This is a genomic window from Nocardia violaceofusca NBRC 14427 (assembly GCF_963869435.1).
Classification (GTDB): domain Bacteria; phylum Actinomycetota; class Actinomycetes; order Mycobacteriales; family Mycobacteriaceae; genus Nocardia; species Nocardia aobensis.
This window is the reverse complement of sequence record NZ_CAWMPM010000023.1, coordinates 171,244-218,879: the sequence shown is the minus strand read 5'-3', so window position 1 is coordinate 218,879 and position 47,636 is coordinate 171,244. Positions and strand designations below refer to the sequence as shown.

Below are 47,636 nucleotides of genomic sequence, written 5' to 3'. Positions count from 1 at the left end.
CGAACAGCATTGGATCAGCTGCTGCCGAACCAGCCCGGAGGAACGACCTGGCGGAAACCGTTCCAGCCGTTGCCGTGCCGGTCCCACGGGTTGCAGTCGTTGCCGTGGCGGTGACGGTCCCAGTCGCCGCGGTGGTCCCAATCGCCACGGTGGTCCCAGTCGCCGCGACGGTCCCAGTCGCCGAGGCCGCCGAACGGACCGTGCCCGTGACCCGGGTGTGCGATGTCGGTGGCCGCCGGGGCGCTCACCACATCGGCCTGGGCCGGAATGGCAAGTGCGGCAAGCGGCGCTGCGACGATGGCGCCGGCGACGGCGATGCGCGCCGCCGTGCGCTTGGTGCGATGTTCGGTTCTGGCAATCACGGTGAATCCTTCCAATCAGTTACACCGAACGCAGTCTCTCGTAAATCGGACACCGCGTCACGGGTGGTGGCACGAGGTTCAGGGCCGAATCGGCCGCGGGGGTGACGGGAACTCGGGGTTACCCCTGAGTCCTGCGATTCAGCTGCTGCCGAACCACCCCGGCGGGTAAACCGGCCTATACCAGGAGTAGTACGGCCGATACCACGGATTCCAGCCGTACAGGTAGTCCAGCGGTATCGGATCGAACGGCGTCACTCCCGGGTAGTACCAGCCGACCGAGCTCGGCTCGCTCGTCGGCGCCTGCGCCGAACTCTGCCCGGCGGTCGCGGTGACCATCCCCATCAGGATCAGTCCCGCTATCGCCGTCCTCGCCAGGATTCGGCGTACCCGGACGGACGCGGCAGTCGCGAACACGACCAGCCCCTTTCAACTCGCCTGTCCCGCAACCCTCGCCGATTTCGGCGCGAACGTCACGGCCGCGATACGCCCAGGGCTGAGAAGAGACTCAGCTCACATCCCGCGCCTCGCCGTCCGGATTCGCGCGATCGATATGCCAGCTGCGGATCCGCCGCGGATGGATGCGAATAATGGTGTGCGCGAACCAGTCCGGTGCCACCGGAGGCGTATCGACATCGAGGATCTCGCCGACGCCGCGGATCTCGACCCCGCGCCCCCAGCCGGGCTTCACCTCAGCCGGATCGTCCGGCGTCATATCGTCGACAACCAGGCTCACATTCGGATTACCTCGCACATTGCGATACCGCTGGGCACTGGGACTCGGCCCGCCGATATCGATGGTGCCGTCCTCGTTCACCCGAAACCCGACCGGCACCAACTGCGGCCGCCCGTCCGCCGTCACGGTGGCCAGCCGGCCCAGCGATTGGGAAGTCAGATATGTGTGTTCGGCCGCGGTGAAAGTCATGCCACCACGCTAAGAGCTCGAGTGCGGTTGAGGTCAAGTGCCGCGCCGTCCGGTCAGCCGGCCACTTTCGTGAGGTGAATGTGGGTGACGTTGTCGCCCGGCCGGGCGGGGGAGACGGTGTAGCCGGGGAGGTCGCCGAGGTCGTCGTAGAGGCGTTCGCCGGTGCCGAGAAGGGTGGGGACGAGGGCCAGGTGGAGGTCGTCGACGAGGCCGGCGCGGAGGAAGCGGCGGACGGTCGCGGCTCCGCCACCGAGACGGACGTCCTTGCCGCCGGCCGCGGAGAAGGCTTGTTCCAGAACGTTTTCGGACGTGTCGTCGACGAAGTGGAAGGTGGTGCCGCCGTCCATCTCCAGTGCCGGGCGCGGGTGGTGGGTGAGCACGAAGACCGGGTGGTGGTAGGGCGGATTGGAACCCCACCAGCCGGTCCAGGAATCGTCGGGCCATTCCCCGCGCACGGGCCCGAACATGTTGCGGCCCATGATGGTCGCGCCGATATTCGCTTCACCGGCGGCGAGGTGTTCGTCGTCGATTCCGGTGCTGCCGCCCTCTCGGCCGATCATCCGCCGGCCGAAGCGGGTCGCGAAAACCCATTCGTGCAGGCGCTCACCGCCGACACCGAGCGGATGATCGGGACCTTGGTCGGGACCCGCGACGTACCCGTCCAGCGAGATCGAGAAATTGTGGACGCGGAGACGGGGCATGGCGGGTCCTCTCACAGAGTGCTTGCTGTTTGCAATTACTCAGCACTCTAACCGTGGTGCTTGCCGATTGCAATCAGTTGTCTATGCCGTGTGCTGTCCCGCCGACCAGGCGAATGCGGTCAGGCTGGGATCCAGCGGGGCCGCGGTGAGTCGATTGCCCAGTGTGGACAGCGTGTAGGTGCCGATACCCAGCACTACCTCGAGGGCTTGTTCGGGGGTGTAGCCGTGGGACAGGAAATCGCTCGCGCGCTCGTCGGGGACGTCGCCGGCGGTGTCGACGACGGTGAGCGTGAACTCCTGGAGCGCGGCTAGGCGGGGGTCGGGGAGAGGGCGCTGTTCGCGCAGCGCGGCGATCAGTTCCGGGTCCGCGCCGATCGCGGTCAGCTTCGCGGTGTGCATGGCGACGCACAGGTGGCATTCGTTGCGGGTGGCCATCGTCATGACCAGTACTTCGCGCGACAGTTCGTCGAGTGTGCCGCCTTCGAACAGGGCGTTGAGTTTCATGAAGCCGTCGAGCAGTCGGGGTGACGTCGCCATCTTCGCCACCGCGGCCGGGAGGTAGCCGAGGTGTGCGGCGCTCGCGGTCATGGTGCGACGGGCTTCGGCGGGTGCGGAGTCAAGGGTGTGGGTGGGGAAATGCATGGGGCGATCCGTTCGAGTTAGACAACCAAGTTGTCTAAACAGTAAACTTGGTTGTCGAATAGGGCAAGCCTGGGACCGGTGGAGTGAAGCTGGTCAGCCCCCGAACCACCCCGCGACATCGAGCCGGAACGATTCCGGCGGGACCATCGTGCGCAACGCGGACTCCATATCCCGCACGCGCTGGGCGCCGAGCTCTGTGACCCAGCGGCGTCGCAGCCGCTCGAAGATCTCGGCCGACCGCCGGAGTGCGTCGATCCCGTGCGGGGTCAGACGGACGATCTTGCGCCGGGCGTCCTCGGGATCCTCGACCCGTTCGGCATAGCCCAGCGCGGTCAGCCGCTCGACCGTCTTACCCGCCGCCTGTTTGGATACGCCCAGCTTGCGGCCGATATCGCTGGCCGTCGCGCCCTGCACGCCGATCGCCTGCATCGCGAATCCGTGGGCCGGGCGCATGTCGGGATGTCCGTGCTGCGCCAATTCGGCGTGCAATTCGTCGATGAGCGAGCGGAACCCCGCGAACAGCAGCAACGGCAGCTCGAATCCGGGGCTGTCGATCGGGGCCCTCCCGCGCTTTCCGACAACCATGTTGACGAGAGTAGTCCAGCGGCGGAGACGCATACCCCGACGCCGCCCGCGGGCGCGTATCACCGGTCGCGGCCGGTCCGGTGGTGTTCAATACACCTGGAGTGCTCGGAAACGAGCCCGCCTTGTTCTGTCGAATGCCCGGAGGCGCGATGACCACACGGCCACACCGGATTCCCGACCAACCTTCCGCGCCGCGCCGTCGTCGCGGCCTCGTGCATCGGCTCGCGCCGTGGCTGGCTCTCACCGCGATGCTGGCGGCGTGCAGTGGTCCCGGCGCCGATGTCACCGAATCACACACTCCCGCAACGGTTTCGACCGCTCCGCTGAGCTCGGTCGCCGTGGTCACGCACGGCAGTCCGGGCGACGCGTTCTGGAATGTGGTGAAGAACGGTGCCGAGGCGGCCGGGAAGGATCTGGGAATCCGGGTCGACTACAACTCCTCGGGCGACCCGGGGGAGCAGGCCAAGCTGGTCGACAACGCGGTCGCGCAGCATGTGGACGGACTCGTGGTGTCGATGGCCAATCCGCAGGCGCTGCGTCCGTCCATCGAGCATGCCGTCGCGGCGGGGATCCCGGTCGTCACGATCAATTCCGGTGAAGCCGACAGCGCGGCCGCCGGCGCGATCGGGCACGTCGGGCAGAGTGAGCGCCAAGCCGGGACGGCCGCCGGTAAACGCCTGCGCGACGCCGGCAAAACCAGGATGCTCTGCGTCATTCACGAGGCCGGCAATATCGGCGCCAACGACCGCTGCGCCGGCGCGATCGACGGATTCGGTGGCAACGCCACCACGCTGCAGGTCGACATCAACAATCCGGCCGATGCGCAGTCGCGGATCAAGGGAGCCCTGGAGGCGGATCGCTCGATCGATGCTGTGCTGACCCTCAATTCGCAGATCGCCGCCCGCGCCGTCGACGGGGTTCGCGAATCCCACTCCCGCGCCGCCGTCGCCACATTCGATCTCAATCCCGATGTGGTGGATGCGATTCGGGCCGGAACCCTGCTGTTCGCGGTCGACCAGCAGCAGTACGAACAGGGATATCTGCCGGTGGTGATGCTGCAGCTGTATCGGCGCAATCTCAACACGGTCGGTGGCGGGATGCCGGTGCAGACCGGGCCGGCCTTCGTGGACAAGAACAACGTCGACGCCATCGCCGCCCTGGTGGCGCAGGGCACGCGCTGAGCAGGGAGCTGTCATGACCGACACCGCAACGGTTTCCGAATCCACCGCACCCGCCGCGATCGGGCCGTCACTCCTGAACCGGCTGATCGTCCGGCCCGAGATAGGCGCCGGTCTGGGCGCGCTGGTGGTCTTCGTCTTCTTCGCCGTGATCACCGACCAGTTCCTCAGCCCACTCGGGGTGGCCACCTGGCTCGACGACGCCTCGACGCTCGGCATCATGGCCGTCGCGGTGGCACTGCTGATGATCGGCGGCGAATTCGACCTGTCCGCGGGCGTGATGACCGCGTCGACGGCGTTGGTGACCGCCATGCTCGCGGTGCACGCCGGATGGAACGTGTGGTTCGCGCTGGGCGTCTCGCTGCTCTTCGCCCTGTCGGTCGGCGCGCTGAACGGCTGGCTGGTCATGCGGACGGGCCTGCCCAGCTTCATCGTCACGCTGGGCACATTCCTGGCTCTGCAAGGTCTCAATCTCGGCGTCACACGGCTGGTCACCGGGACCGTGCAGGTGTCGGGTATCCGGTCGGCGCCCGGATATGCCTCGGCCGGTTGGGTTTTCGCGGCGACGACGAATCTCGGCGACGCCCGCATCCAGGCCTCGGTGCTGTGGTGGATCGCGGTCACCGCGGTGGCGACGCTCGTGCTGGTGCGCACCCGCTTCGGCAACTGGATCTACGCGGTAGGCGGTTCGCTGCCCAGTGCTCGTGCCGTCGGCGTACCGGCGGCACGGACCAAGATCCTGCTGTTCATGGGCACCGCCTTCGCGGGCTGGATTGTCGGCTCCTGCAATCTGCTGCGGTTCGCGAGCGTGCAGGCGAATCAGGGGGTAGGACTGGAATTTCAGTACATCATCGCCGCGGTCGTCGGCGGTTGCCTGCTCACCGGCGGATTCGGATCGGTGCTGGGCGCGGCCATCGGCGCGCTGATTTTCGGTATGGCCCGGCAGGGCATCGTGTTCGCACGCTGGGACAGCGACTGGTTCATGCTGTTCCTCGGTGTGTTGCTGCTGGCCGCGGTACTGGTCAACAACGCGTTCGCCAAACGCGCGGAAAGGTTGCGCCGATGACCACTCGACACAGCGACACCGAACAGCCGGCCTCCGCGCCGCTGATCGAGACGGTCGGTATCGGGAAGAGTTACGGCGGCGTCGTCGCCCTCGCCGACATCTCGATGGTCGTCCGAGCGGGGGAGGTCACCTGCGTGCTCGGCGACAACGGCGCCGGCAAGTCGACGCTGATCAAGATCCTCGCCGGCGTTCACCGCCACGATGCCGGTGAACTGCGCGTCGACGGTGCACCGACCCGGTTCTCCTCGCCACGCGAGGCATTGGACCGCGGTATCGCCACCGTCTACCAGGATCTGGCGGTCGTACCGCTGATGAGTGTGTGGCGCAATTTCGTCCTCGGCTCGGAACCGACCAGGGGCGCCGGACCCTTGCGCCTGCTGGACCGTGCGACCGCGCGCGACATCACGCGGACGGCGTTGTCGGACATGGGAATCGAGATCCGCGATCTGGAACAGCCCGTAGGCACGCTGTCGGGTGGGCAGCGGCAATGTGTCGCGATCGCCCGCGCGGTCCACTACGGCGCGAAGGTCCTCATTCTCGACGAACCGACCGCCGCGCTCGGCGTCAAACAGTCCGGCGTGGTGCTGCGTTACGTCGCGCAGGCCCGGGATCGCGGTCTCGGAGTCGTGCTGATCACGCACAATCCGCATCACGCCTACCCCGTCGGCGACCGATTCCTACTGCTGCGGCGGGGCCGCGCACTCGGCGGCTACGACAAGTCGCAGATCGATCTTCCCGAGCTCACCCGGCAGATGGCCGGCGGCGCGGAACTGGAAGCGCTGCAACATGAATTGCGTCGCCCGCCGCCCGAGTGAACGCCACTGCGCGGGACGGCCGCCAGCGCTGGACTGGCGGTGGGGCTCCGGTTACCCTCTGCCTGCCCCGACATCGAGAAGTGAGTGAGAAGCGTAGTTGAACGGCACGGTGAAGTGGTTCGACAGTGAGAAAGGCTTCGGTTTCATAATTCCGGATGGCGGCGGAGCCGACGTTTTCGTCGAATACACCGAGGTTCACGGCGACGGTTTCCGCCGATTGGTCCAGGGCCAGCGGGTCGAGTTCGACGTACGCCATACCAAGGCGGGCCCGGAAGCCAAGGGCGTCCGAATCGAGCCGATGCGTCGACTGTGGCCCGACCCACACGAACTGTGACCTGTCGGGCAGATCACTTTTCCCGAAATCGGGCTAACGCGCCTTTCTGGGCCCTCGATATGTTGATCGTCAGTTTGTACGACTGAATTGAAACAACGAAGAGGTATTTATGATCCCCGTTATCATCGACACCGGTAGTGCTGCTGTGAACGGCCTGTTCGACACCCTGGGTGCGGCCTTCCACGGCCTGGTCAACACCCTGTGGACCGGCTCTTTCGGTGGCTGATCGCTGATTTCGGTCGCTCGACGCGACCTCGGGTCGACCCCGGACCGCGGTGTCCGGGGTCGACCCATTTGTACGGCCGAACGACCCGCCGGCGCGATTCCGGGCACCCGTGGCGGCGCGACGAGCGGCGTGGTCCGAGCTATCACGGGACAATCACGGCGACACCGCTGGATAAGCAGGATTTTCGGTTCGTGCGCGGTTTCCAGCCCGCGGGAGGACCGCTGTGGTGGCGCGAGGACGCGGTCCATGGCAGGCTTGAACATCGAGAACGGGCCGACCGTGAAGTTGGTCGGCCCGGCTCGTCTACAGAAGGTATGAAATGGCGCAAGGCGTAGTGAAGTGGTTCAACAGCGAGAAGGGCTTCGGGTTCATCGCTCAGGATGACGGTGGTCCCGATGTGTTCGTGCACTACTCGGCTGTGAGCGGTAGTGGATTCCGGTCCCTCGACGAGGGGCAGCGCGTGGAGTTCGAGATCGGGCAGGGCCAGAAGGGTCCGCAGGCTCAGAACGTCAGCGTTATCTGATCGAGTCCGCTGACTGCGCGCCACTTTACGTAGCGTGAACTGTCCGCGACTTACAGTGGGGCCCCGCATCTTTCGAGATGCGGGGCCCTTCCGCGTCCGGACCCGCATGCGGTGCGGCGGAGGTTCGGCCGCGGTGTGAGGGCGCCTGCCTACCGGGCGGTACACCGGCGCCGAAGCGCGACCATTAAGCTGGTCCGCGGTAAATGCCGACCTCTTTCCCCAGGAGTGCCCCACAGTGAGCCAAAATGGCCGTCCTGTTGTTCTGATCGCCGACAAGCTCGCCCAGTCGACCGTCGATGCGCTCGGTGACGGTGTCGAGGTTCGCTGGGTCGACGGCCCCAATCGACCCGAGCTGCTGGCCGCCGTGCCCGAGGCCGACGCGCTGCTGGTCCGTTCGGCCACCACCGTCGACGCCGAGGTGCTCGAGGCCGGTAAGAACCTCAAGATCGTCGCCCGCGCCGGCGTCGGCCTCGACAACGTCGACGTGCCCGCGGCCACCGAGCGCGGTGTCATGGTCGTCAACGCGCCGACCTCCAACATCCACACCGCTGCCGAGCATGCCGTCACCCTGCTGCTCTCGGCCGCCCGCCAGATCCCGGCCGCCGACGCCACCCTGCGCGAGCACACCTGGCAGCGCAGCAAGTTCAACGGTGTCGAGATCTTCGGCAAGACCGTCGGCGTCATCGGCCTGGGCCGCATCGGCCAGCTGTTCGCGCAGCGCCTCGCCGCCTTCGAGACCAAGGTCATCGCCTACGACCCCTACACCTCCCCGGCCCGCGCCGCCCAGCTGGGCATCGAGCTGCTGAGCCTGGACGAGGTGCTCGAGCGCGCCGACTTCATCTCCATTCACCTGCCCAAGACCCCCGAGACCAAGGGCATGCTGAACAAGGAGACCCTGGCCAAGACCAAGAAGGGCGTCATCATCGTCAACGCCGCCCGCGGCGGTCTGATCGATGAGCAGGCCCTGGCCGACGCCATCACCTCCGGCCACGTGCGCGCCGCCGGCATCGACGTGTTCGAGACCGAGCCGTCCACCGACAGCCCGCTGTTCGAGCTGCCGCAGGTCGTCGTCACCCCGCACCTGGGCGCCTCCACCGCCGAGGCCCAGGACCGCGCCGGCACCGATGTCGCCAAGTCGGTGCAGCTCGCCCTCGCCGGTGAGTTCGTGCCCGGTGCGGTGAACGTCGCCGGTGGCGCGGTGAGCGAAATCGTCGCGCCCTGGCTGGACATCGTCCGCAAGCAGGGTGTGCTGCTGGGCGCCCTCGCCGACGAGCTGCCGGTCTCCCTCGAGATCCAGGTGCGCGGCGAGCTGTCCTCGGAAGAGGTTGCGGTGCTGGAACTCTCGGCGCTGCGTGGCGTGTTCTCCGCGCACATCGAGGACGCGGTCACCTTCGTCAACGCCCCGTCGCTGGCCGAGGAGCGGGGCCTCGAGGCCTCCGTCACCACCCACACCGAGAGCCCGACTCACCGCAGCCTGGTCGATCTGCGCGCCGTCTTCGGCGACGGCCGCACCCTGAACGTCGCCGGCACCCTGACCGAGCCCGCACAGGTCGAGAAGATCGTCAACATCAACGGCCGCAACTACGACATGCGTGCCGAGGGTCTCAACCTGGCGATCCTCAACTACGACGACCGTCCCGGCGCCCTGGGCAAGATCGGCACCAAGCTGGGCGAGGCGGCTATCGACATCAAGGCCGCGCAGCTGAGCCAGGACATCGACAAGGAAGGCGCGACGGTCATCCTGCGCGTCGACGAGTCCGTCCCGGCCGACGTGCAGTCCGCGATCGCCGAGGCCGTGGGCGCCGCGAAGGTCGTTCAGGTCGACCTGAGCTGAGATATTCCGGGCCGGAATCGGCTCGGCCGCAGTAGGTTACAGTGCGCGCGAATCCAACCGCCATGGTGCGGAGCAGGATTCGCGCGCATTGTGCGTTTTCGGAGAACAACCGGTTGCGTACCGGGCGACTCGGGGAACGAGCAAGGGCGGCGGGGGACAGCGGCGACACCGGACGCCGTTGTCCCGAGCCCGCATCGGGGGGTGCGCGAACGCGGCAGGTCAGAAGAATCGCGGCCGCTCGCAGGGCTCGCGGAACCGCGGCCGCGGTCGCGGTCCCGTCCCCGATCTCACTCATTGGGAGCGGCTCGCCCTGCTTACCGGGCTGATCCGGGGGACCGATAGTGTGGCGGTGTCGGCGATCCGGCCGGGCGTTACGCCGCCGATCGACCGCCCTTGGCTGATTCGGCCGCATACGTGTTGCGAGCCGCGAGCAGGAACGAACGGAGCGTTGTCATATGAAGCTGGCTGTCATCGCCGGTGACGGTATCGGGCCCGAGGTCATCGCCGAGGCGCTCAAGGTACTCGACGTGGTCGTGCCCGGGGTCGAGAAGACCGAGTACGACCTGGGCGCCAAGCGCTACCACGCGACCGGCGAGGTGCTGCCGGAGTCGGTGCTGCCGGAGTTGAAGCAGCACGACGCCATCCTGCTGGGCGCGATCGGCGATCCGTCTGTCCCCAGCGGCCTGCTCGAGCGCGGTCTGCTGCTGCACACCCGCTTCGCGCTCGACCACCACGTGAACCTGCGTCCGTCGAAGCTGTACCCGGGCGTCACCAGCCCGCTGTCCGGTGACCCGGAAATCGATTTCGTCGTCGTGCGCGAGGGCACCGAGGGCCCCTACACCGGTACCGGTGGCGCGATCCGCGTGAACACCCCGCACGAGGTGGCCACCGAGGTCTCCACCAACACCCGATTCGGCATCGAGCGCGTGGTGCGCTACGCCTTCGACAAGGCCCAGCAGCGCCGCAAGCACCTCACGCTGGTCCACAAGACCAATGTGCTGAGCTTCGCCGGTTCGCTGTGGCAGCGCACCGTCACCGAGGTCGGCGCCGAATACCCCGAGGTCGAGGTCGCTTACCAGCACATCGACGCCGCGACCATCCACATGGTCAACGACCCGGGCCGCTTCGACGTGATCGTCACCGACAACCTGTTCGGCGACATCATCACCGACCTCGCCGCGGCGGTGTCCGGTGGCATCGGCCTGGCCGCCTCGGGCAACATCGACGCCTCCGGCACCAACCCGAGCATGTTCGAACCGGTCCACGGCAGCGCCCCCGATATCGCCGGCCAGTCCAAGGCCGACCCGACCGCCGCCATCCTCTCGGTTTCGCTGCTGCTGAACCACCTCGGCCGCTCCGAGGAAGCCGCCCGCATCGAAGCCGCGGTGGCCAAGGACCTCGCCGCCCGCACCGGCACCGCGTCCACGGTCGAAATCGGTGACCGGATCGCCGCGTCCATCTGAGTTTCCAGCCGATCCCCCTGTCGCGTAAAGAATTGCGCGACAGGGGGATCGTTCGTTTCGCCGAGCGGCCCTTTCAGGTTGTAGGTACAACCTCGAAAAACGTTGGCGGCGTAGGGTTTCCCCGCGGTCGCGCTCCGTACTGTGACGGAAAGGGGTGCGGCCGTGGGGAAGCCGGGAGTCATCGGTTGCGGGCGATCGGCACCATGGGGACGGCGGCCGCGGCGATGATCGCGGCGACCAGATAGGTCGCGGGGAAACCGGCGGCGGTGATGAGGGCGCCGAAAATCGGTGCGACAGCGGCGGATGCCAGGTTCTGGCCGGTGTTCTGGATGCCCAGGCCGCGACCGCTCCAGTACGGACCGGCGATCTCGGCGACGGCGGTGAAGGCCAGGCCGTTGTCCGCCACGGTGATCACCGACGCGGCGAACAGGATCGGGATCGCCGCCCACCACCAGTGCAACCAGGCCGCACCGGCCAGGGCCGCCATCGAGACCACGGCCGCGATCGCCACGGTGTGCAACGGACGCAGGCGACTGCCGACGCGGTCGGACCAGATACCGGCGCCGATGCGCCCGGCGGCGCCCAGGATCTGGGTCGCGGTGACGATCGCCCCGGCCACCGGAAGCGACAACCCGGCGTCGCGATGCAGCCAGAGCAGCGCGAACGTCCACAGAGTGGCCTGCGGAATCACCAGCAGCACCGACACCGCGTGGATGCGCCACAGCGTGGAATCGCCCCGATACGGGTTGTCGGGATGCTCGCCGTTGCTCGCCGGCCGGGGCGGGTCGACGATTCCGATCAGACAGCCGATCGCCGCGACGCCCGCCATCGCCGCCGGAACCAGGATCGCCGTGGAAAACCCGTGTGCGGCAGCGACAGCCGGTATCGACATCGCCGCGATCGCGACACCCAGCGGCTGTGCGGTCTGCCGGATACCCATCGCCAGCCCGCGCTGATCGACCGGGAACCAGCCGACGATCACCCGGCCACTCGCGCCGTTGGTGCTGGCAGCGCCCATACCGGCCAGAAAGAGCAGCACACCCAGCGCGCCGTAATTGGTCACCGTCGCAGCAGCCACACCTGCCACACACATCACGACCGGACCGGCGACCAGAACCGAGCGCTCACCTACTCGGTCGACGATGTACCCCCAGGCGATCAGCGTGCACACCAGGCCGACCGTCGGCATCGCGACCAGCAGACCCGCTGTGGCCAAGGGCATTCCGCGATCGGTCAGCGCCGGCAACAGGAACGGGGTGCCGTGCACGATGACCGCGCTCGAGCTCTGGGCGAAGACTCCGAGGGCGAGCATGGTCCACCGCCGGGTCGTGCGCACATCTGTCGCGGTGGTCATCGCCCTCACCTCGAATCTCATATTTTGGGATCAGTGTCTTACTCTGTGAACAGGCTCTTACCGTACACCCAGGACGTGCCCGGTAGGCAACTCGAAATTCGTCACATCTGCCCGTCGCAGACCGGGTGGTCGGCCGTGTTCGGGCAGGTGGATAGACTCTTCGCCATGCGTCTAGGTCGTGTTGCCAGCCCCGATGGGGTCGCGTTCGTGAGTATCGAAACCGACGGTTCCGACGAGATCGCTCGTGAAATCGCCGAGCATCCGTTCGGTACCCCGACATTCACCGGCCGTACCTGGCCGCTGGCCGATGTGCGACTGCTGGCTCCCATTCTGGCCAGCAAGGTGGTGTGCGTCGGAAAGAACTACGCCGCGCACGCCGCGGAGATGGGCGGCCCCGCGCCGGAGGATCCCGTGATCTTCCTCAAGCCCAACACCGCCATCGTCGGACCGAACCTGCCGATCCTCTTGCCGCCCAATTCCTCTCAGGTCGAATACGAGGGCGAACTGGCGGTGGTGATCGGCCGCCCGTGCAAGGACGTGCCGGCCGCCCGGGCCGCCGACGTCATCCTCGGCTACACCGTCGCCAACGATGTCACCGCGCGTGACCAGCAGCGCCACGACGGGCAGTGGACGCGCGCCAAGGGCTACGACACCTTCTGCCCGCTCGGCCCCTGGATCGAAACCGAACTCGATCCGGGCGATCTCGAGATCACCACCGAACTCGACGGAGAGGTGCGCCAGCGCAGCCGGACTTCACTTCTGCTGCACGACATTCCGAAGGTGATCGAATGGGTCACCAGGGTGATGACATTGCTGCCCGGTGATGTCATTCTCACCGGAACGCCGGAAGGTGTAGGACCGATGACGGATGGGCAAACCGTATCCGTGACGGTTCAGGGCATCGGTACCCTTACCAATCCTGTTGCCGCCAAACGTTGATCGAGAGAAGGAATATGACTGACGTACGGGTCCGATTCTGCCCGTCACCCACCGGCACACCGCATGTCGGCCTGATCCGCACCGCGCTGTTCAACTGGGCGTTCGCTCGCCACCACGGCGGCACCTTCGTCTTCCGTATCGAAGATACCGATGCCGCACGCGATTCCGAGGAGTCGTACCACGCGATTCTGGACGCGTTGCGGTGGCTCGGACTGACCTGGGACGAGGGGCCGGAGGTCGGCGGGCCCTACGGTCCCTACCGTCAGTCGCAGCGGCGTGAGCTTCATCTCGATGTCGTCCAGAGGTTGCTGGCGGCCGGTGAGGCCTATGAATCCTTCTCCACCCCAGACGAAGTCGAGGCCCGTCACCGCGCCGCCGGACGCGATCCGAAGCTCGGCTACGACAACTTCGACCGCGATCTGACCCCCGAGCAGATCGCCGCCTACAAGGCCGAGGGCCGCCCGGCGGTGGTGCGGCTGCGGATGCCCGCCACCGATCTGGTGTGGAACGATCTGGTTCGCGGGGAGATCACTGCCAAGGCCGGGACGGTGCCCGATTTCGCGCTCACCCGCGGCACCGGAGATCCGCTCTATACGCTGGTGAATCCGGTCGACGACGCACTGATGAAAATCACACACGTGTTGCGCGGGGAAGATCTGCTTTCCTCCACCCCGCGCCAGCTTGCGTTGTATGCCGCTTTGCAGCGGATCGGGGTGGCGGAGTTCACCCCGGAGTTCGGCCATCTGCCCTTCGTGATGGGCCAGGGCAACAAGAAGTTGTCCAAACGTGATCCGGAGTCGAATCTCTTCGCGCATCGGGACCGCGGATTCATTCCTGAAGGTTTGCTGAATTACCTGGCTTTGCTCGGATGGAGCCTCACCGAGGACCGCGATGTCTTCTCGATGGCGGAGATGGTCGATGCGTTCGAGATATCGAAAGTAAATTCGAATCCGGCGCGCTTCGACCAGAAGAAGGCGGATGCGATCAACGCCGAACACATTCGTTTGCTGGATACCGGGGATTTCGCCCGCAGGTTGCGGGAGTTCCTCACCGCACAGGGCCACATCGGCGCCGAAGTGGACGACGGAGTTTTCGCCGCGGCGGCCGAGTTGGTGCAGACCCGGATCGTGGTTCTCGGTGATGCGTGGGATCTATTGAAGTTTCTGTTCGTGCCCGCCGAGGAGTTTGCTGTCGACGAGGCCGCGGCGCAAAAGAATCTGGGCCCCGACGCGGCGCCGGTGGTGCAGGCCGCCGTCGCGGCGCTGGACGGTGTTTCCGAATGGACGCCACCCGTGCTCGAGGAGGCGCTGAAAAAGGCTCTGGTGGACGATCTGGGGCTCAAACCGCGTAAGGCCTTCGGTCCGGTACGGGTGGCGGTCACCGGATCGCACATCAGCCCGCCGCTGTACGAATCGCTGGAACTGCTCGGCCGCGAGGTGACCATGCAGCGGCTGCGGGCCGCGCTGGCGTAGTGGCGGCGCCGGGTGCTGGCCGAATCGGTCGCTGCGTCGGGCGGTCGCGGCTTCGTGACCGCCCGACGAGAGCCCGGCGGGCCGTACCGGCGCTGAAAAGTGGCTCTGACCAGACGATTTGTATATATCGGGGAGGGGTTTGGTACTCTTCTTCTCGGCCCGGAACGAGGGCCTCGAACCGGCAGGGGAGAGGCTGAAAGCCCAGGTCATTGGGGTATGGTGTAATTGGCAACACAGCTGATTCTGGTTCAGCCATTCTAGGTTCGAGTCCTGGTACCCCAGCGGAGAATGTTGATTCGCTTCGTTCGGTCGAGTCGGAACAGCATCCCCGGCGATTTGGTCGCCGGGTCTCGGCCGGTTAAGCTTGCCGAGCCTCCTCGATCGAAAGATCCACGGAGATCTCCCCTCGGGGAAGTCCTCTGGCCCCGTCGTCTAGCGGCCTAGGACGCCGCCCTCTCAAGGCGGTAGCGCGGGTTCAAATCCCGTCGGGGCTACATTCGAAAGCCCTCCAGCGCGAGCTGGAGGGCTTTTCTCGTTTCCGAGGTCTCTCGCCGGCGTGCGGTCAGTCCCGCACCGGCCAGGTGGATCCACCCGCCGGCATCGCGGGCATACCGAGCTTCCGATGATCCCAGCTGCGCACCCGTTCCGGCACCACGCGGATCGCGACGCGCTTGTTCAGCATCGCCTCCACCATCGGGCGCAATTCCTCGGTGTAGGGGCCGGTGTAGCGCTCCCAGACGCTGACGCCGACCTTGAACAGCGCCTCCGGGTCCTCGACGATCTCCGCGCGGCCCTCGATCGACACCCCGCGCAACTGGTCGTAGGTATCGCCCGCCTCGACCAGGACGGTGACGCGCGGATCGCGCCGCAGATTCACCGCCTTCTGCGACTTGCCCTTGGTCTCGAACCAGATCTCACCGTCGACCAAGCCGTACCACATCGCCGTGAGATGCGGCGTTCCGTTCTTGCCCAGGCTCGCCAGCGTCATGATGCGGCTGCGTTCCAGAAATTCGGTGATCTCCGTCTCGGACATCACGATCTGTGCGCGTTGGTTCACTCCCATGCGGTCACGATACTTTACGGCGTATGGCCGGCATCACAGCTCGGGATCGGGGTGATCAGAGTCGCTTGTGCAGGGCGTCGGCGGCGGCCACGAGGTCGGCGGCCCAGCGCGCACCCGGGCGCCGGCCCATGCGATCGATCGGGCCGGAAACCGAGACCGCGGCGATCACCTGGGACGACCCGTCGCGGACCGGTGCGGAGACACTGGCCACACCCGCGGACCGTTCGGCGGCGCTCTGCGCCCAGCCGCGGCGGCGGACCTCCGCCAGGGCGCGCTCGCCGAAGATCGCGTCGGCCAGGACACCGCGCTGCAGCTCCGGGTCGGCCCAGGCCAGCAGAACCTTCGCGGCCGATCCGGCGGTCAGCGGCAGGCGGGCGCCGACCGGGACGGTGTCGCGCAGGCCGGAGGTGGGTTCGAGAGCGGCCACGCAGATGCGGGAGTGCCCGTCGAGCCGGTAGAGCTGCACGCTCTCGCCGGTGATCTCGCGCAGCCGGGGCAGGATGACGGCGGCGGCGTCGAGCAGCGGGTCCTCGGCGGTGGTGGCCAGCTCCGACAACGCCGGGCCGGGCCGCCACGAGCCGGCGGCGTCGCGGGCCAGCATCCGATGGGTCTCCAGCCCCACGGCCAGCCGATGCGCGGTGGCCCGGGGCAGTCCGGTGCGGGTGCACAGCTCGTTGAGCCCACACGGTTGTTCGGCCACGGCGTAAAGCACGGCCATGGCTTTGTCGAGCACCCCGATACCGCTATGCTGTCTCATAGAACGATATTAGCGTCTCGCATAGTGAGATTGGCAAGTCTGATCGAACGATGTGAGAACGCACCTCCGGTGGACCTCTGACAGGGAGTCCACCTGCGAGTTCGCGGCCCGCCTCGATTTTGGACCGACGGAGCGAGGGAGCGCAGCGACTGAGCGGAGGAGGGAAAAATCGAGGCCCAGGGGGCCGCGAACCCGCGACGGCGAAGCCGTCGCAGATAACACAGAGAGGTGGTTGTCATGGCCGAACGGCCACGCACGCTGGCGGAGAAGGTCTGGGACCAGCATGTCGTCGCACGGGGTGCGGGGGAGGGTGCGCAGCGCGAACCCGATCTCATCTACATCGATCTGCACCTGGTGCACGAGGTCACGAGTCCGCAGGCCTTCGACGGGTTGCGGGCGGCGGGTCGTCCGGTGCGCCGGCCGGATCTGACCATCGCGACCGAGGACCACAACGTGCCGACGGTCGATATCGACAAGCCGATCGCGGATCCGATCTCACGCACCCAGGTGGAAACCCTGCGGCGCAATTGCGAGGAATTCGGCGTCCGGCTGTATCCCATGGGTGATATCGAACAGGGCATCGTGCACGTGGTCGGTCCGCAGCTGGGTTTGACGCAGCCGGGCATGACCGTGGTGTGTGGTGATTCGCACACCTCGACCCACGGCGCATTCGGCGCGCTGGCGATGGGTATCGGCACCAGCGAGGTCGAACATGTGATGGCGACGCAGACGTTGTCGCTGCGGCCGTTCAAGACCATGGCGATCAATATCGACGGCGAGTTGCCGCCCGGCGTCACGAGCAAGGACGTGATTCTGGCGGTCATCGCCAAGATCGGCACCGGCGGCGGGCAGGGCTATGTGCTCGAATACCGCGGCGAGGCCGTGCGCGCCATGTCCATGGAGGCGCGGATGACGATGTGCAACATGTCGATCGAGGCCGGCGCCCGGGCGGGCATGGTGGCCCCCGACGAGGTCACCTACGAATTCCTGAAGGGCCGCGAACATGCTCCGACCGGCGCGGACTGGGATGCGGCGGTGGCCGCCTGGGAGGCGCTGAAGACCGATCCGGACGCCACTTTCGACGCCGAGGTGCACCTGGACGCCTCGTCGTTGACGCCGTTCGTCACCTGGGGCACCAACCCCGGTCAGGGCGCCCCGCTGGGCGATGTGGTGCCGAATCCGGAGGATTTCGCCGACGAAAACGAGCGAGCGTCCGCTGAGAAGGCGCTGACTTATATGGATTTGGAGCCGGGTACTCCGCTTCGTGAGGTGTCCGTGGATACGGTTTTCGTGGGGTCGTGCACCAACGGCCGGATCGAGGATTTGCGGGCCGTGGCGGACGTTCTGAAGGGCCGCAAGGTGGCCGAGAGCGTGCGGATGTTGATCGTTCCGGGCTCGATGCGGGTGCGCGCCCAGGCCGAATCCGAGGGTTTGGGCGAGATTTTCACCGCCGCCGGCGCGGAATGGCGTCAGGCCGGCTGCTCGATGTGCCTGGGAATGAATCCGGATCAGCTTTCTCCCGGTCAGCGGTGTGCTTCGACATCGAACCGCAACTTCGAGGGGCGTCAGGGTAAAGGCGGCCGTACGCATCTGGTTTCGCCGCAGGTCGCGGCCGCGACGGCGGTGCGGGGCCGGTTGTCGGCGCCTGCGGATCTGAACTGACCGGCCGGAATTCACCTCAGGACTACAGGAGCAACTATGGAACCGTTCAAGGTGCACAAGGGGATCGGCGTGCCGTTGCGCCGGTCGAATGTCGATACCGACCAGATCATCCCGGCGGTCTATCTGAAACGGGTGACTCGAACGGGATTCGAGGACGGTCTGTTCGCCGCCTGGCGTTCGGATCCGGGCTTCATTCTCAACACCAGCCCGTTCGACCGGGGAAGTGTGTTGGTCGCGGGACCGGATTTCGGTACGGGATCGTCGCGAGAGCATGCGGTTTGGGCATTGATGGACTATGGCTTCCGGGTGGTGATCTCTTCCCGCTTCGCCGACATCTTCCGGGGCAACGCCGGTAAGGGCGGCTTGGTGGCCGCGCAGATGTCACAACATGATGTCGAATTGCTCTGGAAGTTGATCGAAGAACATCCCGGCCTGGAATTGATCGTCGATCTCGAGGCGCGCACTGTGGCCGCTGGAACCACCGTGTTGCCCTTCGATATTGACGACTACACCCGGTGGCGGCTGCTGGAAGGTCTGGACGACATCGGACTCACACTTCGGCAGGAAGAGGCCATCGAGCAGTTCGAAAAGGCAAGGCCGTCTTGGAAACCGACCACCATTCCAGCGGCTATTTCCGGGGACTGAACAGTCTCGAGTGTTAGCTGAGAGCAACCAATCGAGGTTGCTGCGCGTGTGCCACGCCACATGAAATTTGGCGTGGCACATAGACTCTTGCCCATTCAGGGTTTACCGTGGTACCTAGTCGGTCCGACGACGGGCCATTAGTCTGCGGAGGATTCAATGAACAAGGCGGAACTGATCGATGTTCTGACCGAGAAGTTGGGTACTGACAGGCGCACGGCCACTGCGGCAGTCGAGCACATTGTCGACACGATCGTGCGTGCGGTGAACAAGGGTCAGAGCGTCACAATCACCGGATTCGGTGTATTCGAACAGCGCAAGCGGGCGGCACGGGTGGCGCGTAATCCCCGAACCGGCGAGACGGTGAAGGTGAAGCCCACTTCGGTGCCCGCGTTCCGCCCGGGTGCGCAGTTCAAGGCGATCATCTCGGGCAAGCAGAAGATCGCGGCGGCCGGTCCGGCCGTGAAACGCGGTGTGGCAGCGCCGGTGTCGGGTGCGGCGAAGAAGAGCGCCGCCAAGAAGACCACGGCGAAGAAGACCGCCGCGAAGAAGACCACGGCCAAGAAGGCGGCTCCGGCCAAGAAGACGACCGCCAAGAAGGCAGCCGCGAAGGCGCCCGCGAAGAAGGTGACCGCGGCGAAGAAGACGACCGCGGCGAAGAAGGCTCCGGCCAAGAAGACCACGGCCACCAAGGCGACAGCCAAGAAGACGACCGCGGCGAAGAAGACGACCGCGGCCAAGACCGCGGCCAAGAAGGCGCCCGCCAAGAAGACCGCTGCCAAGCGCACGGCAACCAAGCGCACCACGCGGCGATAGCGAGTGACGCGACGACAATGACCCCGGTCCTTTCGGGCCGGGGTCATTGCGTTTCAGTGGGTACGCAGGTTTTCAGTGGGTACGCAGGGAACGATCGAGGTGATCGGCGGCGACCAGCCGTCCGTCGGCGACCGACAGCACCCACACGCTGCCCTTGCGGTTCCGGGCCGGCGGCAGGGTGAGACCGTCGTCGTCGGCCCAGCGTTGCAGCAGATCCGGAATGACCTTGCCCTGACTGCACACGAGCGGAACGACGTCGGGGGAGACCAGTTCCCGCAGCCGATCCACACCGGCTTGCGGTGCTGCGGCATAACCGCTTTCCGACAGCAGCGGCTCGCGGGCGATATCGAGGCCGAGGGCGTCGGCGACCGGCGCGACAGTCTGCACACACCGCAGCGGAGGCGCCGAGTACACCGCGCCCGGGCCGAAGGCGAGCAGATTCGGCGTCAGCACCTGAACCTGTGCGCGACCGGCCTTTTCCAGCGGCCGTTCGTCGTCGGGACCGGTGAATCGGTCGCGGCGGCCCGCTTTCGCATGCCGCACCAGCACCAGGGTCGCGGTATCCGGCGGCAGGCGCAGGAAATTGCGGATGATGCGGCGATCCATCGGGTAGGACAGTCGATCCATCACCCGGTCCACCCGGTGCCAGCGCAGCTGGTCGACTTCGGAATTGGTGACGAACTCGCCGTCGACGGGAGTGGCCGCCCAATAGTCCACTCGTTTGAGTTTGCGATGTCCGGGCACCGGATATGTGACCCGACCGAGATAGCGCCCCAGACGGCAGTTCAGGCCGGTTTCTTCGGCCACTTCGCGCACGGCCGCGACCATCGGGGTTTCGCCCGGGTCGAGCTTTCCCTTGGGCAGGGACCAATCGTCGTATTTCGGCCGGTGTACGAGGGCCACCTCGACCGGTCCGCCGTCGCGGGGCCGCCGCCACACCACCGCGCCGGCGGCGATGATGTTGGCGGTCACCCGCGGATCCGAGATGGTGTCGCCCGAACTGCTCTCACCTGCATCCACCTTGCCGTCGCTCATCGACCCGCCGGTGTCGCCGAGGCGATCGAGGGCGGTGTCGCCGTCGTCCGGGGACCGATCGAAATCTCGTGTCGCCGAGGATTTCACTGCTGGTCCGGCCTCCGCAGTCGCATGAGGAACTCCTGGTGGTCACGCACCTGCACGCCGCGCCCCAGGGCCTCGGGGCTCGGCTGCGCCGCCCAGCTGCCGTCGGGCTGCAGCACCCAGCACCGGGTCGCGGGATCGAGTGCGGAATCGAACACCACCGCCAGCCGCTCGCGCAGCTTCGGATCCTTCACCTGCGCCATGACCTCCACGCGCCGGTCGAGATTGCGATGCATCATGTCGGCGCTGCCGATCCAGTACTCGTCCTGGGCCTGGAAATGCATGATGCGCGAATGTTCCAGGAACCGGCCGAGAATCGAGCGCACCTCGATGTTCTCGCTCATTCCCGGCACACCCGGGCGCAGCCCGCAGATGCCGCGCACCACGATCTGCACCGGCACCCCGGCCTGGGACGCGCGGTAGAGCGCGTCGATGATCTGCTCGTCGACGATCGCGTTGGCCTTGAGGCGAATTCGAGCTGGCACCCCCTGGGCGGCCAGTTCGGTCTCGCGCCGGATCCGTTCCACGATGCCCGAGCGCACGCTGCTCGGCGCGACCAGGAGGTTGCGGTAGTTGGCCTTTCGCGAATAGCCGGTCAGCGAGTTGAACAGGTCGGTGAGGTCGGCGCCGATTTCCGGTGCGGCGGTGAGCAGTCCGACGTCCTCGTAGAGCCGCGCGGTCTTCGGGTTGTAGTTACCGGTCCCGATATGGCAGTAGCGGCGGATGGTGGCCCCTTCGCGGCGCACCACCAGACAGGTCTTGCAGTGCGTCTTGAGGCCGATGAGGCCGTAGACCACGTGCACGCCCGCCTGTTCCAGGGCGCGTGCCCATTTGATGTTGGCCTGTTCGTCGAAGCGGGCCTTGATCTCGACCAGCGCGACGACCTGTTTACCGGCCTCGGCGGCATCGATGAGCGCGTTGACGATGGGAGAGTCGCCGGAGGTGCGGTAGAGGGTCTGTTTGATGGCCAGCACCTGCGGGTCGGCCGCGGCTTGCTCGATGAAACGTTGCACGCTGGTGGAGAACGAATCGTAGGGGTGGTGCACCAGCACGTCGCCCTCACGCAGGGCGGCGAAAACGTTTCGTGGCGTTTCTCTTTCACCGAATGCCGGCGGGGTGGCCGGAACGTAGGGCGCGTCCTTGAGCAGCGGCCGGTCGACGCCGTAGACCTGCCACAGGCACGACAGGTCGAGCAGGCCGGGAACCTGGATCACATCGCCCGGGTCGACGTCGAGTTCGCGCAGCAGCAGCTCGAGCATGTGCTCGGTCATATCGTCGGAAACTTCCAGGCGCACCGGCGATCCGAAGCGGCGGCGGGCCAGTTCGCGTTCGAGGGCCTGCAGCAGATCCTCGTCGCGGTCCTCGTCGACCTCGAAGTCGGCGTTGCGCGTGATGCGGAACGAATGGTGTTCCACCACTTCCATTCCCGGGAAGAGCTGATCGAGGTGAGCGGCGATCAGATCTTCCATCGGCAGGAAGGCGGCCAGGCGGGGGACAGCGGCGATGTCGGAATCTCGGCGGGCGCCGGCGGTTTCGGTGAGGGTGCGGCGCACTCGGACGAAGCGGTCGACGTTGTCGGGCACCTTCACGCGGGCGAAGTGCTCCCCGCCGGTCTCGGAATCCTTCACCGTGACAGCCAGATTCAGGCTCAGGCCGCTGATGTAGGGGAACGGATGCGCCGGATCGACCGCGAGCGGGGTCAGCACCGGGAACACCTGGTCGAGGAAGTACCCCGACAGCCGGCGGCGTTCGTCGTCGTCCAGATCGGCCCAGCCGATGATGGCGATACCGTCCTCGGCCAGCGCGGGCCGCACCTGGTCGAGGAAGACCCGCGCATGCCGCCCGGCCAGTTCCTGGGTGCGTTCGGCGATGAGGGTGAGCTGTTCGGTGGGCGACAGGCCGTCGGCGGAGCGGACCGAGAGCCCGGCCTCGGCGCGGCGTTTGAGGCCGGCCACCCGCACCATGTAGAACTCGTCGAGGTTGGAGGAGAAGATGGCGAGGAATTTGGCGCGTTCCAGCAGCGGTTCGGAAGGGTCCTCGGCCAGGGCCAGCACGCGGGCGTTGAAATCCAGCCAGCTCAGTTCTCGATTGAGGTAGCGATCTGCGGGCAACTGTGTCGCGGCGGCCGTGGTGGGCGGTGGCGTGGCCGCCGGCGGGGCCGCCGGTAGCCGGGGCTGTTGCGGGACGGTCTCCGTTTCGCTCACGCTCACGATCATTCCTTACGGCTCGGGTGGTGTCGCGCTCGACACCACCGTGGTGCGGCCTCCCATAGAGGCCTGGCGATCATCTAGCACACATGTGACGGTGCGGCACACCTCCGAATGAGGTTCTCGTGAACACCTACCGGCCAGCCGATGTCGCGCAACAGCGCGGCGGTGGCCGTGCCGACCCCGAGCGACAGCGCACGGTCGAGATCCTCGGCGGTGTCGACGTCGAGTCGCAGACCGGGCCAGTGCCCGCCCAGTTCCACCGCACCGGATTCCCGGTGGCGGCGAGCGGAATCCGCCCCGAAGCGGGGCAGCAGGGCGGCGGCATCGCCCGCCGCCGACGGGGCGAGCGAATCCGCCGCGTGGGTGTGGCCGGCGGCGCGGACCAGCAGCGCCGCGGTGCCCCGGCCGGTGTGGTCGACGATCACGGAGCGGCCGGTGCCGGGGGCGGCGGCGAGCATCGCCCGCAGCTCGTCGGCGTGCACGGCCGGCAGATCGGCTTGCAGCGCAAGCAGATCGACGGCGCCGTGGCGCTCGCGCACGGCGGCGGCGGCCGATGCCAGCGCGGTGTTCAGGCCGTCGCTGTCCGAGTGGGGCTGGGCGGCATCGGCGGAAGGTGTCGTGGACGGGTCCGGATGCACTGCCGCGCCGAGTTCGCGCACCACGGTCGCGACGCGCTGATCGGGTGTCACCACCGTGACCGAGCCCAGCCCGGCGGCCAGGGTCGCGGCGACCGTATCCGACAGCATGGCCAGCACCAGCCGCGAGCGTTCGCCGGCCGGCAATCGGTCGGCGAGTCGGCTCTTGGCTCGGTCGAGGTGCTTGACCGCGATCACGGCGTGGACGGCATCCGGACGCATGTGTTCATCGTCGCACGTTCCGGGTGCTCGCAGCCTGGGAGCGGTGACCGATCGAACACGCGAACCCCCGAGTACCGGGTACTCGCGCCGCGGCGAGTGGCATATTGAAACGATGACGAGGGCGGCAGTGATGGGTGCGGGATCCTGGGGTACCGCATTCGCGAAAGTGCTCAACGACGCGGGTACCGAGGTAACGATGTGGGCGCGGCGGCCCGAGATCGCGAAGGCCGTGGCGACCGAACATCGCAATCCCGCCTATCTGCCCGATGTGTGGCTCGACGGGATCGCGGCGACCGACGATTACCGGGTGGCCCTCGACGACGCCGACATCGTCGTGCTGGCGGTTCCGTCGCAGTCCTTGCGTCCCAATCTCGCGCACTGGCGCGCGGCCGTCCGCTCCGATGCGACACTGCTGAGTCTGGCCAAGGGCATCGAGACCGGGACGCTCATGCGGATGAGCGAGGTCATCGCGGAGGTGACCGGCGCGGATTCCGGGCGCATCGCGGTGCTGTCCGGCCCGAACCTGGCCCGCGAGATCGCCGCCGAACAGCCGGCCGCCTCGGTGGTCGCCTGCTCCGACGCCGCGCGTGCGGAGGCCGTGCAGCATTCCTGCGCCACCGGCTATTTCCGGCCCTACACCAATACCGATGTGATCGGCTGCGAGATCGGCGGCGCGTGCAAGAACGTGATCGCCCTGGCGTGCGGAATCGCGGCGGGTATGGGCCTGGGTGACAATTCCGTCGCCAGTCTGATCACCCGCGGGCTCGCCGAGATCATCCGGCTCGGGGTGGCGCTGGGTGCGAATCCGGTCACGCTGGCCGGTCTGGCCGGGGTGGGCGATCTGGTGGCAACCTGCACCTCGCCGCTGTCGCGCAACCGGTCCTTCGGTCATGTGCTGGGCGCCGGCGGTTCGATGCGCGCCGCTCAGGACGCGACACACGGGCAGGTCGCGGAGGGTGTGAAGTCGTGTACCTCGATCCGGGCGCTGGCCGAGACCCACAATGTGGAGATGCCGCTGACCACCGCGGTGCATCGGGTCTGTCACGAGGAGCTCTCGGTGTCCGATGCCGTCGGGCAATTACTCGGTCGGCGGATCAAACCGGAATGAATGATTTCGGTCCGGCCGGGGTACGGTTCGGACTATGACAAACCGGATCAGGGTTGCGGTGGTGTTCGGTGGCCGCAGCAACGAACACGCGGTGTCGTGCGTTTCGGCCGGCATGGTGCTGACGAACCTGGATCCCGAACGCTACGAGGCGGTGCCGATCGGTATCACCCGCGAGGGCGCCTGGGTCCTCAGCAGCGCCGATGCGCGCGCACTCGCCATCCGTGAGCGTGCCCTGCCCACGGTCGACTCGGCCGGCACCGTGCTGACCCTGGCCGCCGATCCGAGCCGCTCGGGCGCCCTGGTCGCGCTCGACGGCGCCGAAGCGGTACTGGGCGTGGTCGACGTGGTGTTCCCGGTACTGCACGGACCGTGGGGTGAGGACGGCACCCTGCAGGGATTACTGGAGCTGGCGGGTGTTCCGTACGTCGGCCCCGGCGTGCTGGCCAGCGCCACCGGAATGGACAAAGAGTTCACCAAGAAACTCCTTGCCGCGGAAGGACTTCCGGTCGGCACGCAGGTGGTGCTGCGCCCCGGCGCCGATTCGGTGAGCGAGGCCGACCGTGACCGGCTCGGCCTGCCGGTCTTCGTCAAACCCGCGCGCGGGGGCTCCTCGATCGGCATCACCAAGGTCGAGGACTGGATCGATCTCGATTCGGCGATCGCCGCGGCCCGGCTGCACGATCCGAAGGTGATCGTGGAAGCCGCCATCGTCGGACGCGAAGTCGAGTGCGGCGTACTGGAATTCCCGGACGGCCGGGTGGAGGCCAGCGTGATCGCCGAGATCCGCATGCCCGACGACGACATCTCCGAGAGCGAAACCGCCTCCGGCACACCGCAATTCTACGATTTCGACACCAAATACCTCGACGACGTGTGCGAGTTCGATATCCCGGCCAAGCTGAACGACGATATCTCGCAACAGATCCGGGAGCTCTCGGTGCGGGCGTTCCGGGCGCTGGACTGCCAGGGGCTGGCGCGGGTCGACTTCTTCGTCACCGCATCCGGACCGGTGATCAACGAGATCAACACCTTGCCCGGATTCACCTCCATCTCCATGTATCCGCGCATGTGGGATGCCACCGGAATCGACAATCGCACCCTGATCACCACCCTGATCGAGACGGCGCTGACCCGGGGTACCGGACTGCGCTGAGCGGCGGCGCGGCGCGCGTAATCTGGGTGGGGTGATTCTCGCGATGACTCTGCCCGGGCTGGCGCTGCTGATCATCGCGGTCGCGTTCGCCGAGGTGGGCTACCGGAAGATGACCGGGCGCGCCGCGCTGCCGTGGATGCGCGAGTCCGCCGGGCCGAGCGCGGCGGGGATCGGATTCGAGCAGTTCGACGCGTTGTTCGACGCGGGTAAGCGGCACGAATTCGAGGAACGGCAGACGGTTCTCATGCACCGCGAGAACCCGGGCGACGGAACCCCCGGTGACGCGGAGATCGACCTGAACTCCGGACGGGCGCGGCTACCGCGTTCCTGACCGGCTCAGTTCGGTACGGCTCCCGGGTCGAGGGGCTTCGCCGGCAAGGTCTTGCCGATCGTGTTCGACATCTCCTGCAGGGGAGACGGTCCCGCCTTGGTGGGCATCGTTACAGCGATATAGGTGCCGCGATCCACCGCGTACCAGGTGCCGGAGGTCACGCCGCTGGTCTGATCGCGCACCTCGAACCAGTTCACGCCGTTGACCACCTGTAGCGCGGAGGCCTTGGTGAATTCCAGCGGCCGGTCCAGGCCGCAGCGCAGCACGATCGGATCGCCGCCGTCCGACGGCTGCCAGGCCGCGGTCGCGGGCGGAGCCGGTTGGGCCAGTTCGGATTTGGTGTAGTCGTCGCCGAGTGACTCCGGCAGTGCGGCCAGCAGGGTGGTGCAATCCTGGCTCGACGCCGCGGGCGCCGGTACCGAGCCCAGCGCCAGCGGCTCGCGACCGGCGGACTGTCGCGACATGGCCGCGATGACGAGGACGACGACGATCAGCGCGACCGGAAGGGCGACAGCGGTCGCGATCAGCGCCGGATGCAGCTGGGGGCCGTCGTCGGCCTCGGGGGTTTCGGCCACGGGCGGCGCGGAGTTCCCGGGCCGGTTGGTAGCGGGTTCCGGGTCGGCCGCGGCGGGGAGGCCGGGCTCGGACTCCGGTCGGTCGGGCTGCGGGTTGTCCGCTGTCGGCCGGTCCGTCTCGCTACTCATCCGGGATTCGTCTCCACTCGTGCCGGGCGGGCGTCGCGCCCGGCTGATTGTCTGGAATGCGTGTTCGAGGGTATCGAACGGCCGTCGGCACGCTCTCGCGGCATCCGGGCACCGCCGCGCCCGAGAGGAGGCCCCAGCGGACCGGTGCCGCCGCCCAGGCACAGGGTAGCGTCGGAGTGTGGTCTCCCCGGTGACCTGACCGGGTGTGGAGAAGGAGAGCGACATCACCGAGAGTGGCCCGCGCACCGTGCGCGACCTGGGCGAATTCGCATTGATCGAACGGATGAACGCCGGGCGGTCGTTCGGTGGCGGCGTCCAGCTGGGGCCCGGGGACGATGCGGCGGTGATCGTGGCGCCGGCCGGGCGCTACGTGGTCAGCACCGACATGCTCGTGCAGGATCGGCATTTCCGGCTGGACTGGTCGCGGCCGGAGGACATCGGGGCCAAGGCGATCGCGCAGAATGCCGCCGACGTGGTCGCGATGGGTGCGGTGCCCAGCGCGTTCGTGGTGTCGCTGGGCTGCCCCGCCGAGACGCCGGTGACATTCGTCGACGGATTGGCCGACGGCATGTGGGCGGAGGCCCGGCGGGCCGGGGCCCCGATCGCCGGGGGCGATGTGGTGCGCAGCCCGCAGCTGGTGATCTCGGTGACCGCATTCGGTGACCCCCGCGGCCGGGCCGTGCTGCGCTCGGGGGCACGCGACGGCGATATCGTCGCGGTCGCCGGGCGGCTCGGCTGGTCGGCGGCCGGACTGGCGGCCCTGTCGGCCGGCGCGGACAGCGGTTCCGATGCCGAGTTGTTCACCGATGTGGTTGCCGCCCATCGTGTTCCGCGACCGCCCTACTCCGCCGTGCTGGAGCTGCCGGAGGCCACGGAGATCACCGCGATGACCGACGTCTCCGACGGACTGCTCGCCGATCTATCGCATATCGCCGAATCCTCCGGTGTGGCGGTCGATGTCGATTCGGCGGCGGTGGCGGATCCGGCGCTGTCTCCGGTCGCCGCCGCGCTGCACGCCGACGCGCTCGGCTGGGTGCTCACCGGTGGGGAGGACCATGCCTTCGCCGCCACCTTCGGGGCCGGCGCCGTGATCCCGCCGGGCTGGCGGGCGATCGGCCGGGTGTGCACCGGCTCGGGCGTTTTCGTCGACGGAGCGCGGTGGTCGGGGCCGTTGGGCTGGGAGTCGTTCGGAGGGGGCGAATAGCGGTGCGGCCCGACGATGCGACGGCGGGTGGGCGGCGTGCGGACGCCGAGCCGCGGCGACTATCTTGTCCCGACATGGGCGCGAAACCACTGCCGCAGATCATCGATACGGGCTGGGCCGAGGCATTGGAACCGGTGACGGACCGGATCTCCGAGATGGGGGAGTTCCTGCGGGCGGAGAACGCCGCCGGCCGTGGCTACTTTCCCAAGGGCGAGAACGTCTTACGCGCCTTCACCCGTCCCTTCGACAAGGTGCGCGTGCTGATCGTCGGGCAGGATCCGTATCCGACTCCCGGGCATGCCATGGGGTTGAGTTTCTCGGTGGCGCCGGATGTTTCGCCGGTGCCGCGCAGCCTGGCGAACATCTTCTCGGAGTATTCGCGCGATCTCGGCCATCCGACCCCGTCGTGCGGTGACCTGTCGCCGTGGTCGGATCAGGGTGTGCTGCTGCTGAACCGAGTGCTGACGGTCTCGCCCGGCCAGCCCGCGTCGCATCGCGGCAAGGGCTGGGAAGCGGTGACCGAGCAGGCGATTCGCGCGCTCGTGGCGCGTGAGCAGCCGCTGGTCGCGATCCTGTGGGGCCGCGACGCCTCGACGTTGAAGCCGATGCTCGGCGATGTCCCGACCATCGAATCCGCCCATCCCTCACCACTGTCCGCCTCACGCGGTTTCTTCGGATCGAGGCCTTTCTCCCGCACCAACGAATTGCTCGGTACATTGGGGGCCGCCCCGGTCGATTGGCGCTTGCCCTGACCGCGGCGTAACAGTTCGAGCGAAACAGGAGCAGATGCATGCAGATCACATCCGTGCGCGGTGCCGTAGTCGCCGTTGCCGCCGGTGCGGCGGTCCTCGGCGCACCCGCGATAGCGCAGGCCGCCGGCCTGCCGCTGGAGCCGGCCACCCCGCAGGAAGAGGTCACCACCACTCAGCACGCGGGACCGGTGCTGGCCCTGTGGGATCCGCAGACGGGTTCGTCGTCGCTGTCGTCCAATGTCAACGCGCGCGGTCTGTGCGTCTTCCAGAGCATCAGCGCGCAGGGTGGGCTCGACTGCTTCAACGGCGCCCAGTAATCGGGCGGCGAGCGATCATCCGGATCTCGCTCGCCAGGGAGAACGGTTCGATTCGGCGGGCCTCGTCGGCGGCGAATCCGAACTTTCGATAGAAATTCCGGGCGCGTGGATTCTCCTCGAACACCCATAACGCGGTGTCGGTGTCGGGGAGGAGAATCGCACGCAGCAATTCCTGTGCGATGCCGGTGCCGTATCGGTCGGCCCGGACGTAGAGCGCATACAGTTCCCGATCGGCGACGCGCGGTTCGTCGCGAGGCGGTCCGGCGTGCGCGAATCCGAGGACACGGTTGCCGGGGGCGCGGGTGTCGTCGACGGCCAGCACGATGGTGTGGGCCGTTCGGTCGGCCGCCGCGCTCTCGTCGATCGAGTCGATGAGGGCGGCCCACCGGGCGGCGCGGCGGTCGACGTCGAAGGCGGCGAGCACATGCTCGGGCACCAGTCCGCGGTAGGCCTCACGCCACGATTCGATATGGCAGATCGCCAGATCACGGGCGTATTCGGCAGACGCCGTCACAATCCGCGGGCAGTGCGGGTTCATGCTGCCGTCCCGCGTGCGCGGCCGGGTGAGCACATGACAACGCCCCGGTCACCCTGTGGGTGCGCCGGGGCGTCGAAGATGTCTACGCAGCTCAGCCGCGAACAACCTTTCCGGCCTTCAGGCAGGAGGTGCAGACGTTCATGCGGCGGGTGTTGCCGGGGGCAACCTGGGCACGAACGGTCTGGATGTTCGGGTTCCAGCGACGGTTGGTGCGCCGGTGCGAGTGCGAAACCGACTTACCGAAGCCGGGGCCCTTGGCGCAGACGTCGCAGACGGCAGCCATAGTCGCGAGCTCCTTCATGTCATGGGGGACCGCTGTCGGTGAGACAGCCTGTCCGGAAACTTTATCCTCAATGCCTACCAGCGCTACCGCCGGTGAACGCGACCGGCAGGGGCCGCGTGAGGCAACCCTGCAAGAGTAGCGGTCGGCCGTCTTCGATGTCCAATCGCCCCGGGGCTCGCCGCAGGCACCCGGTCGCGGCTGCCTCGTCTCCGCCGCCGGATCCGCCTCCCTACCCGGCTTCGTGTGTCGAGGGTGTCGGTGCGGACGACTACCCTGGCTGGCGGGTTCGACGGTGTGATCGCGGTGGCGGGAAGGACGGTGACGTGCGCGGGGTCCGGGAGAGGCTCGATGCGGCCGCACTGCGGCAGTGGGGTGCGCTGTGTGTGGAACGCCTGCTCGCGCACCGCGAGGAGATCAACGCGCTGAACGTCTTCCCGGTGGCCGATTCCGACACCGGAACCAATCTGCTCATCACCATGCGCGCCGCACTCGCCGCGACGCAAGCGCACGTCGACGCGGACCCGTCGGGTGACGCCGCCGGTCCGCTCGGCGCCATGGCCCGGGCCGCGACCGCCGCGGCGTGCGGGAATTCGGGGATCATCCTGTCGCAGGTGCTGCGGGGGCTGGCCGAGTCGGCCGATCGCGACGCCCTCACCGCGGCCACGCTGCGCGCCGCGTTGCGCCGGGCGGCGGTCCTGGTCCGGGAATCGCTGAGCGAACCGGTCGAGGGCACCATGCTCACCGTGCTGGAAGCGGCCGCGGACCGCGCGGAGGACTGTGCGGAACAGACGGTCGCCGCGGTGGCCGTCGCCGCCGCCGACGGCGCGGTGAAGGCGCTGGGGGAGACACCGTCACAACTGGTCGTGCTGCGCGCGGCCGGTGTGGTCGATGCCGGGGCGCGCGGGCTGCTGGTCCTGCTGGACGCCCTGGTGGAGGTGTGTACCGGGAGCGCACCCGCGCGTCCGGTCTACCGGGTGACGGCTTCGGATGCCGCGCGGTCGGCCGCTGGACCCCTACGTCGCGGTGCTCTGGTGGCGGATTCGCCGGACGTGCACGTGAACGACACTGCGGTGCATGCGGATTCGTCGTCCGAGCGACCGAGGGCTGCCCCGTCGGAAGTGATCGCGGGCGACGGCCCCGGTACGAGTCGCGCTGTACCGCCCGGGAACTCCGATTACGCACACATCGTCAGTGCGCAGGCCGGTTCTGAAGACGCTGTGCTGCCGATGATTTCGCCGCAGCGCGTGTCCGGTACGGAGGCCGTGCGGCGCGCCGGAGAGGAATCCGGCCGGCGCGATCGGGCGAGCGTGCACCGGTACGAGGTCATGTACCGGATCGTCGAGTCCGATCCGGCGCGCATCGACCGGCTGCGTGATGCCCTTGCCGCGCTGGGGGATTCGGTGGTCGTGGTGGGCGACGGCGAGGGCAGCTGGTCGGCGCACGTGCATTGCGCCGATGCCGGCGCCGCGGTGGAGGCCGGGCTGGCCGCCGGCGTCCTGAGCAACATCCGGATCGAGGGTTTGTCCGGCACTTCGGTTGCCGCGCAAGGACAGCCCGATCGAGGCATTCTCGCGATCGCCACCGGCGCGGGGGCGGTGCGGTTGTTCGAGGACTCCGGTGCGGTCGTGCTCACCGGCGCGGTGACCGCCGATCGACTGCTCGCCGCCATTCGCGCGATGCCGCAGCGGGAAGTGCTGGTGCTGCCCAACGGGGCGTTGCCGGCGCCGGAGCTGGTGGCGATCGGTATGGCCGCCCGGGACGGGTGGCGCGAGGTGATGATGCTGCCCAGCGGCTCCATGGTGCAGGGGCTGGCGGCGCTCGCCCTGCACGACAGCGGCAGCCTGGCCGTCGACGACGCGCTGACGATGTCGCAGTCGGCCGCCAGTACCCGGTGGGGCGCGGTCCGCGTCGCCGCCGAACGCGCGCTGACCATCGTCGGCACGTGCGAGCAGGGCGATGGGCTCGGCCTGGTGGGCCACGACGTGGTCGTCATCGATGCGGACCTGCGCCGAGCCGCCCGGACCCTGCTCGATCGCATGCTCGGCCTGGGCGGGGAACTGGTGACGCTGCTGCTGGGCGCGCAGGCGCCCGCCGGGTTGGCCGACGAGCTCACCGCACACATCACCACGGAATTTCCCGGCGTGGAGGTCGTCACCTACGACGGCGGTCAGGCCGTGGACCTGGTCCAGATCGGGGTGGAGTAGATGGCGACACTGAGCGACCGGCTCGATCACGTGCTGGGGGTGAAGGCGGCCGAACCGCTGGCCGACGCCTTCGATATGCATATCGTCGAGGATCTGCTGCGGCACTATCCGCTGCGTTACGCCACCCAGGGCCAGCCGCTCACCGAGGAGGCCCCCGAGGAGGGCGCCCACATCACGGTGGTGGGCCGGGTGAGCAAGACCGAACTGCGGCCGATGCGCCAGCGTCGCGGCAAACTGCTCAAGGTGGAACTCGACACCGGCTCCGCGAAGCCGGTGGAGATCACCTTCTTCAACGGCGACAAGGTGAATTACCTTGTCAAACAGGGTGTTCGGGCCATGATGTCGGGCACCGTGCACTGGTGGCGGCCGGACCGCTGGAATCTGTCGCATCCGTCGTATCTGATCCTGCCCGAAACCGCCGAATCGGTGGACAGTCTCACCTCCGTGCGCGGCGGCGGCGCCCTCCGCGGTCTGGCGGAGAGTGCGAAAGGCGCTGGGGGAGTGGATATCTCGTTCTTCGAGCGGGAATACATCCCGGTGTATCCGGCGACCGCGAAGGTGCAGAGCTGGGACATTCTGGCATGTGTGCGGCAGGTGCTCGACCAGCTCGACCCGATCGACGATCCGCTGCCGCAGGACCTTCGCGAAGACCACGAACTGCTTCCCGTGTCGGATGCGCTGCGGCTGATCCACCTGCCCGAACGAAAATCCGATATCGACCAGGCCCGGCAGCGGCTGCGCTTCGACGAGGCCCTGGCGTTGCAGCTGGTTCTGGCTCAGCGCCGCCACGACGCCGCCGGGCGCACCGCGCGGCCGTGCCCGCCCCGCTCCGACGGTATCGCCGCCGAATTCGAACAGCGCCTGCCGTTCGAGCTGACCGCCGGCCAGAACAAGGTGATCGCCGAGATCTCCGGCGACCTGTCGCGCCCGCATCCGATGCACCGGTTGCTGCAGGGTGAGGTCGGTTCCGGTAAGACCATCGTCGCCCTGCACGCGATGTTGCAGGTGGTCGATGCCGGACTGCAGTGTGCGCTGCTGGCACCGACGGAAGTCCTTGCCGCCCAGCATTATCGGTCGCTGCGGTCGATGCTCGGCGATCTCGGTGACGCGGGTGAACTGGGCGCCGCCGACCATGCCACCAAGGTGGTGCTGCTGACCGGTTCGATGTCGGCGAGTGCGAAGAAGGCGGCACTGCTGGACGTGGTGACCGGGACGGCCGGCATCGTGATCGGCACGCACGCGCTGATCCAGGACGCGGTCGAATTCTTCGATCTGGGCATGGTGATCGTCGACGAACAGCACCGCTTCGGCGTGGAGCAGCGAGACGCGTTGCGCGCCAAGGCGAAAGACGGCATCACCCCGCATCTGCTGGTGATGACCGCGACGCCGATTCCGCGCACCATCGCGATGACCACCCTCGGCGATCTGGAAACCTCCACCCTGACCGAACTGCCGCGCGGCCGCTCACCCATCACCACCCGGGTGGTGCCGGCCCGGATGAAACCGGCATGGGTCGAGCGCGCCTGGGAGCGGATCCGGGAAGAGGTGGCGGCGGGCCGGCAGGCCTACGTGGTGTGCTCGCGCATCGGCGACGAGGAGGACGACGGCGCACCGAAGAAGGGCGCCAAGTCGAAAGGCAAGAGCCGCAAACAAGCCGACGACGACACGGGCGAGGCGCCGACCACCCATGCCGCGATCGACGTCTTCGAAACGCTGCGCACCGGGCCGCTGGCCGATCTGCGTCTCGGACTGTTGCACGGCCGGCTGCCGACCGACGACAAGGATCGCGTCATGCGCTCGTTCAACGACGGCGATATCGACGTGCTGATCTGCACCACGGTCGTAGAGGTCGGGGTCGACGTGCCCAATGCGACCGTCATGGTCATCGTGGACGCCGACCGGTTCGGCGTCAGCCAGCTGCATCAGCTGCGCGGTCGCGTGGGTCGCGGCAAGCATCCCGGTCTGTGCCTGCTCATCACCGAAACCTCGCCGATGGGTACGGCCATGGCGCGGCTGGAGGCGGTGGCCGGCACGCTGGACGGTTTCGAACTGTCGGTGCTCGATCTGCGGCAGCGCCGGGAGGGCGATGTGCTGGGTTCGGCGCAGTCGGGTACCGCGCGCAGCCTGAAACTGCTCTCCTTGCTCGATGATCTCGACGTCATCACCACCGCCCAGGTGCTGGCGCGGGAGATCGTCGACGCCGATCCGGGGCTGGCCGCCCATCCGGGATTGGCGAATATGATGCATGCCGCCGTCGACTCCGAGCGGCTGGAATATCTGGCGAAGTCCTGATCAGCGGACCGCGGGCGGATACGGCAGATCGACGCTGGAATTCTCGGTGACCGCCAGCGGGCGGCCGATCTGCGGGAACGCGCGCTGCGGGCAGGCGGGCCGCTCGCACACCTTGCAGCCGGCGCCGATGGGCACCGCGGCGGCCGGCTCGTCGAGCTGCAGGCCTTGCGAATACACCAGCCGATCGGCGTATTCGATATCGCAGCCCAGCCCGACCGCGAACTCCTTGGTGGCGGTGCCGAATCCGTGCGGACTGGGATAGGTCGTGCGCGCGATCCACAGATAGCGGCGGCCGTCGGGCATGGCCGCGACCTGCGTGAGGATCCGCCCGGGATGGGAGAACGCCTCGTGCACCACCCACAGCGGGCAGCTCCCACCCACTCTGGAGAAGTGGAATGCGGTGGCGGACTGGCGTTTCGAGATATTTCCCGCACGGTCGGTGCGGACGAAGAAGAACGGCACCCCGCGCTGTCCCTGCCGCTGCAGCGTGCTCAGCCGATGGCAGACCGTCTCGAAGCCGACCTCGAAACGCAGCGAGAGCAGGTCGATGTCGTAGGACAGTTCCTCGGCCGACCGCAGGAACTTCCCGTACGGCAGCACCACCGCGCCCGCGAAATAGTTGGCCAGGCCGACCCGGGCCAGCGCCCGCGATTCACCGACCAGCGACGGGGTGGCGTCGAGGACCTCGTCGAGCAGATCGCCGTGCAGCAGGAAGGCGAGCGTGGTGGCGATCTGGAATGCCCGCTGACCGGGGCGCAGTCGGCGCGCGAGGATGAGGGTGCGGGTCTCGGGGTCGTAGCGCCGTTTCGGAACGGCGGGATCGGCGCCGTCGCCGCGGACCAGAACGGTGACCCCGGCCCGCTCCTCGGCCACGCGGGCAAGTTGGCGATCGATCGATCCGATGGTCAGACCGCATTCGTCGAACAGCCGTTCGGCGGCCAGATCCAGCTGGGGGATGTGGTTGTGGTGGTCGTAGAAGAAGTCGCGCACATCCTCGTAGGGCATCGGGACGCCGGGCGCCCCGGCGGGGGCGGCGACCTTCGACGACAACAGATCGAGCTGATCGGTCGTGGCGCGCAGACGGCGATGCATGGCGACGATGGTCTTGGCGACCTCCGGCAGCCGGGTGGCGAGATCTTCGACCTCCGCGGCCGGCGGGGCGGTACCGCCGGCCGCCTCCACCAGCACCTCGTGCAGGTCCGACACCAGGCGTGCGTCGGAGTCGGCGGCGAAGAACTGCACATCCAGATCGAAGGTCGAATTGAGTTTCAGGAGAACGGGAATCGTCAGGGGTCGCTGGTCACGTTCGAGCTGATTGAGATAGCTGGGCGAAAGCTCCAACGACTTGGCCAGGGCGGCCTGGGTCATCCGTCGTTCTTCGCGCAACCGCCGTAACCGGGCACCCGCATACATCTTGCGCACGCCGCAGATGCTACCTTCACATCTTCGCAATCATTGCAATTTCGCTACTCGGCGCGTACAAAAATCTGCTGTTGCAAGGAGTTTTGATCAACTTCGGTCATGCGTAGCGTGCGAAGTATACGGCCGGATCCGGTGGGTGCCCGGTAGCGGAAGTGCTGCTCGGAGGTGGTGAACTACCGGGTGGAAAAGGTTGCCGGAGAGGCTGCTGGGGCCCGCCGGAGCCACATTTCCGAGAGCCTGTCCGGCCGGCGACCCGCGTCCGGGCGAGTCGCCGACCGTGCGGTATCAGCGCACCAGCGCGGCCGCCTCGACCATATTGCGCAGCGACGCCTCCACCTCGGCGCGGCCGCGGGTCTTGAGTCCGCAGTCCGGATTCACCCACAACCGCTCCGCCGGAACGGCTTTCATCGCTTCGCGCAGCGAGTTCTCGATCTCGCTCACACTCGGCACCCGCGGTGAGTGGATGTCGTAGACGCCGGGCCCGATGCCGAGCGCGTATCCGGCGGTGGTGAGATCGTCGAGGATCTCCATATGCGAGCGCGCCGCCTCCACCGACGTGACATCGGCATCCAAGGCCGCGATGGCGCCGATGATCTCGCCGAATTCGGAGTAGCACAGATGGGTGTGGATCTGAGTGTCGTCGCGAACCCCGGCGGTGGCCAGGCGGAACGCGCCCACGGCCCAGTCCAGGTACTGCTCCTGATCAGCACGGCGCAGCGGCAGCAGCTCCCGCAGCGCGGGTTCGTCGACCTGGACGATCCGGATGCCGGCGGCCTCCAGATCCACCGTCTCGTCGCGAATGGCCAGCGCCACCTGCCGCGCGGTGTCGGCGAGCGGCTGATCGTCGCGCACGAACGACCAGGCCAGAATCGTGACCGGGCCGGTCAGCATGCCCTTGACCGGCCTGGCGGTCAGCGATTGGGCGTAGGTGATCCACTCGACGGTCATCGGCGCGGTGCGCACGACGTCGCCGTAGAGGATCGGTGGGCGCACGCAACGGGTGCCGTAGGACTGCACCCAGCCGTTGTCGGTGGCGGCGAAGCCGTCGAGCTGTTCGGCGAAGTACTGAACCATGTCGTTGCGCTCGGGTTCGCCGTGCACGAGCACGTCGAGCCCCAGATCCTCCTGTAGCGCAATCACATCCGCGATCTCGGCGCGCATCCGCTCGCGATACTGCGCGTCGTCGATCGTGCCGGCGCGCAGGTCCGCGCGAGCGGTGCGGATCGCGGTGGTCTGCGGATAGGAGCCGATCGTGGTCGTGGGCAGCAGCGGCAGGCGCAGCTGTGCGCGCTGCAGGTCACGGCGGCGCTGCGCCGGCGCCCGCCGCGCCTGATCCTCACCGAGACCGGCGAGCCGGGCCCGCACCGCCTCGTTGTGCAGACGCGGATCGGAGCGGCGGCTCGCGATCGCGGCACGGGATGCGGCGAGCTCCACGGCGACCGCGTCGGTGCCCGCACCGACCGCATGCGCCAGGACCCGCACCTCGTCGATCTTCTCGGCGCCGAAAGCCAGCCACGACCGCAGCACCGGATCCAGGCCGGGCTCCGCGTCCAGCGAATACGGCACATGCAGCAGTGAACTCGAGGTCGACACCGCCAGCGCGCCGACCGAACCCAGCAGGGTGGCCAGCTCACTCAGCGCCGCTTCCAGATCCGTGCGCCAGATGTTACGGCCGTCCACCACACCGGCCACCACCAGTTTGTCCGCCAGGGCGGGCACTGCGGCGACCTCGGAAACGGTTGTGCCGGAACGGAAGTCGAGTGCCACCCCCTCGACCGGCGTGGCGGCCAGGGCGCCCAGCGCCGGACCCGGGGAGCCGAAGTAGGTGGCCACCAGGATGTTCGGCCGCCGGTCCCCGTCGCTCAATTCGGCGTAGGTGGTGCGGACGGCGCCGAGTTCGGCCTCGGAGAGGTCGCGCACCAGCACGGGTTCGTCGATCTGGACCCACGCGGCGCCCGCGTCGGCCAGGCGGGCCAGCAGGTCCCGGTACAGCGGGATCAGCTCGGCCAGCCGGTCCCTCGGCGCGACGCCGCCGACACCTTTGGACAGCGCCAGGAAGGTCAGCGGGCCGATCACCACCGGCCGGGCGGCGATGCCCAGCTCACGCGCCTCGCGCAGCTCGCCGAGCAGTGCCGACGGATCGAGGGCGAACCGGGTGTCCGGGCCGATTTCGGGCACCAGATAGTGGTAGTTGGTGTCGAACCATTTGGTCATCTCCAGCGGTTCGACGCCCTCGGCGCCGCGCGCGGCGGCGAAATAGCGGTCCAGCGGATCGCCGATGCCGGCGACTCGCGGCGGCAGCGCGCCCAGCATGACCGCGGTATCGAGCATCTGGTCGTAGAACGAGAAGGTGCCCACCGGTATCGCGTCGAGGCCGGCGTCACGCGCCGCGGTCCAGCCCTGCGCGCGCAGCTGCCGGGCGACGGCCTGCAGTTCGGCGGCGTCGATCCGTCCGGCCCAATAACCTTCGACGGCGCGTTTGAGTTCGCGCCGCGGCCCGATGCGGGGCAGGCCCAGTACCGTTGCGGTGAAACGAGTATGCGTTGTGACAGTCACGGTGTTCTCCAGAAGTGGAAGCCACAGGTCACCGCCGCACGGCGGACGAAGCCCCGAAAAACACTGCCGCACCGGGGGTTCCGGTGTGCCGCGGGTCCGCCCGCCCGATCCACGAGGCGGTGGCCGCCGGATACGGCGTATCCGGCACAACCGGCAGGTCTTCGGACTCACAGGCATCGGTCGTGCGGACCGGTCCGGAGATGGGCCCCGGATGTCGCCTACTGGCCGTCGCTTCCCGGAAATGATCCAGTGCTCATGACGGCGGTCGTTCCTGTTCACCGCTGCGGGACAGTCCCGGATTCCCACCGGGTTCCCTCTCGCCGGTCCGCGAGGACCGGTTTCGACGCTGCGCGCGACGCTCGGGGCTCCAACTCGTCGACGGCAGCGAACCAGCTGCGTTCCCGAGCGTAATCCACCGCGAGCGGCAGGGGAAACACCGCCCGCCCGGCCGCCTATGTTTCCGCTGGAAGAACACAACTTCGCAGACTCGCCGATCCGGTTTGTGAGGATGGCTGCGAAGCCGTATTCACTGTCCGGCCCCGCTCACCGGGCAGGTACCTTTATCGAATGTTCTCCAAAGTGCTGGTCGCCAACCGCGGGGAAATCGCCATCCGTGCCTTCCGTGCCGCCTACGAACTCGGCATCGGCACCGTGGCGGTTTTCCCCTACGAAGATCGCAACTCGGTGCATCGCCTCAAGGCCGACGAGTCGTATCAAATCGGTGTCCCCGGACATCCCGTGCGGGCCTACCTCTCGATTCCCGAGATCATCAGCGCCGCCAAGTCCGCCGGCGCCGATGCGGTCTACCCCGGCTACGGCTTCCTGTCGGAGAATCCGGACCTCGCGGCGGCGTGCGCGGCGGAGGGCATCACCTTCATCGGTCCCTCGGCCGAGGTGCTCGAACTGACCGGTAACAAGGCACGGGCCATCGCGGCGGCGAAGGCCGCCGGGCTTCCGGTGCTGAACTCCAGCGCGCCCTCGGCCGATGTCGAGGAGCTGCTGCGCGCCGCGGAGCAGATGGAGTTCCCGGTGTTCGTGAAGGCGGTCGCCGGTGGTGGTGGCCGGGGTATGCGCCGGGTCGCGGACCGGGTGCAGCTGCGCGAGGCGATCGAGGCGGCCATGCGCGAGGCGGAGTCGGCGTTCGGGGACGCGACGGTCTTCCTCGAGCAGGCGGTGATCAACCCCCGTCATATCGAGGTGCAGATCCTGGCCGATCAGCACGGCAACGTCATGCATCTGTTCGAGCGCGACTGTTCGCTGCAGCGGCGGCACCAGAAGGTGATCGAGCTGGCGCCCGCGCCGAATCTGGATCCCGCACTGCGGATGCGCATTTGCGCGGACGCGGTGGCCTTCGCGCGGCAGATCGGGTACTCGTGTGCGGGCACCGTGGAGTTCCTGCTCGACGAGCGCGGCCGGCACGTGTTCATCGAGATGAACCCGCGCATCCAGGTCGAGCACACGGTGACCGAGGAGATCACCGACGTCGACCTCGTGCAGTCGCAGCTGCGCATAGCGGCCGGCGAGTCGCTGGCGGATCTGGGACTGAGCCAGGACAGCGTGTCGATTCACGGTGCCGCGCTGCAGTGCCGGATCACGACCGAGGATCCGGCCAACGGCTTCCGACCCGACACCGGACGCATCACCGCCTACCGCTCGCCCGGCGGCGGTGGTATCCGCCTCGACGGCGGTGCGAACCTCGGCGCCGAGGTCGGCGCGCACTTCGACTCCATGCTGGTGAAGCTGACCTGCCGCGGCCGCGACTTCCCGCAGGCCGTGGCGCGGGCCCGGCGCGCGGTGGCGGAGTTCCGCATCCGTGGCGTGGCCACGAACATCCCGTTCCTGCAGGCGGTGCTCGACGATCCGGACTTCCGGGCCGGGCGGATCACCACCTCGTTCATCGACGAGCGCCCGGAGCTGCTGACCCAGCGCGGTTCGGCCGACCGAGGCACCCGCATCCTGCGCTATCTGGCCGACGTGACGGTGAACAAGCCGCACGGTGAGCGGCCGACGGCGGTATATCCGCACGACAAGCTGCCGGCGATCGATCTGAGTGCGCCGCCGCCGGACGGCACCCGCCAGCGCCTGCTCGAGCTGGGGCCCGAGGGGTTCGCGCGCTGGTTACGCGACCGCGACGCCGTCGGCGTCACCGACACCACGTTCCGCGACGCCCATCAGTCGCTGCTCGCCACCCGGGTGCGGACGCGTGGACTGCTGACGGTGGCCGGACACGTGGCCCGGATGACGCCCGAACTGCTGTCGGTCGAGTGCTGGGGTGGCGCGACCTACGATGTGGCGCTGCGATTCCTGTACGAGGATCCGTGGGAGCGGCTGGCCGCACTGCGGGAGGCGATTCCGAACATCTGCCTGCAGATGCTGCTGCGCGGGCGCAACACCGTCGGCTACACGCCGTATCCGGAGCAGGTGACGCGGGCGTTCGTGCGGGAGGCCACCGATACCGGCATCGACATCTTCCGGATCTTCGACGCACTCAACAATGTGGATCAGATGCGGCCGGCGATCGACGCGGTGCGTGAGACCGGGACCGCGCTGGCCGAGGTCGCGATGTCCTACACCGGCGATCTGTCGAATCCGAACGAGAACCTCTACACCCTCGACTACTACCTGAAGCTCGCCGAGCAGATCGTCGAGGCAGGCGCACACGTGCTGGCGATCAAGGACATGGCCGGACTGCTGCGGGCGCCGGCCGCGCACACGCTGGTGACGGCGCTGCGCAGCAACTTCGATCTGCCGGTGCACGTGCACACCCACGACACCCCGGGCGGTCAGCTCGCCACCTATCTGGCGGCCTGGCAGGCCGGCGCGGACGCCGTGGACGGGGCGAGCGCCCCGATGGCCGGCACCACGAGCCAGCCCGCACTGTCGGCGATCGTCGCCGCGGCGGCGCATTCGCCCTACGACACCGGGCTGAACCTCGACGCCGTCTGTGATCTCGAGCCGTACTGGGAGGCGTTGCGCAAGGTGTACGCGCCCTTCGAATCCGGATTGCCGGGGCCGACGGGCCGGGTGTACCACCACGAGATTCCGGGTGGGCAGCTGTCGAATCTGCGGCAGCAGGCCATCGCGCTCGGGCTGGGCGACCGGTTCGAGGAGGTCGAGGCGAAATACGCGGCCGCCGACCGGCTGCTGGGCCGCCTGGTCAAGGTCACCCCGTCCTCGAAGGTCGTCGGTGATCTCGCCCTGTCTTTGGTCGGATCCGGTGTGGACGTGGAGGATTTCGCCACGGACCCGGCGCGCTACGACATCCCGGATTCGGTCATCGGGTTCCTGCGCGGCGAACTCGGCACCCCGGCCGGTGGCTGGCCCGAACCCTTCCGCAGCCGCGCTCTCGAGGGCCGCGGCCCGGCGAAGCCGGAAGTGCCGTTGACCGCGGAAGACGCCGCGGCGCTGGACGGTTCGTCGCAGCAGCGCCGAGAGACGTTGAACCGGTTGCTGTTTCCCGCACCCACCGCGGAATTCCTGACGCATCGGGAGAAATACGGCGACACCACCGGCTTGTCGGCGAATCAGTTCTTCTACGGACTGCGCCACGGCGAGGAACACCGCGTCGAACTGGAGAAGGGCGTCACCCTGCTGATCGGTCTGGAGGCGATCTCCGAGCCGGACGAGCGGGGTATGCGCACGGTCATGTGCATCCTCAACGGGCAGCTGCGTCCGGTACAAGTGCGCGACCGCTCGATCGCCAGCGAGGTCCCGGTCGCGGAGAAGGCCGACAAGAACAACGCCGGCCACATCGCCGCCCCCTTCGCCGGTGTCGTCACGCTGACCGTCGGCGAAGGTGACACGGTCGCCGCCGGTGACACGGTCGGCACGATCGAGGCCATGAAGATGGAGGCCGCCATCACCGCACCCCGCGCCGGTGTCGTCGCCCGCGTTGCCATCGGCACGGTGCAGCAGGTGGAAGGTGGCGATCTGCTGGTGGAACTGCGCATGAACGAGACCGCTGCCGAATGACGGTGCCGGTCAGCCACATTCGGGCGCGTAGCGGGGGCCGGCCGTGATCGGTCGTACACGCCGTATGTCGGTGCAGGTGCCGATGCCGTCGCGCGGGCGGGGCCGACCCGCTCGCGCGACCTCGCGCCCTCGGCGGGCCACGGAGGGATCGCGGTGACCCGGATCGTCGCGGGCACGGCCGGTGGCCGGCGGCTGCGGGTTCCGCCCGCTGGAACCAGGCCCACCTCGGATCGGGTGCGGGAAGCACTGTTCAACGCGCTCTCCGCGCGCCTGGATTTCGACGGCATCCGGGTGCTCGACCTCTATGCCGGTTCCGGGGCCCTCGGTCTGGAGGCGCTGTCGCGCGGGGCGACTCATGCTCTGCTGGTCGAATCGGATCGCAAGGCGGCCGCGGTGATTCGCGGAAACATCGCGGATCTGGATGTGCCCGGCGCCGAATTGCGCACGGGCACAGTCGCTTCCGTCGTGGCGACGGCACCCGCCGAACCGTACGACCTGGTGCTGTCCGACCCGCCCTACGCCGTGGACGAGGCCGCTGTCGAGGCCGACCTGCGGGCGCTGGCGGCCAACGGGTGGCTGTACGAGGACGCGCTGATCGTCGTCGAGCGGTCGGCGCGATCACCCGAAACGGCATGGCCCGCAGGTTATTCGGCGTTGAAGTCGCGCCGATACGGCGAAACCCGCGTCGACCTGGCGGAATACCGCGGGTAATCCTCGGCCCGGGCCTCGGTCAGCGGTCGTTCCCGTCGGCGAAGTCTGCCGCGGCGGTGGCTCCGGCCGCCGCGGCGACCGGCTCAGCCGCGACGTTCGGCGATGCGCGCGAGCAGGCGTTTGTGAACCTCCGGCGGCAACATGCCGGTGACGTCGCCGCCGAAGGTCGCGACCTCCTTGACCAGGGAACTGGACAGGAAGCTCAGCGCCGGGTTGGTGGCCAGGAAGTAGGTGTCGACGCCCGAGAGGTGCTTGTTCATCTGGGCCATCTGCATCTCGTATCCGAGATCGGTGGCATCGCGCAGGCCCTTGACCATGGCGGTGATGCCCTGTTCGCGAGCGAAATCGACCAGCAGCCCGTACCAGGATTCGATCCGCACGTTCGGCAGATCGGCGGTCGCCTCGCGCAACATCTCGATCCGCTCGTCGACGCTGAACATGCCCTGCTTGCTCTTGTTGATCATCACGGTCACGACCACCTCGTCGAACTGCGCGGCCGCGCGCGAGATGACGTCGATATGCCCGTTGGTCACCGGATCGAAGGACCCGGGGCACAGTGCTCCAGCCATGCAGCGACGCTAACAGGTCCGGGCAGGCCGAGCCGATCGTGGTCGTCACAGCGCACGCAGCCGCAGCGGCGTCGCGGGCGGAAGCGGAGCGGGGCGGATGTAGCCGCGAGGACGCTGCTCGCGCGCCCGGCTCAGCGCGGCGTGCACGCGCTGCGCGGCGACTCCGGTGCTCAACTCGCGCCAAGTGGTACGGATCGTCCGAAATCCGTAGCGCCGCAACAGCACATCCGGCGCTCGGTGCGACGGGTCCCCGTGTACGTGTGCCCTTTTCGTCCGGTGCCCGTCGACCTCGAGCACCACGCCGGTCCGGCCCAGATACAGATCCGCCGTCCCCAGCACCCGCCCGTCGTCGGCATGGATCACTCCGCCCGCGGCCGCGGGCGGGTATCCGAGCAGCCGCAGCAGCACCCGGACCCGGGAGTGGTCGACTCCGGCGCTGCGCGGATCGAGGAAACCGATCACGTGCCGGGCAGCGTCGACGCCGCGCCGGCCGCGGGCGCGGGCCAGTTCGCGCGCCAATGCCGCTGCGGTGATGCCGAACTCGCGAGCGAGGGCGTCGCCGACGACGACCGCGGATTCGAACGGAAGCGTGCGCGCCAGGTCGACGACGGTGCGGGCGGGACTGGTGACCAGCAGCCCATCCCGTTCGGCGACGACGGGGACCGGTGCGCAATGCACCGTCAGATTCGGCTTGATGCGCCCGCCGTGGCGTCGATTGCGCGTGACGTGCACCCGATCCAGCAGCGCCGGGGACATCGGCGCCCCCAGCAGCACCGCCGCCGATTGATGGCTCACCACGGCGTCGGCCGCCATCTCCGGTAGCAGCGCCGCCACCGCCAGCCGGTGCCGCGCCACGCCGTCCAGTTCGGCGAGTGCCGAGGCCTCCGCATACGCCCCGCGCCGCACCCGCCGCCAGCTTCCGATGGCGCACCGCCGCCGGATCTCGTCGTCGCTGACCCCGACCGACACCACGTCACGACGCCGATGCAGCCCACCCGTACGCGCCTGCCGCCCTGGGCCGCACAGTATTTCGGCACATCCGCTGTCGTGGGTCATTGCGGATCCTGGTACGGGCGGGTGTGGCGCGGGCGGGGCAGGAGCGGACAGGGGATCGGTACCCGAGGGCGCGGGGACGCGGCCGCGCGCAGACCCGCGCGCCAGAGGGTGGGTCTTCCCGGGCAGTGATTCCCCGAACGGTGATGCATTGCCGAACCTCCCACGATGAGAACTCGCAACGACGTTTGCTGAGTTAGGACGTGGGGTACAGAGGCTCGGTTCCTTGCTCAAATGACCAGGTTGCAGCCGCACCCCGTGCAGGAGCACGACGGGCGATCAGAACACCCAGAGCCGCAGGGTGAGGAAGCGCAGCGCGCCGACTCCGGCGGTGATGCCGATGACGGCGATCGCCTCGGTGACGTCGGCGAGTCCGGGCGCCGCGATATCGAGGACCGCCAGCGCCCCCGAGGTGATGGCGAGTCCGGCCAGCGCCAGTCCACCGCCCTCGAGTTGGGCGGCGAGCCAGCCGACCCGGTCGGCGGCGTGGAAGGTCAGGCGGCGGTGCAGTTCGTTGGCAAGTGCCGTGCTGACGATGGATCCGGTCAGGTTGGCGAGCTGCGGCCCGCCGCTGTAGCAGGCCAGGAACAGCAGGAAGTACCCGATATTGCTGAAACCGCCGACCAGCGCGAAGCGGACGAGTTGCGGCAGCCAGTGGTCGCCGCGCAGATAGCTGGCGAAGCGCGAGGCGAGGCGGCGGATGCGAGGCGGGGACTGCTGCGGCTCCGGCGTCTCGGCCAGCAGTTCGCTGTGCACGATGGATACACCCGGATCGGGCTGTGGGTTCACCCACATACCCGGAGGTGCCGGATAAAGGACAACCATGGTCGTTCCGATCGCACAGTGCCGGACGCCGTTGGCGACGGGTTCCGGCTGGTCTACCGCTCGGTAGAAAAGATAGCACCAAGCGGAGAGATTTCCTCCACTTGATTTGTGTGGGATAGGAAACACCGCCCGACACACCGATGGTGATCTGGGCAGACACGCGGGATGCGGGCACACTGGGGCCGAGAGCAGTAGTTCGGCACGAGAGTGGGGTCAGCAGGATGTATCGCGTATTCGAGGCACTCGACGAACTGGTCGCGATCGTCGAAGAGGCGCGGGGTATCCCGCCGACCCGCAATTGCATCGTGCCCCGCGGTGAGGTGCTGGAACTGCTCGACGATGTGCGTGAGGCGCTGCCCGGCGAACTCGACGACGCCCAGGACGTGCTCGACCACCGCGACAAGATCGTCTCCGACGCCCGCAACTCCGCCGAGGCGACGGTGACCGGCGCCAACGACCAGGCCGAACAGACCGTCGCCGGCGCCCGCGAGGAGGCCGACCGGTTGCTGGCCGACGCCAAGGCGCACGCCGACCGGATGGTCGCCGAGGCCCGCGCGCACGCCGATCATCTGGTCGCGACCGCGCAGGCCGAGGCCGATCGCATCGTGACCGACGGCAAGGCCGAATACGAGGCGCTCACCGGCCGCGCCCGCACCGAATCGGAGCGGATGATCGCGGCGGGCCAGGCCTCCTACGACCGGTCGGTGGCCGAGGGACAGGCCGAACAGGAACGCCTGGTGTCGCAGACCGAGGTGGTGCGGGCCGCGCACGGCGAATCCGCGCGGTTGATCGACGCCGCGCAGACCGAGGCGGACCGGTTGCGCGAGGAATGCGACCAATACGTCGATTCCCAGCTCGCCGATTTCGAGGAGACTCTGCACTCGACGCTGCGGACGGTCGGCCGCGGTCGTCAGCAATTGCGTTCGGGGACCGGCATTCCGGACTACGCCGCCGACTTCCGCCGCTGATCCGCTCGCGCTCGTTCCGGGATTTGGGGGGATCGGCGCAGTTCGCGTACTGTGGAGTGGTTGCCCAAACCCCCTCGAAACGTGAGTGAGTGCCCGATGTCCGCCCAGTCCGGTCCCGGTTCGCGTCGTCGTCAGACCGACGCGGATTTCGTGCTGGACACCCGTAGTCTGGGGCGTGCCCCGGGCTCGATCCGGCAGGTGCATCGGGTCGTCACCGCCTCCGAGAAGATCGGCTTGGATCTGATCGCGATTCCGGCGGGCGCCGAGATCGATCTCGATCTGACCCTGCAGGCGGTCTCGGAGGGCGTGCTGGTCACCGGTTCGGTGTCGGCGCCGATCGAGGGGGAGTGCTCGCGCTGCCTGGAGTCGTTCACCGACGATCTGGAACTCGAGATCACCGAACTGTTCGCCTATCCGGACAGCGCGACCGAGCAGACCACCGAGGAAGACGAGATCTACCGGCTCGTCGACGACATGATCGACATCGAGCCGGTGGTCACCGACGCCGTCGGCCTGGAATTGCCACTGCAACCGCTGTGCGAACCCGATTGCGCCGGGCTGTGCCCGGAATGCGGTGTCCGGATGGCGATTGCGGGTCCGGATCACACGCATGAGATACTGGACCCTCGCTGGGCGGGGCTTGCGAAATTCGCGAGCGAAACCCCCGGCACCGGCGTCTCCGACGCCCCATCAGACGTAGACCGATCTCTTGCCGACCGCAATGGTTCGGCAAGTTCGACGACAGAGGAGAAGTAGTCGTGGCCGTTCCGAAGCGCCGGATGTCTCGTGCCAACACCCACTCGCGGCGCAGCCAGTGGAAGGCCACCGCGCCGACCCTGATCACCTGCCCGAACCGGGCGTGCGGTCAGAAGACCCTCCCGCACATCGCGTGCCCCAACTGCGGCACCTACAAGGGCCGCCAGGTCACCTCGGCCATCTGATCTGCCGATCGGGTAGCCGCGAAGTGACCGCCGGTAAGGACGAAGCGGCCGCACCCGCAGCGGGCGATGCCGCTGACCACGCCAGCCTTCTGGAAGCGCTCGGCGTGGAGCTGCGTCCGGATCTGCTCCGGCTGGCGCTCACCCACCGTTCGTACGCCTACGAGAACGGTGGTCTGCCGACCAACGAACGC

The 47,636-nt window shown here is 68.0% G+C and carries 46 protein-coding genes, 2 tRNA genes and 1 riboswitch (1 of these 49 running past the window's edge); of the genes, 28 read left to right on the top strand and 20 right to left on the bottom strand.

Annotated elements, in window-relative coordinates; translation table 11 throughout:
• Nucleotides 1-14 precede the first annotated feature (14 nt).
• From AC5592_RS19590 to AC5592_RS19565, 6 genes are all read right to left on the bottom strand, one after another.
• Nucleotides 15-362, bottom strand: a complete 348-nt coding sequence (locus AC5592_RS19590) for a hypothetical protein (RefSeq protein WP_232329441.1) — start codon at nt 360-362, stop codon at nt 15-17.
• 138 nt (nt 363-500) lie between these two features.
• Nucleotides 501-776 carry a hypothetical protein gene (locus tag AC5592_RS19585; RefSeq protein WP_157122021.1) on the bottom strand — a complete coding sequence of 92 codons (276 nt, stop codon included), beginning with the start codon at nt 774-776 and terminating at the stop codon, nt 501-503.
• A 91-nt stretch (nt 777-867) separates the two neighbouring features.
• Nucleotides 868-1,284 carry a PPOX class F420-dependent oxidoreductase gene (locus tag AC5592_RS19580; protein WP_063065026.1) on the bottom strand — a complete coding sequence of 139 codons (417 nt, stop codon included), beginning with the start codon at nt 1,282-1,284 and terminating at the stop codon, nt 868-870.
• 53 nt (nt 1,285-1,337) lie between these two features.
• Entirely contained in the window at nt 1,338-1,985 is a 648-nt protein-coding gene (locus AC5592_RS19575; protein WP_036503841.1) for a dihydrofolate reductase family protein, read from the bottom strand.
• Between the two features lie 81 nt (nt 1,986-2,066).
• Nucleotides 2,067-2,627 (bottom strand): carboxymuconolactone decarboxylase family protein, encoded by a 561-nt coding sequence (locus AC5592_RS19570; RefSeq protein WP_036503839.1) that lies wholly within the window; start codon nt 2,625-2,627, stop codon nt 2,067-2,069.
• A 93-nt stretch (nt 2,628-2,720) separates the two neighbouring features.
• Nucleotides 2,721-3,212: a MarR family winged helix-turn-helix transcriptional regulator gene (locus AC5592_RS19565; protein WP_036503838.1), complete on the bottom strand. Its 492-nt coding sequence runs from the start codon at nt 3,210-3,212 to the stop codon at nt 2,721-2,723.
• A gap of 149 nt (nt 3,213-3,361) precedes the next feature.
• On the opposite strand from AC5592_RS19565, the gene AC5592_RS19560 reads away from it, so the two are divergent.
• The 7 genes from AC5592_RS19560 (at nt 3,362) to AC5592_RS19530 (ending at nt 10,651) form a co-directional block, all read left to right on the top strand.
• Nucleotides 3,362-4,393, top strand: coding sequence for a sugar ABC transporter substrate-binding protein (locus tag AC5592_RS19560; RefSeq protein WP_084506880.1), 1,032 nt, complete (start codon nt 3,362-3,364; stop codon nt 4,391-4,393).
• A 13-nt stretch (nt 4,394-4,406) separates the two neighbouring features.
• Nucleotides 4,407-5,456: an ABC transporter permease gene (locus AC5592_RS19555; RefSeq protein ID WP_036503834.1), complete on the top strand. Its 1,050-nt coding sequence runs from the start codon at nt 4,407-4,409 to the stop codon at nt 5,454-5,456.
• The gene (locus AC5592_RS19550) at nt 5,453-6,271 is read left to right on the top strand and encodes an ATP-binding cassette domain-containing protein (protein ID WP_063065023.1); all 819 of its coding nucleotides are present in this window, start codon (nt 5,453-5,455) and stop codon (nt 6,269-6,271) included. Before AC5592_RS19555 ends, AC5592_RS19550 begins: the two co-directional genes overlap by 4 nt.
• A gap of 97 nt (nt 6,272-6,368) precedes the next feature.
• Nucleotides 6,369-6,605 carry a cold shock domain-containing protein gene (locus AC5592_RS19545; protein ID WP_036503825.1) on the top strand — a complete coding sequence of 79 codons (237 nt, stop codon included), beginning with the start codon at nt 6,369-6,371 and terminating at the stop codon, nt 6,603-6,605.
• A 545-nt stretch (nt 6,606-7,150) separates the two neighbouring features.
• Nucleotides 7,151-7,354, top strand: a complete 204-nt coding sequence (locus AC5592_RS19540) for a cold-shock protein (RefSeq protein ID WP_025351824.1) — start codon at nt 7,151-7,153, stop codon at nt 7,352-7,354.
• Nucleotides 7,355-7,589: 235 nt separating this feature from the next.
• Entirely contained in the window at nt 7,590-9,188 is a 1,599-nt protein-coding gene (gene serA, locus AC5592_RS19535) for a phosphoglycerate dehydrogenase (RefSeq protein ID WP_063065022.1), read from the top strand.
• A 455-nt stretch (nt 9,189-9,643) separates the two neighbouring features.
• Nucleotides 9,644-10,651 (top strand): 3-isopropylmalate dehydrogenase, encoded by a 1,008-nt coding sequence (locus AC5592_RS19530; RefSeq protein WP_036503821.1) that lies wholly within the window; start codon nt 9,644-9,646, stop codon nt 10,649-10,651.
• Nucleotides 10,652-10,829: 178 nt separating this feature from the next.
• On the opposite strand, the gene AC5592_RS19525 is transcribed toward AC5592_RS19530, so the two are convergent.
• Complete coding sequence (locus AC5592_RS19525; protein ID WP_036503818.1) at nt 10,830-12,005, bottom strand: MFS transporter; 1,176 nt, start codon at nt 12,003-12,005, stop codon at nt 10,830-10,832.
• A 165-nt stretch (nt 12,006-12,170) separates the two neighbouring features.
• Between AC5592_RS19525 and AC5592_RS19520 the strand changes: the two genes are divergently transcribed.
• The 4 genes from AC5592_RS19520 (at nt 12,171) to AC5592_RS19505 (ending at nt 14,910) form a co-directional block, all read left to right on the top strand.
• On the top strand, nt 12,171-12,944 hold the full coding sequence (locus tag AC5592_RS19520; RefSeq protein WP_036503906.1) for a fumarylacetoacetate hydrolase family protein: 774 nt from the start codon (nt 12,171-12,173) through the stop codon (nt 12,942-12,944).
• Between the two features lie 14 nt (nt 12,945-12,958).
• Nucleotides 12,959-14,416 carry a glutamate--tRNA ligase gene (gene gltX, locus AC5592_RS19515; protein WP_063065021.1) on the top strand — a complete coding sequence of 486 codons (1,458 nt, stop codon included), beginning with the start codon at nt 12,959-12,961 and terminating at the stop codon, nt 14,414-14,416.
• A gap of 210 nt (nt 14,417-14,626) precedes the next feature.
• A tRNA-Gln gene (locus AC5592_RS19510) sits at nt 14,627-14,698 on the top strand.
• Nucleotides 14,699-14,837: 139 nt separating this feature from the next.
• A tRNA-Glu gene (locus tag AC5592_RS19505) sits at nt 14,838-14,910 on the top strand.
• A gap of 68 nt (nt 14,911-14,978) precedes the next feature.
• Here AC5592_RS19505 and AC5592_RS19500 read toward each other — a convergent pair.
• Together AC5592_RS19500 and AC5592_RS19495 are read right to left on the bottom strand one after the other, a co-directional pair.
• Complete coding sequence (locus tag AC5592_RS19500) at nt 14,979-15,479, bottom strand: pyridoxamine 5'-phosphate oxidase family protein (protein ID WP_063065020.1); 501 nt, start codon at nt 15,477-15,479, stop codon at nt 14,979-14,981.
• 55 nt (nt 15,480-15,534) lie between these two features.
• Nucleotides 15,535-16,236 carry an IclR family transcriptional regulator gene (locus AC5592_RS19495; protein ID WP_036503812.1) on the bottom strand — a complete coding sequence of 234 codons (702 nt, stop codon included), beginning with the start codon at nt 16,234-16,236 and terminating at the stop codon, nt 15,535-15,537.
• A 237-nt stretch (nt 16,237-16,473) separates the two neighbouring features.
• Here AC5592_RS19495 and leuC point away from each other — a divergent pair, with 237 nt between their 5' ends.
• From leuC to AC5592_RS19480, 3 genes are all read left to right on the top strand, one after another.
• A complete protein-coding gene (gene leuC, locus AC5592_RS19490; protein WP_063007943.1) occupies nt 16,474-17,898 on the top strand; it encodes a 3-isopropylmalate dehydratase large subunit in 1,425 nt (474 codons plus the stop codon).
• A gap of 36 nt (nt 17,899-17,934) precedes the next feature.
• Nucleotides 17,935-18,543 carry a 3-isopropylmalate dehydratase small subunit gene (gene leuD / locus AC5592_RS19485; protein WP_036503809.1) on the top strand — a complete coding sequence of 203 codons (609 nt, stop codon included), beginning with the start codon at nt 17,935-17,937 and terminating at the stop codon, nt 18,541-18,543.
• Nucleotides 18,544-18,699: 156 nt separating this feature from the next.
• Nucleotides 18,700-19,356: an HU family DNA-binding protein gene (locus AC5592_RS19480; protein WP_063065019.1), complete on the top strand. Its 657-nt coding sequence runs from the start codon at nt 18,700-18,702 to the stop codon at nt 19,354-19,356.
• 72 nt (nt 19,357-19,428) lie between these two features.
• Here the strand turns inward: AC5592_RS19480 and AC5592_RS19475 are convergent, their stop codons facing one another.
• The 3 genes from AC5592_RS19475 to cofC form a co-directional block, all read right to left on the bottom strand.
• Nucleotides 19,429-20,391: an NUDIX hydrolase gene (locus AC5592_RS19475; RefSeq protein ID WP_084506891.1), complete on the bottom strand. Its 963-nt coding sequence runs from the start codon at nt 20,389-20,391 to the stop codon at nt 19,429-19,431.
• 83 nt (nt 20,392-20,474) lie between these two features.
• Nucleotides 20,475-22,691, bottom strand: coding sequence for an RNA degradosome polyphosphate kinase (locus tag AC5592_RS19470; protein ID WP_036503806.1), 2,217 nt, complete (start codon nt 22,689-22,691; stop codon nt 20,475-20,477).
• Nucleotides 22,692-22,762: 71 nt separating this feature from the next.
• A complete protein-coding gene (gene cofC, locus AC5592_RS19465) occupies nt 22,763-23,542 on the bottom strand; it encodes a 2-phospho-L-lactate guanylyltransferase (protein WP_063065018.1) in 780 nt (259 codons plus the stop codon).
• A 112-nt stretch (nt 23,543-23,654) separates the two neighbouring features.
• On the opposite strand from cofC, the gene AC5592_RS19460 reads away from it, so the two are divergent.
• From AC5592_RS19460 to AC5592_RS19450, 3 genes are read left to right on the top strand one after another with little or no spacing between them, the layout of a single operon-like run.
• Entirely contained in the window at nt 23,655-24,650 is a 996-nt protein-coding gene (locus AC5592_RS19460) for an NAD(P)H-dependent glycerol-3-phosphate dehydrogenase (protein WP_036503803.1), read from the top strand.
• Between the two features lie 34 nt (nt 24,651-24,684).
• On the top strand, nt 24,685-25,803 hold the full coding sequence (locus AC5592_RS19455) for a D-alanine--D-alanine ligase family protein (RefSeq protein WP_063065017.1): 1,119 nt from the start codon (nt 24,685-24,687) through the stop codon (nt 25,801-25,803).
• 31 nt (nt 25,804-25,834) lie between these two features.
• On the top strand, nt 25,835-26,134 hold the full coding sequence (locus AC5592_RS19450; protein ID WP_232329440.1) for a DUF6191 domain-containing protein: 300 nt from the start codon (nt 25,835-25,837) through the stop codon (nt 26,132-26,134).
• 5 nt (nt 26,135-26,139) lie between these two features.
• On the opposite strand, the gene AC5592_RS19445 is transcribed toward AC5592_RS19450, so the two are convergent.
• On the bottom strand, nt 26,140-26,838 hold the full coding sequence (locus tag AC5592_RS19445; RefSeq protein WP_084506878.1) for a DUF3515 domain-containing protein: 699 nt from the start codon (nt 26,836-26,838) through the stop codon (nt 26,140-26,142).
• Nucleotides 26,839-27,085: 247 nt separating this feature from the next.
• Between AC5592_RS19445 and AC5592_RS19440 the strand changes: the two genes are divergently transcribed.
• The 3 genes from AC5592_RS19440 to AC5592_RS19430 all read left to right on the top strand — a co-directional run bounded on the left by AC5592_RS19440 (nt 27,086) and on the right by AC5592_RS19430 (nt 29,111).
• Nucleotides 27,086-28,042, top strand: a complete 957-nt coding sequence (locus AC5592_RS19440) for a thiamine-phosphate kinase (RefSeq protein ID WP_063065041.1) — start codon at nt 27,086-27,088, stop codon at nt 28,040-28,042.
• 74 nt (nt 28,043-28,116) lie between these two features.
• Complete coding sequence (locus tag AC5592_RS19435; protein ID WP_036503772.1) at nt 28,117-28,794, top strand: uracil-DNA glycosylase; 678 nt, start codon at nt 28,117-28,119, stop codon at nt 28,792-28,794.
• Between the two features lie 38 nt (nt 28,795-28,832).
• A complete protein-coding gene (locus AC5592_RS19430; protein ID WP_036503766.1) occupies nt 28,833-29,111 on the top strand; it encodes a hypothetical protein in 279 nt (92 codons plus the stop codon).
• Here AC5592_RS19430 and AC5592_RS19425 read toward each other — a convergent pair.
• Complete coding sequence (locus tag AC5592_RS19425; RefSeq protein WP_157163445.1) at nt 29,095-29,625, bottom strand: GNAT family N-acetyltransferase; 531 nt, start codon at nt 29,623-29,625, stop codon at nt 29,095-29,097. The two genes, AC5592_RS19430 and AC5592_RS19425, sit on opposite strands and share 17 nt — an antisense overlap.
• A 115-nt stretch (nt 29,626-29,740) precedes the next feature.
• Nucleotides 29,741-29,932 carry a 50S ribosomal protein L28 gene (gene rpmB / locus AC5592_RS19420; protein ID WP_011210730.1) on the bottom strand — a complete coding sequence of 64 codons (192 nt, stop codon included), beginning with the start codon at nt 29,930-29,932 and terminating at the stop codon, nt 29,741-29,743.
• 323 nt (nt 29,933-30,255) lie between these two features.
• Between rpmB and AC5592_RS19415 the strand changes: the two genes are divergently transcribed.
• A complete protein-coding gene (locus AC5592_RS19415) occupies nt 30,256-32,136 on the top strand; it encodes a DAK2 domain-containing protein (protein WP_036503764.1) in 1,881 nt (626 codons plus the stop codon).
• Nucleotides 32,137-34,428 (top strand): ATP-dependent DNA helicase RecG, encoded by a 2,292-nt coding sequence (gene recG / locus AC5592_RS19410; protein WP_036503763.1) that lies wholly within the window; start codon nt 32,137-32,139, stop codon nt 34,426-34,428.
• On the opposite strand, the gene AC5592_RS19405 is transcribed toward recG, so the two are convergent.
• Nucleotides 34,429-35,841 (bottom strand): short-chain fatty acyl-CoA regulator family protein, encoded by a 1,413-nt coding sequence (locus tag AC5592_RS19405; RefSeq protein ID WP_051024804.1) that lies wholly within the window; start codon nt 35,839-35,841, stop codon nt 34,429-34,431.
• 294 nt (nt 35,842-36,135) lie between these two features.
• Nucleotides 36,136-38,406 carry a 5-methyltetrahydropteroyltriglutamate--homocysteine S-methyltransferase gene (metE, locus tag AC5592_RS19400; protein WP_232329439.1) on the bottom strand — a complete coding sequence of 757 codons (2,271 nt, stop codon included), beginning with the start codon at nt 38,404-38,406 and terminating at the stop codon, nt 36,136-36,138.
• A gap of 135 nt (nt 38,407-38,541) precedes the next feature.
• A riboswitch (cobalamin riboswitch) is annotated at nt 38,542-38,760 on the bottom strand.
• Nucleotides 38,761-38,973: 213 nt separating this feature from the next.
• Between metE and AC5592_RS19395 the strand changes: the two genes are divergently transcribed.
• A complete protein-coding gene (locus AC5592_RS19395; RefSeq protein WP_036503758.1) occupies nt 38,974-42,378 on the top strand; it encodes a pyruvate carboxylase in 3,405 nt (1,134 codons plus the stop codon).
• A gap of 153 nt (nt 42,379-42,531) precedes the next feature.
• On the top strand, nt 42,532-43,089 hold the full coding sequence (rsmD, locus tag AC5592_RS19390) for a 16S rRNA (guanine(966)-N(2))-methyltransferase RsmD (RefSeq protein ID WP_036503756.1): 558 nt from the start codon (nt 42,532-42,534) through the stop codon (nt 43,087-43,089).
• 83 nt (nt 43,090-43,172) lie between these two features.
• Here rsmD and coaD read toward each other — a convergent pair whose 3' ends face one another.
• The 3 genes from coaD to AC5592_RS19375 form a co-directional block, all read right to left on the bottom strand.
• The gene (coaD, locus tag AC5592_RS19385; protein WP_036503754.1) at nt 43,173-43,658 is read right to left on the bottom strand and encodes a pantetheine-phosphate adenylyltransferase; all 486 of its coding nucleotides are present in this window, start codon (nt 43,656-43,658) and stop codon (nt 43,173-43,175) included.
• A 45-nt stretch (nt 43,659-43,703) separates the two neighbouring features.
• Nucleotides 43,704-44,714, bottom strand: a complete 1,011-nt coding sequence (locus AC5592_RS19380; protein WP_232329438.1) for a type IV toxin-antitoxin system AbiEi family antitoxin domain-containing protein — start codon at nt 44,712-44,714, stop codon at nt 43,704-43,706.
• Nucleotides 44,715-44,990: 276 nt separating this feature from the next.
• Nucleotides 44,991-45,500 (bottom strand): GtrA family protein, encoded by a 510-nt coding sequence (locus AC5592_RS19375; protein ID WP_306304681.1) that lies wholly within the window; start codon nt 45,498-45,500, stop codon nt 44,991-44,993.
• Between the two features lie 257 nt (nt 45,501-45,757).
• Between AC5592_RS19375 and AC5592_RS19370 the strand changes: the two genes are divergently transcribed.
• The 4 genes from AC5592_RS19370 to rnc all read left to right on the top strand — a co-directional run.
• Nucleotides 45,758-46,504 (top strand): DivIVA domain-containing protein, encoded by a 747-nt coding sequence (locus tag AC5592_RS19370; RefSeq protein WP_036503753.1) that lies wholly within the window; start codon nt 45,758-45,760, stop codon nt 46,502-46,504.
• A 96-nt stretch (nt 46,505-46,600) separates the two neighbouring features.
• Nucleotides 46,601-47,260: a YceD family protein gene (locus AC5592_RS19365; RefSeq protein ID WP_063065016.1), complete on the top strand. Its 660-nt coding sequence runs from the start codon at nt 46,601-46,603 to the stop codon at nt 47,258-47,260.
• 2 nt (nt 47,261-47,262) lie between these two features.
• Nucleotides 47,263-47,445, top strand: coding sequence for a 50S ribosomal protein L32 (gene rpmF / locus AC5592_RS19360; protein WP_030513024.1), 183 nt, complete (start codon nt 47,263-47,265; stop codon nt 47,443-47,445).
• 23 nt (nt 47,446-47,468) lie between these two features.
• Nucleotides 47,469-47,636 carry the 5' portion of a ribonuclease III gene (rnc, locus tag AC5592_RS19355; RefSeq protein WP_036503747.1) on the top strand. 588 nt of this gene lie beyond the right edge of the window, so the window shows 168 of its 756 coding nt (coding positions 1-168); it begins with the start codon at nt 47,469-47,471; the stop codon falls past the right edge of the window.

What these genes read in the sequence shown, in the direction of transcription:
- AC5592_RS19580 (WP_063065026.1), bottom strand. Translation starts at nt 1,284, where the DNA reads ATGACTTTCACCGCGGCCGAACACACATATCTGACTTCCCAATCGCTG.
- AC5592_RS19575 (WP_036503841.1), bottom strand. Translation starts at nt 1,985, where the DNA reads ATGCCCCGTCTCCGCGTCCACAATTTCTCGATCTCGCTGGACGGGTAC.
- AC5592_RS19570 (WP_036503839.1), bottom strand. Translation starts at nt 2,627, where the DNA reads ATGCATTTCCCCACCCACACCCTTGACTCCGCACCCGCCGAAGCCCGT.
- AC5592_RS19565 (WP_036503838.1), bottom strand. Translation starts at nt 3,212, where the DNA reads ATGGTTGTCGGAAAGCGCGGGAGGGCCCCGATCGACAGCCCCGGATTC.
- AC5592_RS19560 (WP_084506880.1), top strand. Translation starts at nt 3,362, where the DNA reads ATGACCACACGGCCACACCGGATTCCCGACCAACCTTCCGCGCCGCGC.
- AC5592_RS19555 (WP_036503834.1), top strand. Translation starts at nt 4,407, where the DNA reads ATGACCGACACCGCAACGGTTTCCGAATCCACCGCACCCGCCGCGATC.
- AC5592_RS19550 (WP_063065023.1), top strand. Translation starts at nt 5,453, where the DNA reads ATGACCACTCGACACAGCGACACCGAACAGCCGGCCTCCGCGCCGCTG.
- AC5592_RS19540 (WP_025351824.1), top strand. Translation starts at nt 7,151, where the DNA reads ATGGCGCAAGGCGTAGTGAAGTGGTTCAACAGCGAGAAGGGCTTCGGG.
- AC5592_RS19530 (WP_036503821.1), top strand. Translation starts at nt 9,644, where the DNA reads ATGAAGCTGGCTGTCATCGCCGGTGACGGTATCGGGCCCGAGGTCATC.
- AC5592_RS19525 (WP_036503818.1), bottom strand. Translation starts at nt 12,005, where the DNA reads ATGACCACCGCGACAGATGTGCGCACGACCCGGCGGTGGACCATGCTC.
- AC5592_RS19520 (WP_036503906.1), top strand. Translation starts at nt 12,171, where the DNA reads ATGCGTCTAGGTCGTGTTGCCAGCCCCGATGGGGTCGCGTTCGTGAGT.
- gltX (WP_063065021.1), top strand. Translation starts at nt 12,959, where the DNA reads ATGACTGACGTACGGGTCCGATTCTGCCCGTCACCCACCGGCACACCG.
- AC5592_RS19500 (WP_063065020.1), bottom strand. Translation starts at nt 15,479, where the DNA reads ATGGGAGTGAACCAACGCGCACAGATCGTGATGTCCGAGACGGAGATC.
- AC5592_RS19495 (WP_036503812.1), bottom strand. Translation starts at nt 16,236, where the DNA reads ATGAGACAGCATAGCGGTATCGGGGTGCTCGACAAAGCCATGGCCGTG.
- leuC (WP_063007943.1), top strand. Translation starts at nt 16,474, where the DNA reads ATGGCCGAACGGCCACGCACGCTGGCGGAGAAGGTCTGGGACCAGCAT.
- leuD (WP_036503809.1), top strand. Translation starts at nt 17,935, where the DNA reads ATGGAACCGTTCAAGGTGCACAAGGGGATCGGCGTGCCGTTGCGCCGG.
- AC5592_RS19480 (WP_063065019.1), top strand. Translation starts at nt 18,700, where the DNA reads ATGAACAAGGCGGAACTGATCGATGTTCTGACCGAGAAGTTGGGTACT.
- AC5592_RS19475 (WP_084506891.1), bottom strand. Translation starts at nt 20,391, where the DNA reads ATGAGCGACGGCAAGGTGGATGCAGGTGAGAGCAGTTCGGGCGACACC.
- AC5592_RS19470 (WP_036503806.1), bottom strand. Translation starts at nt 22,691, where the DNA reads ATGATCGTGAGCGTGAGCGAAACGGAGACCGTCCCGCAACAGCCCCGG.
- cofC (WP_063065018.1), bottom strand. Translation starts at nt 23,542, where the DNA reads ATGCGTCCGGATGCCGTCCACGCCGTGATCGCGGTCAAGCACCTCGAC.
- AC5592_RS19460 (WP_036503803.1), top strand. Translation starts at nt 23,655, where the DNA reads ATGACGAGGGCGGCAGTGATGGGTGCGGGATCCTGGGGTACCGCATTC.
- AC5592_RS19455 (WP_063065017.1), top strand. Translation starts at nt 24,685, where the DNA reads ATGACAAACCGGATCAGGGTTGCGGTGGTGTTCGGTGGCCGCAGCAAC.
- AC5592_RS19445 (WP_084506878.1), bottom strand. Translation starts at nt 26,838, where the DNA reads ATGAGTAGCGAGACGGACCGGCCGACAGCGGACAACCCGCAGCCCGAC.
- AC5592_RS19435 (WP_036503772.1), top strand. Translation starts at nt 28,117, where the DNA reads ATGGGCGCGAAACCACTGCCGCAGATCATCGATACGGGCTGGGCCGAG.
- AC5592_RS19430 (WP_036503766.1), top strand. Translation starts at nt 28,833, where the DNA reads ATGCAGATCACATCCGTGCGCGGTGCCGTAGTCGCCGTTGCCGCCGGT.
- rpmB (WP_011210730.1), bottom strand. Translation starts at nt 29,932, where the DNA reads ATGGCTGCCGTCTGCGACGTCTGCGCCAAGGGCCCCGGCTTCGGTAAG.
- recG (WP_036503763.1), top strand. Translation starts at nt 32,137, where the DNA reads ATGGCGACACTGAGCGACCGGCTCGATCACGTGCTGGGGGTGAAGGCG.
- AC5592_RS19405 (WP_051024804.1), bottom strand. Translation starts at nt 35,841, where the DNA reads ATGTATGCGGGTGCCCGGTTACGGCGGTTGCGCGAAGAACGACGGATG.
- AC5592_RS19395 (WP_036503758.1), top strand. Translation starts at nt 38,974, where the DNA reads ATGTTCTCCAAAGTGCTGGTCGCCAACCGCGGGGAAATCGCCATCCGT.
- coaD (WP_036503754.1), bottom strand. Translation starts at nt 43,658, where the DNA reads ATGGCTGGAGCACTGTGCCCCGGGTCCTTCGATCCGGTGACCAACGGG.
- AC5592_RS19380 (WP_232329438.1), bottom strand. Translation starts at nt 44,714, where the DNA reads ATGACCCACGACAGCGGATGTGCCGAAATACTGTGCGGCCCAGGGCGG.
- AC5592_RS19370 (WP_036503753.1), top strand. Translation starts at nt 45,758, where the DNA reads ATGTATCGCGTATTCGAGGCACTCGACGAACTGGTCGCGATCGTCGAA.
- AC5592_RS19365 (WP_063065016.1), top strand. Translation starts at nt 46,601, where the DNA reads ATGTCCGCCCAGTCCGGTCCCGGTTCGCGTCGTCGTCAGACCGACGCG.